Consider the following 57,083-nt stretch of genomic DNA (forward strand, 5'->3'; position numbering starts at 1 on the left):
CGGTGGCTTCCCCGCGCAGGGCGGCGGACGCCACCGAAATGCCAAGTTCCAACCCGATCAGGTGATAGGGCTTATACATGGTCGAATATTGTCCACTTGGATCGGTCAGAAGGCCATATTCGTTAAAGCAGCGCGCGACATATTCGCTGGGGGCCTCAAAGGTCACATAAACGCCCCAGCGCAGATCGCGGAACACCGGGCGGGTGTCGCGTTCAAGGCTTGAAACCACCTCGACCGTGCCTTTGCGATCCAGTATGCCACCACTTTCGCGCGGACAAAGCAGTCGGGGCAAATCATCCACCCCGCAGGCCGGGAACTGCAATCCGCAATCCTGTGGCACAAGATCACAGGCATTGGACACGGCCGCCATTTCAATGGCCGATTTGGTGCCATCCAGGAAGCTGTTGAAAATTTGCGGGTTCATGCCGCCGGCCTGCGCCTGTTCGGGTGTCAGGCCATAGTGATGCCAGACATCATCGGGCGTGACATGGTGATAGATCGGAAGGTATTTGGTGCCCTTGCCAGCACACGTTACCGGCAGACCAATCGCACGCGCCCAATCAACCATTTCCGAAATCAGCGCCGGTTGATCGCCATAGGCCATGGAATAGACAAGACCGGCGGCCTCGGCCCGTTTGGCAAGAAGTGGCCCGGCAAGCACATCGGCCTCGACATTGACCATGACGATATGGCGGCCATGTTCGATGGCCTTAAGCGCAAAGCGTATACCGGCGGCGGGGTTTCCGGTGGCATCAATGATGACTTCAAGCCCGTCGGCGGCAATCAGGGCATCTGCATCCTCGGTCAGCCATGTGGTGCCGTCGCGATAGGCCGATGCAGCGTCCTTTGCCGCAAACTGGTCATCGGACCATCCGACACGGCGCAGGGCGGCCTTGGTACGATCAATGCTAAGATCGGCAATACCCAGAACGTGATAGCCCGGATGATGGCCGGCCTGACTTAAAAACATCGATCCGAACTTGCCAGCACCGATAATGCCAACCCGGACAGGGTTGCCTTCATCAGCCCGTTTACGGAGCTTTGTATCAAGGTTCATTGGCGTTCCTCCCAGACAGGAAACTTGTCGTTCTTATATGGTTCTGCCTTTGGCGACGCGGACGGGTCATTGGCAGATTTTTTGAAGTCGATGAGGATTGGTGGTGCGAGGGTCGAGGAAAAGGCGGGCTGTTGGTGGCAGCGAGGGGAAGGTCAGCTTGGCTTTTCCATTCGGGAAATCAGGCGATCACGTGCATTGCGCCCATGATCGCGCGCCAGTTTTTCGGCAAGAGGACCATCGCCGACACAGATTGCATCGGCGATGGCCTGATGTTCCGTCCAGATCGGATCACGGGGGTACCCGATCTGCAGGTAGGCATGCATCACGCGTCTGATCTGAAGCCAGACTGCGGCTGATGCTTCGGGCAACAGGGGGTTACCCGACAAACGGTAGATCGTTTGATGGAATGCGACGTCGGCTGCAACAAGGTTTGCGGTGTCGCCGCTGCCCAGAGCGTGGTGTCCCTGTATAATGGCAGCCCGCAAAGCCGATTCCCGATCCGGTGCCTTGGTTTCAGCAGCAAGACGGGCAGCAAGCCCGTCAAATGCTTCTCTCAGGTCATAAACGTGACGGACAAGGTCGCTGTCGACAGGCGCAACGCGATATCCGCGCCGTCCCATCGGTTCGACCAGTCCATCACGACGCAGCAACCCCAGAGCTTGCAACACTGGTTGCCGCGAGACATTGAGTTCCTCGGCAATAGCTTCCTGACGCAAAGGTGTCCCGGGAGGGAGAGCACCGGAACACAAGGCATCAACCAAACGGTCATGCACTTCGTCAGTCAGACTTTTTCGGCCGGAAAGAGGTTCCATCTTCGATCCTCGTTAGGTGTACGGAATACTGTATACACTAATTTCGGGGATGAAAAGACTGAATTTAGGATGTGCGTGATGTCGGTTATTGATGCGGAAATGCGCAATGTGTCGGCTAAGGCGGAGGTCTTTTTACGGGCCCCGTTCGCCGCTGCGCTATCCCAATTGTCTATTGCGGCAGGCTGGGATGAGCCGCATCATAAAGACGGATAATGATAAAAAGGAGACTGCGTCATGACTCGTTTCATTGCGGCCTGCGTGCAGGTCAATTCGCGCGATGTGATGTCTGATAACCTTGCACGGGCGGCCACCTATGCCCGCGACGCCAGTGCTGCCGGGGCCAGATTGATCGCCTTTCCTGAAAACGTGTCGATGATGTCGTTTGGCGGCGAAAATGTCCGTGCCGCTGCCTTTCCCGAGAATGAGCATCCCGGTCTGGTTTTCTTTTGCGACCTGGCCGATGAATTGAAATCCACCCTGATTGTCGGATCGCTGCATGTCAAAGTGCCCGATGAAGATCGTGTTGCGAACCGGTGCTTTGTGATTGGTACGGATGGCAAGGTCATCACGTCCTATGACAAGATCCACATGTTTGACGTCGATCTGGCCAATGGCGAAAGTTACCGCGAAAGCAAAACATTCCGGCCCGGCAATGCGGCCCGACTAGCCGAAACCGAATTTGGCAAGGTCGGGATATCGATCTGTTATGACGTGCGGTTCCCGCATCTGTTTCGCGATTACGCCAAGGCGGGGGCAAAGATCCTGAGCATCCCGGCGGCCTTTACCCGCACCACCGGACAGGCGCACTGGCATACGCTTTTGAAGGCGCGTGCGATTGAAAACGGCTGCTTTGTGATTGCGGCAGCCCAGTGCGGTGATCATCCGGGCGACCGCCAGACATTTGGTCATTCCCTGATCATTGATCCGTGGGGACAGGTTTTGGCCGATGGTGGCACCGATCCGGGTTTCATCACCGCCGAGATTGATCTGACGCGCGTTGATGAAATTCGCCGGATGGTGCCATCACTTGGCAATGATCGGGAATATAAACCCTGCTAATCATCTTTGACCGAAGTGGTCAGGTGTAGCTGACCACTTCGAATTCAATGCCGTTTTCATCACGGAAATAGAACCGGCGACCGGGTTCGTAATCGGCATGGTTGAAGGTTTCGATGCCGTCGGCCTTGATCTTTGCCTCGGTCGCATCAAGGTCATCGACGACAATCCCGATATGGTTCAGCCCACCAATGGTGGCATAGGAGTTATCCTGGCCGTCCTTTGGTGTGCCAAGGGCGTAGATCGCGACATAACTTGTGTCATTGCCAACATGATAGGACAGCCCGCCATGGATGGCTTCCCCATGCCAGCGGGTGTGCCAGCCAAACCAGTTATGCAGGTTCCGGGCGGTTTTCGCCGGATCGGCGACCGTAAAATTCACGTGTTCAAGAAATGCAGCAGTCATGGCTTATCCTTGTTTTGGTGTGTCTGTTTTCCGATTTCCCTTCTTGGTAATTCCTCAACTATAGTTAAGGTCAAGGGGTAATTCTCTTTGATTGATATAGGAAGCACAGACCGGTTTTTCATAGGTTCACGCGATCTCACGAAACAGTGTCGCAACGTCATTTCGCTTTGAAGCCCTTCCCGGGCAAACTCGGTTCATCAGGGATTTTCAAACGGAGGAACAGGGATGATGTTCAAAAAGTTTTTGATCGGTTCGGCATTTGTTTTTGGCCTGTCGGGTGCCGCCTTTGCGGGCGAGCAATATGTCGATGAAACCGGCTTTGCGATCAGCGGCTATGACGCGGTGGCCTATTTCAATTTGCCGCAAAAGGATGTCGGCATGATGCAGCCCCATGCCGTTCCGGGCCGGGCCGACATTACCGCCGAATATAACGGCGCGACCTGGGCATTTGCGTCCGAGGAAAACCGAGACATGTTTATGGCCGATCCGGCGAAATACGCGCCGGCCTTTGACGGGCATTGTGCATACGGGGTTGTAAAGGGCGGCAAGGTGCCGGCCAACCCGAACCTGTGGCGGATCGTCGACGGGAAGCTTTATCTGAATATCACCCCCGCCGTCGTTGGTTTCTGGAACGAAGATATTTCAGGCAACATCAGTGCCGCCAAAGGCAACTGGACCGATCTTGAAAGCAAGTCCGCGTCGGACAAAAGCTGGATGGCAATTTCAGATAATGACGGCACCTATGATATGGCAGCCCCGATCAAGTAATATTGGGGGCGCGCAGACAAACAAAAACGCACCGGCAAACTGGCCGGTGCGTTTTGCATTTCAGGACAGTGACGCAGGGGATTAGCCCGCGATTTCACCGCCGTCATTTTTGGTTACAGCCACAACCGACGGACGCGGCGGCATTGCTGCCTGGAAGTCCGGCCAGCGGGTGCTTGGCGCGTCATAGGACGAACCGTCTGCCGGGTGCTGAACGGCAAGGAACAGCGTTTTCCCATCCGGGGTGAATTCCGGACCGCACATTTCCGCACCAACCGGGCACGCAAAGAAGAATTTGGTCAGCGCACGGCCTGGACCATCAACATCGGTGGCGTGCATGCCATCAGGAATGTCGGACTTCGGTGCGCCGTCAGTGGAAATCCACAGGCGACCACGGTGGTCGATTGCCATGTTATCTGGGCAGGAAACCCAGGATTCTGCCGCCGGATGGTAAACCGCCTTGTCATCGGCAACCGCCGGGTTACCCGCAGCAATCATGATGTCCCAGGTAAAGCGCGAAGCGGTGTGATCGGCATCCTTGCCGCGACCACCCGGAGGGGTGAGTTCCAGCACGTGACCATGCGGGTTGGCCGCACGCGGGTTTGCTGCGTTGCCTTCCTTGCGCTTGGAGTTGTTGGTCAGCATGACATAGACCTTGCCGTTGACCGGGTTCGGTTCGACGTCTTCCGGGCGGTCCATCTGGGTTGCGCCCAGAAGGTCGGCCGCACGGCGGGCTTCGATCAGAACATCAGCCTGGCTGTGGAAGTCGTTTTCAGCCGTCAGCGGGCCTTCACCGAAGATCAGCGGCATCCAGTCAAGGCTGCCATCTTCGTGGAACTGGGCGACAAACAGGGTGCCGTTTTCCAGAAGGTCCATGTTCGCGGCGCGATCATTCGGATTGTATTTGTTTGCCGCAATGAATTTGTAGAGATAGTCAAAACGCTGATCATCACCGGAATAGGCAACAACGGAGTTGTCCTTGTTGATGATGACGGTCGCACCTTCGTGCTTGAAGCGGCCAAGGGCGGTGCGCTTTTTCGGCATGGAGGTCGGATCGTACGGATCGATTTCAACCATCCAGCCAAATTTGTTCGGCTCGTTCGGGTCTTTTTCAACATTGAAGCGGTCGAAATATTTAACCCACGAGTACCAGCTGTCCTGGCTGATGCCCAGACGCTTGTAGTTGCGTTCTTCGCTGGTTTTGGCGATATCGCCGCCAAAGTAACCGTTGAAGTTTTCTTCGGCGATCAGAACCGTGCCCCACGGGGTTTTACCACCCGCACAGTTGTTCAGCGTCCCGATAACACGGGTGCCGGTCGGATCGGTGTTGGTTTTAAGGCGGTCATGACCAGCAGCCGGGCCGGTAATCTGCATTTCGGTGTCGATCGGGGAAATGCGGCGGGCATAATCGGACCCGTCGACAACCTGCCATTTGCCACCGGTTTTCTTGACTTCGATGACCGAATGACCGTGGGCAGCAATTTCGTGCAGTGCCTGTTCTTCGGATGCATCCATCGCGTCCTTAAGGCCTGACCACATCAGTTCGGCATTGGTGTATTCGTGGCTGACGCACAGCAGGCCATGGTCGGAATTCTGCGAACCAACCGGAAGCGGCATATAGCCGACATAGTCGCAGTTATAGCCAAACTGCTTGTTCTGCGCGTTGGCATCGACCTGACCCGGAACGAATGCCGGTGCATCGGCGACAACCTTGTCGCCCCAACGGATCAGCACACTTGCGTCATAGCCATCAGCAACAGCATGGGTTTCGGTGATTTTCTGCGGGATGGATTTGAAGGTCAGGGTGGATGGCGACTGCGCCTTGGCAACGCCTCTGGTCGCAATGCCTGCGCCCACAACAGCCGACGTCGCCATCAGGCCTTTGAAAAAGCCGCGGCGGGAAAAGCGTGCATTGATCAGATCGTCGATGCACGGATTGTTGGTCGGGTTGGACGGGATATCGTCGCTATCTTCGATGATTTCGTATTTATCGTTCATGGCTTTTCTCTCTTAACGCCTATGCCTGAAACAGCAGCAGGGAAGATGCCAGAAACGACACATTTTAATTGTGAAAGTTGTGTTTCTTTTTGCAAAAACAGTATGTTACGGATTTGTTTCAATCATCCATGCCGATCAGCTGATCCGCCTTATTCAGGCTTCTGCGCCACAATAGATTGTTTTATCGCTGTAATTTCATTACCCGGTTTCGCTCTGATCGGGCCTTGTTGCTGAGCAATGATCGTCCAGTCGGCAAACGTGTCCGCCAGTTCATCGGCGCGCAGCAGGAAATCCGGTGATCGCGGACGGCCATATGCCTCGTTCCCGACCATGAAGGTTTCATAAATCAGGGTGCCGCCCGGTCGGACGGTGTTGCGCAGATATTCAAACAACGGGCGATACAGGTAATTGGTAACAACGATCAGATCGAACTGTTGATCGTCCAATGGCCAGTTGCCGGTTTCAAGGTCGGCTTCGATCAAGTTGATTGCATGGTTCGTATCGGTATCGGTTTGCGAAAGATCGCGATCAATTGCCGTCACCTGCCAACCCTGATCCGCCAGCCAGAAGCTGTGCCGTCCCTTGCCGCACGCTAGATCAAGCGCGCGATTGCGGGTGGGGTGTGGCGTGGGACAGTGCTGTGTGACCCAGCTTGATGGCAATTGGGATGACATTTTTGTAAATCTTGGTTATTGAGTGTGGCGCCCGCAGGCTGGCGATCCTGGCCGATGCGCGCCATATGATCTGTATCTGATAGTGTTATCGTTTTGCTACTGGTTTGGCTTATACACGTACCATCATGATTCTATTTCAGCTTAAATGCGAACATGATCACGAATTCGAAGGTTGGTTCAAGGACGGCGCAACATATGACGCGCAGGCCGCCAGCGGGGATTTGTCCTGCCCGGTGTGTGGAACGTCAAATGTTGGCAAGGCCCTGATGGCGCCGCGTTTGCGCACGTCACGGCAAAAAGAAGTCGCTGCCGAAAAACAACAGCAAAAGGCAATCGCCGAAGCGACCCAGGCCGCAATTGCCGAAATTCGCAAACAGGTCGAAAGCAATTGCGAAAATGTCGGCAACAAGTTTGCCGAAGAAGCGCGTAAAATCCATTACGGCGAAACCGAAAAGCGCGGCATCTATGGTCAGGCGTCGCTTAAGGAAACCGCCGAACTGGTCGATGAAGGCATCGATGTCATGGCATTGCCGTGGGATGACGGAACCAAAAAGAACTGACGCGATCCAAGAAGATCAGTCAGGCTTTCGGGCAATCACCATATAATTCACATCAAGATCACGCGGGGCAGGCGACCATGTGTCATTGAACGGGTTGTAAGCCACCCCGGTAATGTCTTGAAGGTCCAGACCCGCACCACGCAGATAGCCCGACATTTCCGATGGTTTGACAAACTTGCGCCAGTCATGGGTGCCCGCAGGCAGCCAGCGCAGAACGTATTCCGCGCCGATTTTGGCCAGTGCCAGTGATTTGATCGTGCGGTTCAGTGTGGCGACAAACATCAAGCCACCCGGTTTGAGCACCGATGCACAAGCCTGCATGAAGAATTGCGGGTCATCGACATGTTCGATGACTTCCATGTTCAAAACGATATCAAACTGCTTGCCCTCATCGGCCAGCATTTCCGGCGTTGCGCAGCGATAGTCGATTTCAAGGCCGGATTGCGTCGCATGGATTTTGGCGACTTCGATATTGCTTTCGGACGCGTCAATCGAGGTCATTTTTGCGCCCATGCGCGCAAGCGGCTCGGACAGCAAACCAGCACCACAGCCGATATCAATGATTTCGATGCCTTTAAGCGGTTCAATCGTTTCCGGATCGCGGCCAAGATGCGCACAGATATTATCGCGCAGGATCTGCAGGCGCACCGGATTGAATTTGTGCAGCGGCTTCATCACACCATTTGGATCCCACCATTTTTCAGACATCGCAGAAAAACGTGCGATTTCATCGGCATTGGCGGTGCGGCTGGTGGGGGCGGATGCGTCCGACATGGTGTGGCTCCGAAGGCGTAAAACAACGTTGCTGTATGACGCCCTGTTTACGCGTGCGCGCACGTCAAGGCAATACTCACCTGTCAAATGACGGTGCGATGGCGGCGATCTGGCAGAAATTCAAAGCAAGGCAGCCATGTTCAGATGATGCATATCATCAGGGTTACTGGGTAATTTTCGCATGATATGCGACCCAATTTGCCGCATTCGGACGGTTTGGGACATTATCAGGTCAAAAAAATTGCTCTCACGCAATTTATCGGCATCCTTGACGCTTGTTTCGCGGGGATTATGGCAGTATTGATTACGCCGCTTGGATCAGGGGAAGCGCCGCAAATTCGGCATGCTTACCCGGGCCGGGACCGGATCACATGCCGTCACGTTCGGACAGCCGATGGACGGCGAGCATAGCGGGGATACTTCATGGCCCGTATTGTCATGAAATTTGGCGGCACTTCGGTCGCCGATGTCGAGAAAATCAAGAATGTCGCGCGCCGGGTGAAATCCGAGGTCGATGCCGGCAATCAGGTTGCTGTTGTCGTGTCCGCCATGTCGGGCAAGACCAACGAACTGGTTGGCTGGGCGCAGGAAGTTTCGCCGATGTATGATGCACGTGAATATGACGTGATCGTATCGTCGGGCGAACAGGTGACTGTCGGTTTGCTGGCCATGGCGCTGCAAAGCATGGATGTGCCTGCACGTTCCTGGCTTGGCTGGCAGATCCCGATCAAGACTGACGGCGCACATGCCAAGGCCCGGATCAAGGAAATCGACACCACCGAGCTTGATAAGCGTATGAATGGCGGTGAAGTCGTTTGCGTGGCCGGTTTCCAGGGGATCGCACCCGATAACCGCATCACCACCCTCGGGCGTGGCGGTTCGGATACGTCGGCAGTGGCCCTTGCCGCGGCACTTAACGCAGATCGTTGCGACATCTATACCGATGTCGACGGTGTTTACACCACCGATCCGCGCATCGTGCCCAAGGCGCGCAAGATCGAAAAGATTACCTACGAAGAAATGCTGGAACTCGCATCGCTTGGTGCAAAGGTTCTGCAAACCCGTTCTGTCGAGATGGCAATGAACCATCGCGTCCGGGTGCAGGTCCGTTCTACCTTTAGTGATGCAGAAGGAACACTTGTTGTAGACGAGGACGAGATCGTGGAACAGGAAGTCGTCAGCGGAATTGCCTATAGCCGTGATGAAGCCAAGATCACCTTGGTGAAAGTTGCGGACAAGCCGGGTATTGCCGCTTCAATCTTCAGCCCGCTGGCTGATGCCAATATCAATGTCGACATGATCGTGCAGAACGTCTCAGAAGACGGCAAAAGCACGGACATGACCTTTACCGTTCCGCGGGGTGAATTCCAGCGTGCGCTTCAGGTGATCGAAAAGAACAAAGACAAGATCGCCTATCAGGAACTGCTCAGCACCTCTGATGTGACCAAGGTGTCGATCATTGGTGTGGGTATGCGTTCCCACGTCGGTGTTGCGCGCAAGATGTTTGAAACCCTTGCGGAAAAAGGCATCAACATTCAGGTCATCTCGACCTCGGAAATCAAAGTCAGTGTTCTGATCGCCGAGGAATATACCGAACTTGCCGTTCGTGCGCTGCACACGGCATACGGTCTGGATGCCGAGTAAGTTCAACAGTTTGGCGATTAAGCCGCTGTTAAATTACCTGTAATAATACATACTAGCTGGAGCAGTGTGTTTCAGCCTTTGTAATGAAATGGCAGGAGACCACTGGTCTCCTGCGTTTCTGCTTTGGGGTACAGAGAATATGAGTGATCCGAAAATTGACGCCGCACGGGCGCGCCTGGAAAACCTGTGGGCATCGGGCAAGGAATTCCTTGGCACCGACTACGCCATTATGGCCGGCGCCATGTCCTGGGTTTCAGAGCGTCACCTTGTTTCGGCGGTCTCCAACGCGGGTGGTTTTGGTGTGATTGCCTGTGGGTCGATGACCCCGGATCTGTTGTCGGCTGAAATCGCCGCCACCAAGGAAATGACCAGCAAGCCGTTTGGCGTCAACCTGATCACCATGCACCCGCAGCTCAATGAACTGATTGAAGTGTGCCGTGAACACAGCGTTGGGCATGTGGTTCTGGCTGGAGGCCTGCCGTCATCAAACTCGATCAAGCAGGCCAAGGAATTTGCAAAGGTTGTCTGCTTTGCCCCGGCACTGGTTCTGGCCAAGAAGCTGATCCGCTCGGGTGCTGATGCGCTGGTGATTGAGGGCAGCGAAGCTGGTGGCCATGTTGGCCCGGTATCGCTGACGGTACTGGCACAGGAAATCCTGCCGGAAGTTTCCGATATTCCTGTTTTCTGCGCCGGGGGGATTGGCCGCGGTGAAGCGATTACCGGTTTGCTTGAGCAGGGGGCATCGGGGGTTCAGATCGGCACGCGTCTTGTTTGTGCCGAGGAATGCATTGCCCATCCCGATTTCAAAAAGGCCTTCATCCGTGCAAGTGCGCGTGATGCAGTGACCACCGTGCAGCTTGATGACCGTTTCCCGGTCATTCCGGTACGTGCGCTTGCCAACAAGGGCACCGAAGAATTCCGCAATACCCAGCGTGCCGTGATTGAAAAGTTCCGCGCAGGCGAACTTGACCAAGGCGCTGCACAGCTTGAAATTGAACATTTCTGGGCCGGTGCCCTGCGCCGTGCCGTGATTGATGGTGACGTCGAAAGCGGATCGGTTATGGCAGGACAGTCGGTTGGTATGGTAAAGAAAGAACAACCGGTTTCCGAAATCCTCGAAGAGTTGGTCGAACAGGCCGTTCAATCCCTGGTTAAGAGAGACAGCTAAGTCAAATGAGCATTCCGTCCGCCGCAGTCACAGGTCCGCGACGCCTTCTAAAGCGTGTGCGCGACGTCATGGCTGGACCGGGGACTGCTGAAGAACGCCTCGGACAGATTGTGACCATCATTGCTGCTGATATGGTGGCAGAGGTGTGCTCGGTCTATGTGATGCGGGCGGGCGAAGTGCTGGAACTGTTTGCGACCTGTGGTCTGTCCAAGGAAGCAGTTCACTTGACCCGCCTTCGGGTGGGCGAGGGGATTGTTGGTTTTGTCGCCGCACATGCCCGCCCGCTTAACCTAAAGGACGCGCAAGGCCATCCGAACTTTGCCTATCGTCCGGAAACCGGCGAGGAAATCTATCATTCGATGATCGGTGTGCCGATCCTGCGCGGTGGCCGCATTATCGGCGTGCTTGCCGTGCAGAACCGGACCGAGCGCCTTTATTCCGAGGACGAGCAGGAAGCGCTTGAAAACGTCGCCATGGTGCTGGCCGAAATGGTCGCCGGTGGCGAACTTGTCAGCCGCGAGGAACTGATCCCGGCCGACGGCATTGCGTTGTTGCCGCTGCGTCTGGGCGGGGCGCGTCTGGCGCCGGGGATTGGCAAGGGCATTGCCGTATTGCACGAACCGCGCATCGTCATTGACCGCATGGTTTCTGATGACCCGGAAGAAGAACTGACCCGTCTGCGCGAAGCCATGCACGGCCTTCAGAACCATCTTGATAAGATGCTGGAAGCTGTTTCAGGCATCAACGGCATGGATGAAGGCGATGATCCGGGTGATATCCTTGAAGCCTATCGCATGATTGCCCAGGATACCGGCTGGCTGAACCGCATTACCGAGGCGGTGCATACGGGCCTGACGGCCGAGGCCGCGGTTCAGAAGGTTCATGACGATACCCGTGCGCGCATGGCACAGGTGACCGACCCCTATTTGCGCGAACGGTTGCACGATCTTGAAGATCTGGCCAACCGGCTGTTGCAGCATCTTTCGGGGCAGTATCAATCCCCGGCCTTTGGCGATCTGCCCGATGATATCATTCTGGTGGCGCGCAATATCGGCCCGGCAGAACTTCTTGATTATGATCATACCCGTCTGCGCGGTCTTGCCCTTGAAGAAGGGTCGCACACCTCGCACGTCGCAATCGTTGCGCGCGCCCTTGATATCCCGGTTCTGGGTGGGGTCAAAGGGGTGCTTGATAAGGTCGAGGCCGGTGATCCGCTGATTGTCGATTCCGATAACAGCCAGCTGTTCGTTCGGCCAAGCGAAGACGTGCGCGCAGTGATTGACGGCGCGTTGCGCGCCCGGGCAGAGCGAAAGGCGCTTTATGCCCAGATGCGTGACCTTCCGGCGGAAACGACCGACGGGGCGGAGATTTCACTTAACGTGAATGCCGGGCTTTTGATTGATGTTCCGCATGTGATTGAAAGCGGGGCCGACGGGATTGGCCTCTATCGGACGGAAATTCCGTTCATGGTGCGATCCGCCATGCCTGACATTACCGATCAGACCCGGCTTTATGACCGTATTTTCGAACAGGCCGAAGGCCGACCGGTGGTTTTCAGGACTCTTGATGTGGGTGGTGACAAATTGCTGCCCTATTGGGAGGATATGACAGAAGAGAATCCGGCGATGGGCTGGCGATCGATCCGGATTACACTGGATCGTCCGGCGGTGCTTGTGCATCAGTTGCGTGCACTGATCCGGGCCGGGCATGACCGCGATCTTTATGTCATGTTCCCGATGATCGCCGAAGTTGCTGAATTTGATCAGGCAAAGGCGGTTCTTGATGAGCAGCTCAAACGTGAAGCCGTACGCGGATTTATCCCGCGCAAGGTTGAAGTCGGAGCAATGCTTGAAGTCCCCGCCCTGATCTGGCAGGCTCCGGCCTTGCTGCAACGGGTTGATTTCCTCTCGGTTGGGACGAATGATCTGTTGCAGTTCATGTTTGCTGCTGACCGCGGCAATCCAAGGATCGAGGGCCGGTATGACACGCTGTCACCAAGTGTGTTCGCATTCATGCGCCAGTTGGTGACACTGTGCGATCAAAAGGACGTTCGCCTGACCATCTGTGGTGAAATGGCGGGACGTCCGCTTGAGGCGATGGCCCTTATCGGTTTGGGAATTAAACGCTTGTCGATGGCGCCTGCCTCTGTTGGTCCGGTCAAGGAAATGGTCAGAAGCATGTGTAAGTCTGAAGTCGAGAGTTATATTCTGACGATAATGGATAATCCGACCAGATCATTGCGTTCGCGTCTTAAGGCTTTCGCAATAGATCACGGTGTAAAACTTTAAAAACAATCGCTTTTGGTGGGGATATCTGCTAGTTTTATTGCTAGATCGTAACGTGGGGGTGCGCAGTTGGCGATCAAAAAGCGAAAGGAAGATCATTTGGATGACGAAACCCGAGAACGCCTTCGTTTCAGGCCTTTGTCCGGGGATTCGTCTGCAAATGACAGTGTGATGGACGAACATAAAGACCAGATCGGTGGTTATACCGAGGTCGGGAGCCTTTTAAAGGCGACCCGCGTTGGTTTGGGGCAAACAGTCGAAGACGTTTGCCGCATGCTTCGTATTCGCAAAATTTACATCGAAGCCATTGAATGCAGCGACTATGCGGCATTGCCGAATGGTCCTTATGGCCTTGGCTTCGTAAAGGCATATGCCGAACATCTTGGACTGGACGGTGCAGAAATCGCACGTCGCTTCCGCGCAGAAAGCAATGCGCCGGCCGTGCGTAGTGAACTGTCCTTCCCAAAACCCGTACAGGAAAGCCGTGTACCCGGTGGGGCGGTATTGCTGATCGCGGTTATGCTTGGTCTTGGTGCTTATGGCGGATGGTACTACCTGTCGAGCCAGGGCAAAACCATTGCCGATCTGGTTGATCCGTTGCCAGAGCGGCTTGCAAGCTACTCGACAACGGCAAGCCAGGATTTAGCGCCGCGTAATCTTGAAAACGCCGCAGATGCACAGGCCGCCGAGGCAGAAATAACAACGCCTGCACCGGTCATTGCCGATCAGGAGGTACCAGTTGCCTCTGCACCGGAAAGTGCCGGCAGCACGGATGCACCGGTTGAAGAAACCACCGTTTCCGAGGCCCCGGCCGCAGAACCAGCATCTGAACCCGTAGCCGAAGTCGCAGAAGCAACCGAAGAACCGGCAGAAGCACCAGTCGTGTCCGAGGAAGTTGCTGAGGCCCCGGCGCAGGAAGCTGCACCCGTTGCCAACGAAGTGGTAACCACCACAGAACAGGCACCGGTTGAAGCCGAAGTCGCAGAGGCACCAGCCGCAGAAACGCCGGCTGCACCGGCAGCGGAAGTTGCATCGGTTCCCGCGGCACCCGAAGTTGACGAGGCCGGTGGCGCACGCGTATTTGGCGCGGTCAATGTTGATAGCCGTGTCACCATTTCGGCGGTGGAAACCAGCTGGGTTCGTATTCGCGAGGCAGATGGCAATGTTCTGCTGACCCGGATGCTGACAGCCGGTGATACCTATATGGTGCCGAATCGTGACGGTTTGAAACTTGAAGTCGGCAATGCCGGTGCCCTGACCTACAGCATTGATGGTTCCGAAGCCCAGCCGGTTGGGGAATATGGCGCGGTGATTTCGGACTTCTCGCTTGATGTTGGTGATCTGACCCAGGCAGAAGAACCAACCGTTCAATAGGTTTGGCCAACGCCTGCGGGCGATGAAAACAGACAAAATGCGAAAGGCGATCCGAACGGGTCGCCTTTTTCGTGACAGCTATGCGAAATCTGGCGGAAAATCTGTTAGCCAACGGTTTCTAAACCGCGTTTGATAAGCTATATACACCCCCAAGACATCTAAAACATTTTGGAACCGGAAATGAGCGTCCGCCCATATCGCGATATTGAACGCCGTCAAAGCCGCAAAATCCGTGTCGGTGACGTGGAAGTTGGCGGGGATGCACCGATCTCGGTGCAGTCGATGACCAACACCCTGACCACCGATGTGAACGCGACCGTTGCGCAGATCCATCGACTGGAAGAAGCCGGTGCGGATATCGTTCGTGTGTCCTGCCCGGATCGGGAATCAACCGCGGCCCTGAAAGACATCATCAAACAGGTGCATGTCCCGATCGTGGCCGACATCCATTTCCATTACAAACGCGCGATCGAGGCCGCCGAGGCAGGGGCCGCATGCCTGCGCATCAACCCGGGCAATATCGGATCGACCGAACGTGTGCGTGAAGTTGTAAAGGCCGCCAAGGATCATGGCTGTTCGATGCGCATTGGTGTGAATGCCGGGTCGCTTGAGAAGGAATTGCTGGAACGTTACGGCGAACCATGCCCAGAGGCGATGGTCGAAAGTGCGTTGAACCACGCCAAAATTCTTGAAGATCAGGATTTCCGTGAATTCAAAATCTCGGTCAAGGCATCTGACGTATTCCTTGCTGTTGCCGCCTATTACGGCCTGGCCGAGGCATGTGACTATCCGCTGCATCTTGGCATCACCGAAGCCGGTGGTCTGCGCGGTGGCACGGTGAAGTCTTCCATCGGCATGGGCAACCTGTTGTGGGCGGGTATTGGTGACACCTTGCGCGTTTCGCTGTCTGCCGATCCGGTTGAGGAAATCCATGTTGGTTTTGATATCCTGAAATCGCTGGGGCTTCGCACCCGTGGGGTTCAGATCATTTCCTGCCCGTCTTGCGCGCGTCAGGGCTTTAACGTGGTTGAGACCGTGGCAGAGCTTGAAAAGCGCCTTGCCCATATCTCGACCCCGATTTCGCTGTCGATCATTGGCTGTATCGTCAATGGCCCGGGCGAAGCGCGTGAAACGGATATCGGGCTGACCGGTGGCGGTGGTGGGAACCACAAGATGTATATTTCCGGCCGCCCGGATCACAATATCAGCACGGAAAAGATGGTCGACCATATCGTCGAACTGGTCGAAGAACGTGCTGCCAAGATCGAAGCCGAAGAAGCCGCCAAGAAAACCGCGGCGGAATAGCAAGGCAGTATTGACTACTTTTGGCTTTCCGCCACACCGGCGGAAAGCTATTTTCATGTTCGCATGTGTTTGCGCCGATTGACGTTTCGCGCAAATATCTGGAATTCAAGTTAGATCGGAGACCCAAAGTGGCATCGCTTCAACCCGTCCGTGGCACGCACGACCTTCTGCCGGAACAGAACCGTCTGCAGGATTACATCGCGAATACCGCACGCGAAATCGGCGAGTTGTATGGCTACCATCGCATGACCACGCCGATCTTTGAATTTACCGAGGTGTTTGCACGCACCCTTGGCGACACGTCCGACGTCGTCACCAAGGAAATGTACACCTTTGAGGATCGCGGTGGCGAACAGATTACCCTTCGTCCCGAAGGAACGGCGGGTATCGCGCGTGCCTATATTTCCAACGGCATGCAGCAGATGTCACCGGTCAAGGTCAGCTATTATGGCCCGATGTTCCGTTATGAACGCCCGCAAAAAGGCCGTCAGCGCCAGTTCCACCAGATCGGTGCCGAACTGCTTGGCGTCGAACAGGTCGCGGGCGATATCGAAATGATTGGCTATGGTGCGCATATCCTAAAGGCCCTTGGTCTTTGGGACAGCATCACGCTTGAACTTAACACCCTTGGTGACCCGGAAAGCCGTGCGGCGTATCGCGATGTGCTGGTTGATTACTTCAAGGGCCATTTTGACAAGCTGTCGGAAGACAGCCGTTCGCGCCTTGAAAAGAACCCGCTGCGGATCCTTGATTCCAAGGACGAAGGCGATCGCGAACTGGTGGCCAATGCGCCGCTGTTTGCCGAATACCTCAACGAGCATTCCAAGGAATTCTTCAAGGCTTTGACCGAGGGCCTTGGCGATATCGGCATCAATTACGAGCTGAACCCGCGTCTTGTGCGTGGTCTTGATTATTACTGCCACACCTGTTTCGAGTTCACCACCAACACCCTTGGTGCGCAGGGTACTGTCATGGCCGGTGGCCGTTATGACGGGCTGATTTCGACCATGGGTGGTCCGCAGACGGCCGGTGTTGGCTGGGCCGCGGGTGTTGAACGCCTGGCATTGATGGTGGGCGAAGCCCCGGCGGGTGCACGCCCCGTGGCGCTGATCCCGATGGGCGACGCGGCCGAGGCCAAATGTCGTACCCTTGCCCAGACCCTGCGCGAGGCGGGTGTTGCGGTCGAGCTTGGCTATTCCGGCAACATGAAAAAACGCATGAAACGTGCGGACAAGGCCAATGCCTGCAAGGCGGTCATCCTTGGGGATGATGAACTTGCCAAGGGTGTGGCTCAGTTGCGCGACCTTGACAGTGGCGAGCAGCAGGAAGTGGCGCTTGATCAACTGGCTGATGTGATCGGCAAAAAGTGAGAATGGTGTGACGGACGCGATTTCGCATGAGGATGCCGGGGATTGGCCGCTGGATCGCCTGATGGTGATCGGCACCAATCATCGGCGCTCAAGCGAGGATACCCGCGACCGTCTTTTCATCGAAGAAGCCCGTCTGCCACAGTTCTTGGCCGCCATTGAACAGGCCCGTTTGGGTCAGGCGGTCGTCGTTTCGACCTGCAATCGCACCGAAGTGCATCTTTTGGCGTCCGAGGCCGAACGCGGGCGTGAACGCCTGATTGATCTGATGTCGCTTTGGGCGGATCTGGATCGGGATCAGCTTGCGACCGAGCTTTACATCCGGTCTGGCCGGGATGCGCTTCGCCATATGTTTGCCGTTGCGGCGTCACTCGACAGTCTGGTGATTGGCGAGCCCGAAGTATTTGGTCAGGTCAAGGATGCCCATCGGATCGCGCGCAAGCATGATCTGGTCGGGCGTGAGTTGGAACTGGTCTATCAGACGGCCTATGCCATTGCCAAAAAGGTCCGCAATCAAACCGGGATCGGGCAGGGGGCTGTATCAATTGCTGCCGCAGCGCAATCGGTTGCGCGCGACCTGCATGGTGACCTTGGTGACTGTACCCTGCTTTTGGCGGGTGCCGGCGACATGGGGGAACTGATCGCCGCATCGCTGGCAGAACGGGGCATCGGACGCATTCTGGTAACAGATCGCTTGGCAGCCCGTGCGCGTCTGGTGGCGCGCAGGCTGGATTGCCACTGGTCGGAAATCGATGATCTGGATCGGCTTCTGGCCGAGGCCGACCTTGTTCTTACCGCAGGTGGATCGCGGCGTTACATGATCGACAAGGATCGTGCGATGGCGGCGGTCAAACGTCGCCGGTTCCGTCCGGTTCTGATGATCGATACGGCCGTGCCGGGGGATATTGATCCGCAGGTCGACGAGATTGACGAGGTTTTCTTTTACCGGATCGAGGATTTGGAAAAGATCGCCGCCGAAGGGCGTGGCGGCCGTGAAGAAAAGGCCGATCAGGCTTGGGCGTTGATCGAAGCGGAAATTGATAACTTTGTGCGTGATCGTGCGCAGCGCGCAGCCGTGCCGGCAATCGCCGATCTGCGCAAACGGTTTGAAGCGGTGCGCGCAGATGCGTTGGCCGAAAGTCATGGGGACGCGGAAAAGGCGACAAGGCTTTTGATCAATCGCCTTTTGCATACGCCGACACAGGCATTGAAAGATTTGGCGACGACAACAGACGGTGCGGGCACCGTGGAATGGGTCAAGGCCCAGAAACTGCTGTCGCGCCTGTTTGAACTTGAAGACAAGCCGCTTGGCCGCGATGACGTGCCCGGCGACCCTGAACAGGAGAATAAAGAGTGAGTTTGGACCTTGGGAAACTCGAAGGCGTTACACGCCGGTTCGACGAACTCAATTCGCTTCTTTCAAGCGGAGAGCTTGATGGGGATGGCTTTTCCAAGCTGTCGCGCGAACATGCAGAACTGGCCCCGGTGGTCGAGGCGATTGAGGCATATAAAAAGCTTCTAAACGATCTGGAAGAAGCCGAGGAAATCCTGGCCGATCCGCAAAGCGATCGCGATATGCGCGAAATGGCCGAGGCCGAAAAATACGACATTCAGGATAAGCTGCCCGAGGCAGAGCGTCAGATGAAGCTGATGCTGATCCCGAAAGATACGGCCGACACCAAGAACGCCATCCTTGAAATTCGCGCTGGCACCGGCGGTGAAGAAGCCGCCTTGTTTGCCGCTGATTTGTACCGCATGTATCAGCGTTACGCCGAAGGGCGCGGCTGGAAGTTCGAGCAGATGGATGCCAGCGAAAACGATCTTGGCGGTTTCAAGGAAGTCATCGTCAACGTGTCGGGTACCGATGTGTTTGCCCGTCTGAAGTTTGAAAGTGGCGTGCATCGCGTGCAGCGCGTGCCGGTGACCGAAGGTGGCGGGCGTATTCATACATCGGCCGCGACCGTGGCCGTGCTGCCAGAGGCCGAGGAAGTTGATATCAAGATCGATCCGAAGGATCTGCGCATTGATACCTATCGATCGCAGGGCGCGGGGGGGCAGCACGTTAACACCACCGATAGTGCTGTGCGCATTACCCATATTCCGACCGGTGTGGTTGCCGCCAGCCAGGAAGCAAAGTCGCAGCACAAGAACAAAGAAAAAGCCATGAAGATGCTGATGTCGCGTCTTTATGATCAGGAACGCGAAAGCAAGGACAGCGAACGTGCGGCCGACCGTAAATCACAGGTCGGGTCGGGTGACCGCTCGGAACGCATTCGCACCTATAACTTCCCGCAAGGGCGCGTGTCAGATCATCGCATCAACCTTACACTTTATCGCCTGGATGATTTTATTGCCGGTGGTCCGGCGGTTGATGAAATGATTGATGCCCTGATCGCCGAGGAGCAGGCCCAGAAGCTTGCCGAAATTGAAAGCTGATCATGCCTTCTGACACCCCATCGACCCTTGGCAGCCTGATGGCTGAGGCCGTCACGGCCTTAACCGATGCCGGTATTGAAAACGCGCGGATGGATGCGCGTATTCTTCTGGCACGGGCCGCGGGTGTTGATGGGGGCCGGATCAGTGCATGGCCCGAAGATATCGTGCCTGATGACAAGGCGGAAACCTTTCGGGGCATGATTGCACGCCGTCTTGGGCATGAACCGGTCGGTCGTATATTGGGCGAACGTGATTTCTGGCGCCATACTTTCAAGCTGTCACCCGAAACGCTTGAGCCCCGCCCCGATAGTGAAACACTTGTCGAATGGGCAATTGATTTCCTTGAGGATGCCGATGCGCCGCGGATTGTTGATTTCGGCACCGGGACGGGGTGTTTGTTGTTGTCGGCGATTGGCGATCTGCCGGGGTCGACTGGCATAGGACTTGATCTAAGCGCGGGGGCGGTGGCCTGTGCGCGTGAAAATGCCAAGCTGCTTGAGCTTGATGACAGCGTCGAATTCCGCGTCTCGGATTGGGACAGCGCCCTTGATGAAAAAGACCGGGCGGAGGGATTTGACCTTGTAATGTCAAACCCGCCCTACATCACAGCCGACGAAATGACGACCCTGTCGCCGGAGGTGCAAAAATTTGACCCCCGTCTTGCCCTGACCGATGAGGGGGATGGCTTGGCGGCCTATCGCGTTTTGTCGCGTGTCGCGTTTGATCTGGCAAAGCCCGGCGGTTTTGTCATCTTTGAAATCGGTCGCGGGCAGGAAAACGATGTCGGCCAGATGCTGGTTGAGGCCGGTTTTGTCGGGGTGGAGTATCGCGAAGACCTTGGCGGAATTGTCCGCTGCGTTGCGGCAAAGAAAACCCGTTGTTCCGTCGGACGTTGCGTAATCTGATATTTCCGCACCTGTGATGTAAAAAAAGCGCAGGCGAGTGAAAAAAACAGTTGGAATAACCGATCAAGCCATATAGGTTGAATCGAACGGGCCGGGTGCCCAACGCGCTTATGAAAGCGCCGTGTTCCCCTGTAAACAGTCGACAATCTCCGTTCCTTTCAAGGTTCCCGGCAGGTTTGTAAAAATAATGCCGTGATCGGCGCTGTTTAGCGGGAAATATGTTTTTCAGACGGAGTGGTTCCGGAGCCGATGATGCTACCGGATTGTCCTTCAACACCAAAGTCATGTTGATATGAGAAATAACAATAAACGTCCGCGCGGACGGCAACAGTCGAATAAACGTCCAGTAAATCCAAAATTTCAGAATTTTGACAGTAATGGACCGGATGGCCGCGTACGCGGTAACGCCCAACAGGTCTATGAAAAATACATTTCCCTTGCGAAGGATTGCACCGACGATCCGGTTCTTGCGGAAAACTTCTATCAGCACGCGGAACATTACCACCGCATCCTTCAGGCTGCCCAGGAATGGGAAAACCAGCGCCGTGAGGAACGTGGTGGTGACAATAATCGTCAGCGCAACAATCGTGGCCGTGACGACCGCAGTGATGGCCAGTCAAATCAGAACGATGATCAACAGGGTGACGCCAACGAAAACGCAGACTCTGCGTCAAACAATGGCGATGACAACACCCCGGTAGAGGCAGAAAACACTTCTGCTGAAACGTCGGAAGATGATGGTGGCCGTCCGAAACGCGCGCCGCGTGCGCGTCGTTCGGATGCACGTGGTCCGGGCCGTGGTCGCCCGCGGAAATCAGATGATGACGCCAGCGCAGAGGAAAGCGCACCGGCAGAAGCATCTGGTGATGATGCACCGGCAAGTGCCGACAAAACCGACACTGCCGAGCAGGGCGAAGACGGTGAAAAGAAACCGCGCCGTGCCGCAAGCGGTACCGCACGTACCCGTGGTCGCCATCCGACCGCCCGCCGCGGTCGTAGCCGCGCAGCAGGTCGCGATGACGAAGAAGGTGCCACCTCTGACGAAGGATCCGAGCCGGTTTCGGCCTGATCTGACCCGAGGCGGTCTTTCAACATGACAAACACCCCTGCAAGCCCGTCGCTTGCAGGGGTGTTGTCGTTTGGACCATCTGTAAAACCGCGCATTCCCCCAAAGACTCAGTGCTTTAAGGGGCATAAAACTGTATAAGCATATAATTGAACATTCCGTGCAACCTTCGATTATTTTTCGCGCGGGTGCTGGGACAAATCATCAATAAAACCGTGGAAGCAAGATCGGGATAAAAGAACCGGCATCTTTTCACGGTGCAGGCGCATTCGTGGGGAGTGATAGATGGGGACTGGCTTATTTCGGGTCGTCATGGTTTTGCTGTGGGCTCTTGGCGGTATGGTTATCGCCCTTGGGCTGTTTAACGGTGATTACGAGTTGGCCCTGTTGGGGGCTGTCTGTTTCATCGTCCCGATGTTCATTCCGCTGGTTGTCATCATCCTGAACCGAATGAAGCCATCATCATCGTCCAAATCGCAAAAGAAGAAACTGGGCGGAAAAGGAGCTGGTGGTCGTGGCGAGGGCGCGTGGGCCACTCTTGAAGACCTTAACGGTCGTAAGCTGCTTGAAAGCAATCCGTCCTTCGTTTTGGGGCGTTGGGGGGATGACAAGCGCCTGATCGGGGCCAAGGGCCTTAAGCGCGTCATTACCTTTTCGACCAAACCCGAAGAATTCTATCGCGCCTCGGCAGAGCCAAACGCGCTTTTGCATACCGGCAATCTGTTTGTCTATGAGCGCCATGGCAGCATCTTTCGCGCCATACATGATCGCCGTACCAAGCTTGGACAAAGACTGATTGTCATTGATCCGCACAAACAAACCGGTGTCGAAACCCAACAGTTCAATCCGTTCGATTTCATCCGCCAGCAGGGGGAAGGAATGATCACGGATACCGGCTTTATCGCCGATACACTTTTGGCACCGGTATTTGTCAAGGAACTCGATGAACAGGAAGTCCGTATTGCCAGGACGTTGTTGCAGGGCTTTATCGTTTACACGATCCAGCGCAGTGCCAAGGAAGACCGCAACCTTGCCGAGGTACGCCGCAACCTGATCATGCCATCGCACCGGTTCTACAAAACCCTTGAAGAACTCATGGGGATTGAGTCTGCGGATGGCCGCATATCCGAGGTCGCGCTGAATATCCTTGATATGACCGAAGATCAGCGGATGAAGATCATCGAGGCCTGCCGTGCCGCCACCGAAGAATTCGACAATCCGCAAATCGCACGTCTGGTCAGCAAAAGCAGCTTCACACTTGAAGACATCAACAGTGGCCCGGTTTCGATCTTTATCGTCGGTCAGCTTGGCGGTGATAACCCGGAAGTTCAGCCATCCTTCAGCCGCGTGATGCTGACAGGCATGATGAACCTGCTTAATCAGCGTGGCTGGAAGTCGGGCGATCCGGAATTTCTGGTTTTGTTGGATGGGATCGAAAATGTTGGCCGGATGCCCTTGTTCGAGCGCCTTCTGGGCGGCGGATACGGCGAGGGCATGATTGTCTGGCCGGGGTTCTCTGGTGTCAGTGGCCTGATGGATGTTTGCCTGAACTGGGAAAACGTCGTCGGCCGGGTGGACGCGATTTCGGTTCTGAGTCAGGAAGGGGCGTTTAACCTGGATTGGGTTTCGGGCCTGACGGCAATGTCGAAATTTGATGACACCGGTGGTGGCAAGGATACCAGCCGCCCGGTGCATTTGCGGTCTCAGGATAATCAGCCCATCCTGCGGTCAGCCGAAGTGGCGCGCTTTCCCAAGGAAGAACAGATATTGTTCCGCAAGGGATGCCCGCCTATTCGTGCGCACCGCATTGATTGGTATCATGACGAGATGTTCAAGGGCATCGCCGTACACGCCCCGACATTCAATTCCGGGAACTGATCACCGGCCCTTAGGCGACCGTCACGGTCAGCTTGTCACCCGGTGTGATCATGCCGTCTTCAAGCGCTTCGATGTAAATCCCCATATAAAGGTGGTTTACCCCTTTGCGCAGCATCAGCGGCACATTGATGTCGGAAATTGCCGTGTCGGGATTAACGCTTGTTGCCTTGCAGCGCGTGATCGGATGCACGACGCGGAACGACACATCATTGATCTTGATGATCTTGTCTTCGTTCCATTCAAGCTCTTTCCACGGCTCCAACCCGTCAATCAACAGGTTGCCGCGAAAACGCATCGGATCGATTTCGCTTTGGACGATGCGCGACCCGAAATCACGGATCGATGCCAGGTTCAGCAGCGATATGTAAGGTTCCTTCATGTCGCCGAAATTCGTATCGGGAACTGAATAGATCTTGGGCGTGCCGGCAATCTCGTTTTTCAGAAACGCCTTGAGGAAATCCTCAACCACGGTGCGGCCCATGCTATCGTCCAGCTTGCCTTTGCAGATGGCGCGGCCATTTCGAAGGATGGTAAGGGTGCAGGTGACGTCGTCATATTCGGTGCCGATTTCAGCAAGCTTTGGCGTGTTGACCAATTGCAGGAAGTTGCTTTTGCGGGCCCATTCATGAACGCCTTCTTGTCCGACAGATGATTGGGTTGCAATCACAAAGCGACGATCATCGGTAATCATGTGGTGTGCGCTGATTTTTGCCTGTTTAAGGTCAACACCGCGCATTCCCTTGACCGGGTATCTTTTGATGGCTTTGAGTTCGATCGTCATGATCACTATTCCTGTATGGCGCTTTGGCATGCCGGAAAAACGGGACGAATGGCATGTCTGGTTTGTTTATTCGGGCGACGTTAGAACGTTGTTTTGCCAAGGGCAACCCCGAAGGGACTAGCTGGCAATGTCCTTAGTTCAGTATCCTCATATGATATCTAGAATAATGACAGAAAGTTGTGCTGCGGTGCACAAATAATTCTTGCAACTTTTGTAGGGGTATATGGTTGCAAACACGCTAGACTGAGACATATCAATGTTGTCGCTGTCGAAATAATCTATAATTTTAGAATTCGGTAATGACACCAATGCCGTGGACGCTTCCAAGAAGGTCCACATCGTTTGAATACTGTTGGCTCAAGGAGTGACAGGAATGGAATTTGAAAACTTTACGGATCGGTCAAAAGGTTTTCTGCAATCAGCGCAATCGCTTGCGTTGCGTGAAAGCCATCAACAATTTGTCCCGATTCATCTGCTTAAGGTGCTGCTTGATGACGAAGAAGGTCTGGCAGCCAATCTGATCAAGGCGTCCGGCGGTAAGCCCAAGCTTGCCCAGGAACGGTGCGCGCAGGAACTGGCGAAATTGCCAAAGGTTTCCGGCGGCAATGGTCAGATTTATCTTTCATCTGAATTTGCCCGCCTGATTGATCAGGCACAGGAAGTCGCCAAGAAGGCCGGTGACAGCTTTGTCACGGCTGAACGGTTGCTTCTGACCATTGCACTTGATCCGAAGTCAACCGCAGGCAAGGTGCTGGCAGACGCCGGTGTTACCGCACAGGCGCTGAACGGTGCGATCAATGACATCCGCAAGGGCCGGACGGCAGATAGTGCGGGTGCCGAGAACCAGTATGACGCGCTTAAGAAATATGCCCGTGACCTGACCGAGGCCGCGCGCGAAGGTAAACTTGATCCGGTCATTGGCCGTGATGAAGAAATCCGTCGTGCGGTGCAGGTTCTGTCACGCCGGACCAAGAACAACCCGGTTCTGATTGGTGAGCCCGGGGTTGGTAAAACCGCAATTGCCGAAGGTCTGGCACTGCGTATCGTCAAGGGTGACGTTCCCGAAACGCTTAAGGACAAGAAACTTCTGTCGCTTGACCTTGGTGCGTTGATTGCCGGTGCGAAATTCCGCGGTGAATTTGAAGAACGCCTGAAAGCGGTCCTGAGCGAGATTGAAACAGAGGCCGGTCAGGTCGTCCTGTTCATCGACGAATTGCACACTCTTGTCGGTGCTGGCAAGGCCGAAGGGTCGATGGATGCGTCGAACCTTTTAAAACCGGCTTTGGCCCGCGGCGAGTTGCACTGTGTAGGTGCGACGACTTTGGATGAATACCGTAAGCATATTGAAAAGGACGCGGCCCTTGCCCGTCGTTTCCAGCCGGTATTTGTCAGTGAGCCGTCGGTTTCCGACACGGTATCGATCCTGCGCGGGATCAAGGACAAGTACGAGCTTCATCACGGGGTCCGTATTGCCGATGCCGCACTGGTGGCAGCCGCAACGCTTTCGAACCGTTACATCACGGATCGGTTCCTGCCTGACAAGGCGATCGATTTGATGGACGAGGCATCGTCGCGTCTGCGTATGGAGCTTGATTCCAAGCCAGAGGAAATCGACGAACTGGATCGCCGTATCATCCAGCTCAAGATCGAGCGTGAAGCGCTCAAGAAAGAGCAGGATAGTGCATCCAAGGATCGTCTTGGCCGTCTGGAAAAGGAACTGGCCGAGCTGGAAGGCAAATCTGCTGAGCTGACCGCGAAGTGGGAAGCCCAGAAGAAGGAACTTGCCGCGTCGACCCATATCAAGGAACAGCTTGACCAGGCGCGTGGTGAACTTGAACGTGCGATGCGCGATGGCAAGCTTGATCGTGCCGGACAGCTTCAATACGAAGAAATCCCGGCCCTTCAGGCACTGCTTGAAAAGGCGGAAAACGATCCGTCGCGTGGCATCAAGGAAGAAGCGGTTACCGAAAAACACATCGCGTCCGTGGTTTCGCGCTGGACCGGTATTCCGGTTGACAAGATGCTCGAGGGTGAGCGTGAAAAGCTTCTTGAGATGGAAGATACGCTGCGCAAGCGGGTTGTCGGTCAGGACGATGCCGTTCGATCAATCTCGAACGCGGTGCGCCGCGCGCGGGCTGGCCTGCAGGATCCAAACCGACCGATCGGTTCGTTCCTGTTCCTTGGGCCGACGGGTGTCGGTAAAACCGAGCTGACCAAGGCCCTTGCGCAGTTCCTGTTTGATGATGAACAGGCCATGGTGCGGATTGATATGTCCGAATTCATGGAAAAACATGCGGTGGCCCGCCTGATCGGTGCGCCTCCGGGCTATGTCGGCTATGAGGAAGGCGGTTCCCTGACCGAGGCGGTACGTCGTCGTCCATATCAGGTTGTCCTGTTTGACGAGGTCGAAAAGGCACATCCCGATGTGTTTAACGTCCTTCTGCAGGTTCTTGATGAAGGTCGCCTGACCGATGGACAGGGCCGGGTTGTGGATTTCCGCAACACGCTGATTATTCTGACCTCGAACCTGGGCGGGGAAATCCTTGCCAATCAGGAACCGGGTCATGACAGCGGCGAAGTCCGGGCCCAGGTCATGGAAATCGTTCGGGCATCGTTCCGTCCGGAATTCCTCAACCGTCTGGATGAAACCATCCTGTTCCATCGTTTGCATCGCGATCAGATGAGCAAGATTGTCGATATCCAGCTTGGTCGCCTTGATAAGTTGCTGGTTGATCGCAAAATCACCCTGAAACTTGATGATGCCGCCAAGGACTGGTTGGCTGAAAAAGGCTATGACCCGGTTTACGGTGCCCGTCCGCTCAAACGCGTGATCCAGCGTTATCTGCAGAACCCGCTGGCGATGCAGATCCTCGAAGGCGGGATCAAGGATGGTGACACTGTTCCGGTTTCGACCGAGGCCAATGACCTTTTGCTTAATGGTAAAAAGGTCGAGGTTGTTGAATAAGGTCGCCTGATACCTCACATGCAAAACCCCGGTTGGTTAACCGGGGTTTTGTCTTTTTCGGGCCATGTTTTTTGGCCATTGTCTTGTTTGCTTATACACAACAATCAAAAACCGCAGGGCCGCAGATGCGCAAACGCAATTCCAATTTCCTTTTTAAAACCGGTGCAGTGGCACTTGTCATGGGTGTTATGGCTGCCGGTGCCATCGTTCCCGCAAATGCCCAGTCGTTCTTTGACAAGGCCAAAGAGGCCCTTGGCGATGCGATGAACTCATCGGGGTCGGGAAGCACGGCTGGTGGTTCTGGTTCTGGCGTTTCCGCGCTTTCATCCGACACGGTCGAGCAGGGCTTGAAACAGGCACTTGATATGGGTGTTGAACTGGTCACCGACCAACTTGGCGCGGTTGATGGTTTTAACGCCGATCCGGTTGCGCATATTCCATTGCCCGACGAAGTTCAGACCGCGCAGAAATTGTTAAGCGCGGCGGGGCTTGGCAGCTATGCCGATGAAATCGAATTGCGCATGAACCGCGCGGCTGAACAGACCATGGAGGATGCCGGCGATATTCTGGTCAATGCGGTGCGCCAGATGACGGTCGCCGATGCCAAGGGCATTTTGCAGGGCCCGGATGATGCCGCGACCCAGTATCTGCGCCGCGTGTCGGGAACTGATATCGAAGGGCGTCTACGGCCAGTGATAACCGATGCGTTGTCCGACACCGGGGCGTTATCGCTGTATGATCAGATGCTGGGACAATATGACCAGCTACCGTTTGTGCCGGATCTAAAAGCATCGCTGACGGATCACGCAACCGCCAAGGCGATGGATGGTTTATTCCATTATATCGCCGTGCAGGAAGCCGATATCCGAAGCGACCCGACGCGTTGGACCACCGATATCGTCAAAAAGGTCTTCTCAACCGTAAACTAGGGACGCGCCCTTAGCGGTACTTTTCCGGCAACGGTTCCCAGCGATCGCGCATATCGGCAAGGGTTTCGTCGGGTACCATATGGATACTGCCGAAACGGCCATGGCATTCGACAATCTGCAACAGAATGTCGTGCTTTTCTGCCATGTCGATATAGGCCTTCATTTCCCAGAAACGGGTAAAGGTGTTGGACACAACAACGTCATATCCCTCCGACAGGGCGTTATGGCATTCGGCTTCGCAGCGGGCGTGGGTTTGCGACAGTCGGGTGCCGTCAAACTCGTAAAACCCTTCATGGTCGACCATGAACATGTCGGCTTCCAGATGAACAGCACCAGTCGCCTGACAAAGATTCTTGGCCAATGTTGATTTGCCTGATCCGGGAAGACCCCGGACCAGGGTAAGGGTTTGTTTGATTTCTTTGGGGCGGGTCATCGTCAATCTGGTCTGTCGTTTGGCTTGTTATTGGCCGCTGCGCTTACGCTGATAAAGGCCATCAAGCTGCTTGGCATAGGCTTCGCGGATTTTGTGGCGACGAATTTTCATCGACGGCGTCAGCATTTCGTTGTCGATGGTAAAGGCTGCTTCGGCAAACATGAAGCTGCGCACCTTTTCAATGGTCGACAGGCGTTGATTGACGTGATCAATCGCAGTACGGATGACTTTGCGGAATTCTTCATTTTTGCCAAGGACTTCGATATCGTTGGATAGCCCTTTGTCGCGGGCAAATTCGCGCATGAAGTCTTCGTCCGGCCAGACAACCGCCACCAGATAGGGTTTGTCATCGCCATAGACCATGGCTTGTGAAATCTCGGTCTCGAGCGTCATCAGGCCTTCGATCCGCTGGGGCGAAATGTTGTCGCCGCCGGAATTGACGATGATGTCCTTCTTGCGATCCGTGATCATCAGGCTGCCCTGTTCATCGAACTTGCCGATGTCACCGGTATGCAGCCAGCCATCAATGATGGCGGCAGCTGTCACGTCGGGCAGGTTCCAGTAACCCTTCATCATACTTTCGCCGCGCAAAAGGATTTCGCCATCTTCGGCAATTTTGACCTCGGCACCTACCATGGGCGGGCCGACCGTGCGCAGTTTGTTGTTTTCGGCACGGTTGCACGAAACCACCGGGGCAAATTCGGTCTGGCCATAGCCCTGAAGAATGCGAATGCCGCAAGACACAAACAGAACACCTAGTTCATAATTCAGCGGTCCGCCGCCCGATACCATGGCCTTGATCCGACCGCCAAAACGCTGGCGCAGCTTGCGCCGCAGAAGCAGCTCGCAGGCAAAGTTCTGAAGCTTTTCAAGCAGGTTAAGCCGTTCGCCTTCGTAATTCTTGCGCCCCAGGCGCAGGGTCAGGTCAAACAGCTTTTGCTTGATGCCGCCTTCCTTTTCGACCATGCGGCTCATGCGCTGATATAGCATCTCATACAGGCGCGGCACAGCTGTCATGATGGTTGGGCGGACTTCGGTCAGGTTGGCGGCCAGTTTATCAAGCCCCTCGGCATAATAGATCTGGGCATCAATACTGATCGGGAAATAAAGCCCCGCAGTATGTTCGTATGAATGCGACAGCGGCAGGAAGGACAGGAAGATTTCCTCATCAATGCCAAGGGTTTCGATGATGTCAAACGCCCCCATGCAGTTCGACAGGATCGCCCCATGGCTCAGCATCACACCCTTGGGCGATCCGCCCGTGCCGGATGTATAAATCAGACAGGCCAGATCATCGCGTTTGATCGTTGAAATCCAGGCATCAACGTCATGGGTCAGTCCGCGCCCCTTGGCAATCAGATCGTCCCAGCGTGAAATGGTGATATCACCAACAAAGCTTTGGCCCCATTCTTCCATCATGATCGCATGGCGGCAGCGCCCACTATCAAGGGCGGCGTGCAAAAATGGCTGGGCAAGTTTCTTGGTCGATATGATGGCAATCGCCGCACCACTGTCTTCGATCGCGTGAAGATGGTCGCGCTCGGTATTGGTGGTGTAGGCCGGAACGGTCATTGCGCCAACGCACATGATGGCAAGATCGGCTATGCCCCATTCGGTGCGGTTTTCCGACACCAGCAGAACCCGGTCACCGGGACGCACACCAATGTCATAAAGCGCACGTGCAAGTGCGCGGACCTGATCGGCGGCCTCTTGCCAGGTGGTGGGGACAAATTCCTTGCCTTCGGGGTCCTTGGTCCAAAGAAACGGCGTATCGCCATGTTTCTTCGCCTTGTCGAAAAACATGGTCGGCAAGTTTTGCCAGTCGGCATAATCCTGCAAACTCGTCATGACGTTTCCTTGCCTCACTTTTTGATCCCGGGAACGGGCAATCTTTGCGCTGCCCTGATGGGGACGTTGCAATAAACCTTATACCTGCACAACGGCCGCGCAGATTGGAATAAACGAACGTTCCAAGATGAATTTGTTATCAGGGATTGCACAATTGCGCAGCCTGAAAATGACATTTTAAAGTCCGAATTGTCACCGATATCACAGCAACGTGCGTTTCAATGCCTTGTTCCGGTGCAAGTGTACTGCAAATTGCAGTTTGTTTGGGCTGGATATGGCTTTGCGGTTGTCGATGGTGCAAGGAACGATATGATCGAGCCAGCAATTTGAAACCGTATCTGTCAACAGGTCTGGTGCTATGGCTTTGACAGGCTATATATCGGGTCAGGATGATCAAAGAGACTGTCTGGAGGACAAATGAACGCGATCAACAAGAATTTGCCGACCTGGGATCTGACCGATCTCTATAACGATCTGAAAGACCCGAATATTCGGCGCGATCTTGATGATGCCAAAAGCCGCTCTCAGGCGTTCCAGAAAAGCTATCAGGGCAAACTCAATGACCTGTCGGGCGATGAACTGGCAGCTGCCATTGTCGAATACGAAGCCATCAGCGAAATTTGCGGCAAGATCGGCTCGTTCGCCCAGCTTAAATATGCTGGCGATAGCTCGGACGCGGCCATTGGCCAATTCTATCAGTTCGTTCAGGAAGAAATGACCGGCATTTCCAGCCTGTCGCTGTTCTTTGGTCTTGAGATTAACCGGATCGAAGAAGCATCGCTCGATGCGAAATACGAACAAAGCGAAGCGCTTCGTCGTTATCGCCCGTGGTTGGATGAAAACCGTGCCTTCCGCCCGCATCAGCTGTCGGATGAGGTCGAGCAGGTCCTGCATGAACGCCGCGTTGCCGGATCAGCCGCATGGGTGCGCCTGTTTGATCAGACCATGGCAGAGCTCCGCTTCCCGATTGATGGCGAAGAACTGACCATGTCAGATGCCGCCAACATGCTGTCATCAAGCAAGGTCGAAGATCGCAAGAAAGCCGCGAAATCAATTGGCGACGTTCTGGGCAAGAACATCAAGCTTCTGGCGCACATCACCAATACCCTTGCCAAGGACAAGGAAATTGATGATCGCCTGCGCAAATTCCCAACCCCGGTATCGTCGCGCAACCTGTCCAACCAGGTCGAGGACGAGGTTGTCGATGCGCTGAATACCGCCGTTAAAAACAGCCATGCCGACCTGTCGCATCGTTATTACCGCCTGAAGGCGAAATGGTTCGGTGTTGATCAGCTTGATTACTGGGATCGTAATGCGCCGCTGCCTGATGATGATGATCGTCAGATTGACTGGGATACTGCGCGTTCGACCGTTCTTAAGGCCTATGGCGAATTTTCGCCGGAACTGGCAGAAGTTGGTCAGAAATTCTTTGATAATCCGTGGATCGACGTGCCGCCGCGTGCGGGCAAGTCATCGGGTGCCTTCGCGCATCCGACCGTGCCGTCAGCACATCCTTATTTGCTGCTGAACTATCACGGCAAAACCCGCGATGTGATGACGCTGGCCCATGAGCTGGGCCATGGTGTGCATCAGGTGCTGGCAGCAGAGCAGGGCTATTTCCTGTCTGATACGCCGCTGACGCTTGCGGAAACCGCATCGGTGTTTGGTGAAATGCTGACCTTCCAGTCGATGCTGCGTTCGGAAAGTGATCCGAAGATGAAACGCATCATGCTGGCCGGCAAGGTTGAGGATATGCTCAACACCGTCGTGCGTCAGATCGCGTTCTTTGAATTCGAAAAGCGCGTCCATGAAAAGCGCCGCGAAGGTGAATTGACCGTCGATGAGATCTGCGAGATCTGGATCGCCGTACAGCATGAAAGCCTGGGCGATGCCATCCGTTATGAAGACGAATACAAGTACTACTGGTCTTATATTCCGCACTTCATCCATTCGCCGTTCTATGTCTATGCCTATGCCTTTGGCGATTGCCTGGTGAACTCGCTTTATGATGTTTATCAGGGTGCGGAAGACGGCTTCCAGCAGAAGTATCTTGATATGCTGAAGGCTGGGGGCACCAAACGGCACAAGGAACTTCTGGCACCGTTTGGACTTGATGCATCGGACCCGGCCTTCTGGCAGCTGGGCCTTAATATGATCAAACGCATGATCGACGAGCTGGAGGAGCTTTCCTGAGATGAGTGATAACGACGATGATTATACCGCCGCAAACGAGGAAAACAGGTTTGGCGGGCGGGTTCGTCGTTATGCACGGGTGGGCGCATCGGCCAGCAAGCTGGCCGCGCGCCTTGCCACCGGGAAGATGTTCGGCGGCGAGATTGATCACGCCAAATACGCCGCCGAACTGACTTCTGCCCTTGGTGGGCTCAAGGGGCCGTTAATGAAGGTCGCGCAGATCCTGTCGACCATCCCCGATGCCCTGCCCAAGGAATATACCCAGGCCCTGGCCGAACTTCAGGCCGACGCACCCAGCATGGGCTGGCTGTTTGTCAAACGCCGCATGCGAAGCGAGCTGGGGGCGGGATGGCAATCGAAATTCACCGAATTCAGCCACGATGCGGTGGCGGCCGCGTCACTTGGGCAGGTGCACAAGGCAACACTGCCCGATGGGCGTGATGTGGCGTGCAAGCTGCAATACCCGGATATGTCGGCAACGGTTGAGGCCGACCTTAAGCAACTGCGCGCGGCTTTTGCGATCTATAAGCGCTATGACAGCGCGATTGATGCGCAAAACATTCAGGAAGAACTCACCGCCCGCCTGCGCGAAGAACTCGACTATGAGCGTGAAGCCAAGCATATGCGCCTTTATCGCCATATGCTGGCCGATGTAGATTGCGTTCATGTGCCCGAACCGGTTGATGAGCTGACCACCAAGCGGCTTTTGACCATGACCTGGCAAACCGGGCAGAAGTTCAAACACTTCCTTGAAAGCGATCCCGATCAGGATGCGCGCAATCAGGTGGCGCTTAATATGTTTCGCGCCTGGTATGTGCCGTTTTACCGTTATGGCGTGATCCATGGCGATCCGCATCTCGGTAATTACACCCTGCGGGATGACCTTTCGGTCAATCTTCTGGATTTCGGCTGTATCCGCATTTTCAAGCCCGATTTCGTCAGGGCGGTGATTACGCTTTATGAAGCCCTTCGTGACGAGGACGAGGAAAAGGCTGTTTCAGCCTATGAAAGCTGGGGTTTTGAAAATCCATCACGCGAACTGATTGATGTGCTGAATATCTGGGCCAGCTTTGTGTATGGCCCGATCCTGGATGACCGCGAACGCAAGATGGGTGAAACCAACTCTGTCGCCTATGGCGCAGAGGTCGCGGGCAAGGTTCATCAGGAACTCCGCCGTGTCGGCGGTGTCAAACCACCCCGCGAGTTCGTTCTGGTTGACCGCGCAGCCGTCGGGCTTGGCGCGGTGTTCCTGCGTCTTGATGCAGAGGTGAATTGGTATCGCCTGTTTAACGATCTTGTCGGCGATTTTGACGTGGCAAAACTTGAAGCCCGTCAAAAAGATGCACTGGCCCAGATCGGTTTGGAACGCCCCGACCAATAAGGCGCGCCAGGCGCATTCACCAACATATCCGGACCCAAGCGAGTCGGGTTTTCAATGCAGAGTCGAGTGCCCGTTTGGGCAAACTGCGCGATGGAAAATCCGATTTTTGATGTCTGATCCGGTTTGGTTTCCCAAAAATCGAGAATATTTTTGCGAACCTTTTTGCGTTTGCAACGTTCCCTATTGCGTGCCCATTTGGGAATAAATGAAGACTTGGGCGTTTATTTGTAAGATAATATTCACTTACAACGTGAGGCGAAAACAGGGGAAACTGCCAAAAATCAACGTTCTATTGTGTGACGATCCGGATCAGGACCTGTTCCATAATGGAAATGAAATGTGCGAATTTCCGCACATAATGGATTTTTCGATATATTAACTGATATAAAGTTAAAGTGATTTTTTGTCGGTTTTTCGGATTGTGGTTGCGGATCAGAAATCGCATCTTGCTTTCAACGCAGACATGCAGGGCGTCATTGATTGTTTGTCCTGAGCACCAATGGCGGGTGGGACCTGATATGTCAGCAAGGTTTTTTCCTTGTAATGCGTGGTGGGAAAGTGGGCGGTTTCTTCTGCGATTGCTGAAGAACCGCCTTTTTCTTTTTCGGGCCGCTTTAGGTGTAGGTGTGCTGGCCCGGATGATTTGAACTGGACAAGGGTTGCCCGGTGATCGGTCCAAAAGGAACGCGAAATGACGTTCTGGAACCGGTTGCTTTGAATGAAGACGGATTGTCAAACTGACCAATCATTTAGGGAAGGAGGTCAAACGCGATGAAACTGGCCGTTCCAAAGGAAATATGGCCCGGGGAAAAGCGCGTTGCCGTCACGCCAGAGACCGTAAAAAAGCTTAAGGCTCTGGGGTTTGACGTTGCAATCGAGGCTGGCGCCGGAATAGACGCCGCCATACCGGATGATCGCTTTGTCGATGCTGGTGCAACCATTGCCAAAACAATGAAAACCACCGTGAAGGATGCCGATGTCATCTTCAAGGTGCGCCCACCTGTCATTGACGGCAAAACCAACGAATTAACCGCCTATAAAAAGGGGGCCGCCGTTGTGGCCCTGCTTGAGCCCTATGATCGCAAGGACCTGATCGAGGCGATGGCAAAGGCCGGTGTTGATGGCTATTCGATGGAACTGATGCCGCGTATTTCACGCGCACAGTCGATGGATGTGCTGTCCTCGCAATCCAACCTGGCGGGCTATCGCGCCGTTCTGGATGCCGCCCATGAATTTGGCCGCATCTATCCGATGATGATGACGGCGGCGGGCACACTTGCACCTGCACGCGTTGTTGTTGTCGGGGCCGGTGTTGCCGGCCTTCAGGCGATTGCAACGGCCAAGCGCCTTGGTGCCGTTGTCTCGGCATTTGATGTACGCCCGGCGGTCAAGGAACAGGTTCAATCGCTTGGCGGGACCTTTATTGAAGTCGAAGACGACACGGCATCTGATGCCGAAACTTCCGGTGGCTACGCCAAGGAAATGTCGGACGACTACAAGAAAAAACAGGCTGAAAAGCTGAAAGAGGTTCTGACCAAAACCGACATCGTCATTACCACGGCCCTTATTCCGGGCCGTCCGGCACCGGAAATCGTCACCGCCGATATGGTGGCGGGCATGAAACCGGGCTCGGTCATTATTGACCTGGCGGCTGAGCGTGGTGGCAACGTTGCCGGTGTGAAGCTTGGTGAAACGGTGATGACCGATAATGGCGTCAAGCTGATTGGTCCTGCCAACATCACCAGTTCCGTCGCAACCGATGCAACGGCGATGTATGCCAAGAACCTTTTGAACTTCATCACCCTTTCTGTCGATAAGGACAAAGGCACGCTGTCGTTTAATGGCGAGGACCAGATCATCGCCGAGACGCGCCTGACCCATGATGGAAAGGTCGTTCATCCGAAATTCGGCGGGGAGGAGGTCGCAAATGGCTGATCAATCCGTAGCCCAGAATGCAAATGAACTCCGCGATGCCGCCCTTGGCCTTGCGGAAAAGGCCGCAAAGCTTGCCGATAGTCTGGCAAGTGGTGCGTCCGATGCCGCTGGCACGGCCGCGGTTGCGGTACAGGGATCAGGCGTCAGCCCGACGGTTCTTGGCCTGACCGTTTTCGTCTTGGCCTGCTTTGTTGGCTATTACGTCGTGTGGAAAGTTACCCCGGCCCTTCATTCACCCCTGATGGCTGTGACCAACGCCATTTCGTCGGTGATTATCGTCGGTGCGCTTCTGGCAGCAGGCCCGGTGGAGATGAACTTCTCCAAAATGATGGGCTTCATTGCGGTGGTGTTGGCCTCGGTCAACATTTTTGGTGGCTTCATCGTCGCCCAGCGCATGCTGCATATGTTCAAGAAAAAGAAGTAGGGGGAACACACAATGTCGGAAAACCTATCGGCTTTCCTGTATCTGGTGGCCTCGGTCTGCTTCATTCTTTCGTTGCGCGGACTTTCGTCACCTGAATCGGCCCGGACCGGGAACATCCTTGGCATGGTGGGTATGGCAATTGCCATCTTTACCACGTTGGCAAGCCCGGCTGTGCTGTCATACACAACCATCATCGTCGGTATTCTGATCGGTGGTGCGATTGGTACGGTCATCGCGCTTAAGATCCAGATGACCGCCCTGCCACAGCTTGTTGCGGCCTTCCACTCACTGGTTGGTCTGGCGGCGGTGTTTGTCGCCGGTGCTGCCCTTTATTCGCCGGGTGCCTATGGCATCGGAACGGCGGGCAATATCGGTGCGGCCAGCCTGATTGAAATGGGCCTTGGTGTTGCGATTGGTGCGATTACCTTCACGGGATCCTTGATCGCGTTTGGTAAGTTGCAGGGCATCGTTTCAGGCACGCCTGTCCGGTTCAAGGGGCAGCATATGCTTAACCTTGCCATCGGGATTGCCATTGTTGTCTTCGGCGTCATCCTGGTGGTGACCGAAAGCCATACCGCATTCTGGATCCTTGTTGCACTCGCCCTTGTTTTGGGTGTTACGCTGATCATTCCGATTGGCGGGGCAGACATGCCGGTCGTTGTTTCCATGCTGAACTCATACTCGGGTTGGGCGGCATGTGGCATCGGCTTTACGCTTCAGAACAGTGCGCTGATCATTACCGGTGCGCTTGTCGGCGCGTCGGGTGCGATCCTGTCCTACATCATGTGCAAGGGCATGAACCGCTCGATCTTCAATGTCATCTTTGGTGGCTTTGGCGCAGAGGGCGAAGCAGCCGCCGGTGCAGGCGGTGATGGTGATCGTTCGGTCAAATCCGGATCGGCCGATGATGCCTCCTTCATCATGAAGAACGCATCGAGCGTCATCATCGTGCCGGGCTATGGCATGGCCGTCGCACAGGCACAGCATGCGCTTCGTGAAATGGCCGATATCCTTAAAGCCGAGGGTGTCAAAGTCCGCTACGCCATCCATCCGGTGGCCGGACGTATGCCGGGTCATATGAACGTGCTTCTGGCCGAGGCCAGCGTGCCCTATGACGACGTGCTGGAAATGGAAGAAATCAACCGTGATTTCGGATCGGCTGACGTTGCCTTCGTGATTGGTGCAAACGACATCACCAACCCGGCAGCCAAAACCGACCCGGCAAGCCCGATCTTCGGCATGCCGATCCTTGAAGTCGAAAAGGCCAAAACGGTCCTGTTCGTCAAACGCGGCATGTCAGCCGGTTACGCTGGCATCCAGAACGAACTGTTCTTCAAGGACAACACCATGATGTTGTTCGGCGATGCCAAAAAGATGTGCGAAGAAATCGTCATGCATCTCGACAACTGATCAAACCATCCGGTTTGAAACGACAAAAGGCGGCTCCCATGGGGCCGCCTTTTTTTCGGCGCTACAACGTCTTATAGTTCTGTCATGCTTCGCCCTGAAGTTTTGGTTCGGAAGGTCGCATGTTTCGGTTGGTAAGGGTTTCTCTGCTTTTGGTGGTTGTGCTTGCTGTGGCGCTGGTGGCGTCCATGGGGCTGACGATCCTGACCTATGTCCGGCTGACGGCCGAGGAGCCGATTGCAAAGATGTATTTCGAGCCGATTGAGGAGGATTTGTTCGAGGCGCATCTGGCGGCGGGTGAAGGCGGGGATGTCGGCATCTTTGAGATTTATGGTGATCAGTGGCGGATTGATGCGGAGTTCATTAAACTCAAACCCTGGGCCAATGTGATGGGCATGGATGCCCGCTATAAGCTGGTGCGCTTTGAGGGGCGCTATAGCGATATCAATGATGAAAACACCAAGCCGAAGATGGCCTACGATCTGGGGCAGGGCGATGCGCTGGATCTGATGAATTATCTGGCGGAATGGAATTTCCTGGTCGATGCCGAATATGGCAGTTCGACCTTTACCGATATCAGGCAAGATACGCTTTATACCGTCTATCGCACCCAGTCGGGCATCATTGTGCGGTCTGAGCCGATACCTGATCCGATTGGCTATGAGCCGACGATGATGGATGACGTCCGGGCGTGGGTATCGGGTAACTGATACATCCGGGTTTCTGCGAGACACGAACGTGAGGTCCGAAACCGGCGAGCAACACTGGGCTCTGCCCCATATCCTTTTGCCATCGTTAACCGCACCGGCCACTCAACTGGGCCGGTGCCAGATGGATTGGATAGATCATGTTGCTTGAAGACAAGGTTGTTATCATCACCGGTGCAAGTTCCGGGATCGGCGCCGCATCGGCCAAGCTGTTTGCCCGGGAAGGGGCAAAGCTTGTGCTTGCGGCGCGCTCGGAAGATCGACTTGATCAGGTTGTAACGGAAATCAATGGGGCAGGCGGCAAGGCATTTGCCCTTGCCGGGGATGTCTGCGACGAGGCGTTTGCCAAGGCATTGGTTGATGCCGCGATTGGTGAATATGGCGGGCTTGATGTGGGGTTCAACAATGCCGGAACCCTCGGATCACCCGGTGCGCTGAGCGATATTGATGTTGGGGAGTGGGATGAAACCATTCGAACCAATCTGACATCAGCCATGTTCGGGGCGAAATACCAGATGCCCGCGATTGCCAAATGCGGCGGCGGATCGGTTATTTTTACTTCTACCTTTGTTGGACATACCATTGGCCTGCCGGGCATGACGGCCTATGCGGCAAGTAAAATGGGCCTAATCGGGATGGCGCAATGTCTGGCCGTGGAATATGGCGGCGCCAATGTGCGGGTAAATGCCTTGTTGCCGGGCGGAACAGATACCCCGATGGCGGCAAGCTTTGCCAATGATCCGGAAGCACGGGCAATGGTGGAAAAGTTCCATGCACTCGGTCGGATTGCCGCGCCAGACGAAATTGCCAAGGCGGCATTGTTTCTGGCATCCGACCATTCAAGCTTTGTCACCGGGTCGGCCATGTTGGCCGATGGTGGCAACTCGATCTGCAAGGCTGCCTGATCAATTCTTGACCAAGCCATGACCGAGGCCAAGGCCCAGAAAAACCAAACCCGCCCGGATTGCTCCGAGGCGGGCTTGGCGCACGGGTCCGAATTTAGCGAACTAAATTCGATCGTACAGTCACGTTCGAGATACCCCGAAAGTGAAAAAGACTAGAAGCCTTCGCGCTCGATGCGCTTACGCTCCAGCTTGCGGGCACGACGGATTGCTTCCGCCCCTTCGCGAGCTTTCTTCTCCGACGGCTTTTCAAAGTGGCGACGGAGTTTCATCTCACGGAAAATGCCCTCGCGCTGCATCTTTTTCTTAAGCGCTTTCAGAGCCTGATCGACATTGTTGTCGCGAACGATTACCTGCACGGAAACCACGCTCCTTTCAAAAAAACAAAAACACCCGGAGTGCGGAATGCCCCCCGGTTGGATTTACGGTCAAACTGACCGTGGGCTGTATATAGTGCAAATCTGGCAAAAAGAAAAGAGGGAAGGGGATATTCGCCTTGGGCGTTTATTGGCCGCGTTTTGGCGAACCCTTTGGGCAATTACCGGGTTTTCCGGTTTGGTTGCTTTAAAACCATGTGGCGATAACCATATGGTAGAAATGAATTAAAGGTTGTTATAATGCTTTGAGATAACAACATCTATTGCCTGATCCTGATCGGGTACATGATCTGGTTTCCCCGGGTTTCCGGGCGGGATATGCAAACAGCTCGGAGGATGGGAAATGGAAGGTGGTTTGCGCGAAACGGCGATTGCACATGCGCCGTTTTTTGTCACAGCCCCCGGTGAAACAGATGTTTTATTCACCATTGTTGTGTGGTTCGTGGTGTTGGCGGTGTTCGGTGCTGGGGCACTTTATCTTAGCCTGCATGCACTTCCCGAACGCATGGCCCATCACGCCAACCATACGCAAATCCAGCTCATCAGTATCCTGACCCTTCTGGCATTGTTTACCCATAACAACCTGTTCTGGTTGGCTGCCCTTGTGATTGCGGTGGTTCAGGTGCCGGATTTCTATAGCCCGCTCCAGTCGATTGCCCAGTCCGTCAAGGCAATGGCGCGCAACAAGGGGGCTGTTGTCGACGACTCGCCCGTTGCGTCAGAGCCAGTGACGACGCAGGAGAATGCCAAAGATGTTTGAGCTTCTTTTGTGTTCGCTGTTCACCATCCTGCCCGACTACCTGTTTCGCCGTTACAAGCAGGGCAAGCGGATCGGCAAGGAAATCACCCTGTTTTCCGTCTGGTATGAGCTGCGCTATGGCATTGTTGGCTGCGCGATCCTGACGATCACGCTTATTGCGACTATTTTCTATTTCCATCCATCGACGGTGAATGTGTCATCGTTCTTCCGAACCGTAACGATCCTGCCGGAAAAAGGCGGGCGTGTGGTCGAGATCTATGTTGAAAATGATCAGGTCGTGGCCGGTGGTGATCCGCTGTTTCGCATTGATAACCGGGTGGAACGCGAAGCCGTCGCCATGGCCGAGCAGCGCATTGCCGAAATCCGCGCCCAGATGGATGTCACCCGTGCTGACCTTGCCGTCGCCGAGGGCAATGTCGAACAGGCCCGCGGTACTTATAATCAGGTGCGCGACGAGCTTGAAGTCAAAGCCGATCTTTTGTCGCGCGGGAACAATGCGGTATCACGCCGCGAGGTCGAACGCCTGGAAGTATCGCTGACAACCCGGCAAGGCGGGCTGAACGCCGCGCTTGCAAGCATGACAGTGATTGAAACCAAGCTTCAAAGCCTGCTTCCGGCACAGCTTGCCAATGCGCAAGCGGCACTAAGGTCGGCAGAGGCGGAGCTTTCCAAAACCGTGGTGCGTGCCGGTGTGGCCGGAAAGATCCAGCAATTTGCCCTGCAAGTTGGTGATTATGTCAGTCCGGTCCTACGCCCGGCGGGAATCCTGATCCCGGAAAAGGACGGGGAAACGATCTATCAGGCGGGCTTTGCCCAGATCGCAACACAGGTGGTCAAGCCCGGTGTGATTACCGAGGTCACCTGTGCGTCATTGCCGTTTGAAATCATCCCGATGGTGGTAACCGACGTGCAGCCGGTGATTGCCGCTGGCCAATTCCGGCCAACGGACCAGTTGCTTGATATCACTGATCGCGCAAGGCCGGGCACCTTCCTTGCCAAGATGGTGCCGCTTTATCCGGAAACGATCCGTGATGTGCCACTTGGCAGTAAATGTGTCGCCAATGCCTATACCAACACCCATGATCAGCTTGAAGATCCTGATATCGGAACGGGGCGCTGGCTGTTTTTGCATATGGTGCAAACAGTGGGTGCGGTGCATGCCGTCCTGTTGCGCGTGCAGGCATTGATCTGGCCGATCCAGACTCTGGTCTTTGCGGGACACTAGGGCCGGGCATTAGGACTTTACAGCCGGTCGTTTTTGGTTGGATATAGGGCCATGTCGATCCTTAAAATTGCCCGGATGGGCCACCCGGTTCTGCGCCGCGTTGCAGACCGTGTCGAAGACCCGCTTGATCCCGAAATTCAGCGCCTGATTGCTGATATGAAGGATACCATGAAGGATGCCGGGGGCGTTGGCCTTGCGGCGCCGCAGGTGTTTCAGTCCTTGGCGATCATGGTCTATTACGTGCCCGCCCTTCGCAAAAGCGATGATCCCGACGATGGCGAGGTGCCCTTAAGTGTTCTGATCAACCCGGAAATCGAGCCGATTGGCGATGAAATCGTTGATGGCTGGGAGGGATGTTTGTCGATCCCGGGCCTTCAGGGTGTGGTGCCGCGATGGAACAAAATCCGTTACCGCGGGTTAAATGAGAAGGGCGAAGCTGTGGAAACCACCGCCGGTGGTTTCCATGCCCGCGTGGTTCAGCACGAATATGATCATTTGATCGGGGTGATGTATCCCGAACGTATGGAAGATATGTCGTTGCTTGGTTTTAACGAGGAATTGCGCGAAAACCCGCCCGAGACTACCTTTAGGCAGTCGGTTGCGACCGACGCCGGATCTGATGACGAGGAGGCCTGAATGTCTGTTACTGAAAGCATGACCCGTCTGCAAGCCCAGCGCGAAGCACTGGTCGAGGCAGCCCTTGAACATGTGCCGTTCGATGGCTGGACCAAACAGGCACTTCATGCGGGGGCAGAAGACCTTGATCTTGCACCGGGCGAGGTGGATCGTTTGCTCCCCAATGGCATTCGTCAGGCCATCGTTACCTATGTCGAAATGACTGATCGCAAGATGATCGCCGCCCTTGATGAAAAGGGCCTTGAGAACCTGAAAATTCGTGATCGCATCGCGACGGCGGTCAAAACCCGCCTTGAGCTGGTCGAGGGGCAAAAGGACACTGTTCGTGCGGCTCTTGCGTTTATGACCCTGCCGCAAAACGCCGCCCTTGGTCTAAAACTGACCCATGGGACGGTGGATGCGATGTGGGTGGCAGCCGGTGATACCTCCACCGATCATAACTGGTACACCAAGCGCATGTTGCTGGCGGGTGTCTATGGATCAACCCTTGCCTATTGGCTGGATGACACGTCCGAAGGCCATGCCGATAGCTGGGCATTCCTCGATCGCCGGATTGGCAATGTCATGCAGATCCCGAAAATTACCGCCAAGATTGGCAAGGCTGGCAAGTTTGCCGCCGCCCCGTTTAAAATGGGGGCAAAGATTGCGCGCTGCATGCCGACACCGGGCCGGATGCGCCGCCAGTTTGGTGGCTGATACAAAGGCCGTCAAAAAGCCCGATGAAAACAAAAACGCCACCGTGCATTGTGCCGGTGGCGTTTTAAGTTTTGAGGGAAGGAAACTTTTGCGGACGCAGTGATGCGGCCTGATCAGAAGGTATTGGTCAGGAAGCTTAAAAGCGTCATGTCGGGTTTGTTGGCTTCTTCCATTTCAGACGCCAGATCAATCTCGATCGGATTTTCCGGGCGCTGTGGTTCAAACTCATCCTCAATCAGGGTCTTAAGCGCGTTGGTGTCATCGGCTTCCTGAAGGTCATATTTTGCCGGCTTGGCGGCAAGGGCGACCAGTTCGGACGGCGGGGTGCCCATCCAGATGCCCTTTTTGTTGTCCTTGGCGAACTGCTGATCGCGCAGATAGGTGGTGCAGCTCGGATGGGTGTCGCAGCTGACCATATCGACCATCGCCCAACCGGCGCGCAGGATCAGACGGTTCAGATCGACCTGACCCATCTGGCATTCGGTCAACATCGGGAACAGTTGAACGTCCGAGACCTGCTGACATTTGATCGCATAGTTTTCGATGATGCGATCAAGCGCCTGGGCCGCCGCCGCCCCGCACTGGAATTCGACCGAACCGGCCCGGCAGATCATGCCGGGTTTTGGCGCGCGAATGCCAAACAGTTCGACAATCAGATTACCAAAGCGCAGCTTGTCGCCTTCGATCACATCCGGGAAGCCTGCGGCCCCCGGTGTAGCTGTGGCTTGGTTCGTGCGGCTTTCGACAGCAATCAGGCCAAGGGTCAGTGAAAGAATGATCAGAAGTTTTTTCATCACATGTCATCCGTAAAGAGTTTCCTGCCCCTTCAACAGCAAACCGGATGCCAATCAACTGGGCATAAAATGCCAGCCGGGTGATGTTTTGTGTAACGTTATGAATCACATACGAAAAAGCCCCGGACGCACTTGGTATCCGGGGCAATTTCTTGTTTTGCTTGGACGTCGGGGACGCCTTACTTTGGCAGAACCCAGGTCACATGGCCCATCTTGCGGCCGGGCTTTGCTTCGGCCTTGCCGTAAAGGTGCAGTTTGGCATTTGGCTCGGTCAAAATTGCCTGCCAGTCATTGATGTCGTCACCCAAAAGGTTCTTCATGCGGGCCTTGGAATGATGGGTCGGATCGCCCAGCGGCAGGCCGCAAACAGCGCGGATGAACTGTTCGAACTGACTGGTGATGCAGGCATCAATCGTCCAGTGACCGGAATTGTGCGGACGCGGGGCGACTTCATTGACCAAAATGTCACCATCGGTCGTGACAAACATTTCAACCGCCAGAAGCCCGACAAATTCCATCGCGCTGACCAGCCTGATCGAGATGTCTTCGGCCTTTTTCGAAAGATCGTCTGCGATTTCCGCCGGGGCAACGGTGACGTCAAGGATGTGATTGGTATGCACGTTCTCGACCGGGCAGAAACATGCGGTGTCGCCTTTTACGCCACGGGCAACGATCACGGAAATTTCGCGCTCGAACGAGATGAAGCCTTCAAGGATGGCCTCGGCTCCGCCCATTTCAGACCAGGCTTCGGCAAGGTCGGTATCAGCGGCAATCTTGACCTGTCCCTTGCCGTCATAGCCAAGTTCGGTGGTTTTCAGAACCGACGGACGGCCAAGCTTGGCAACGGCGGCCTCAAGATCAGCAAGGGATCGAACCGCCTCAAACGGCGCGGTGCCAATACCATGATCATTGCAAAACGTTTTCTCGCGCAGGCGGTTTTGCGAAATATGCAGGCATTTCCAGCCCGGACGAACCGGCACAAGATCCGCCAGCAGTTTGACGCTGTCGTGCGGGACGTTTTCAAATTCAAACGTCACAACATCGACATCCTCGGCAAAGGCGCGCAGTGCATCAAGGTCGCTGTAATCGGCAACGGTCGCCTTGGCGCAGACCTGTTCGGTCGGGCTATCGGCACCCGGGCCAAACACATGGACCTTATAGCCAAGCTCCGCCGCACAGAAGGCTGCCATACGGCCAAGCTGACCGTTGCCCATAATGCCAATGGTGCTGCCCGGGGCGATGATGCGCGTGTCGAAATCCGTCATGTATTCCTCGATCAAAACTCGCCCATCTGTCGGGCAATCGTCAAATCTGGTGCAATCAAACAAAAACGCGCCCCGTCGGGGGCGCCTTTTTCAGATCAGGAGATCAGGGTGCCGGGTCGACCGGCTCGTCTGCGACCGATGCGGTCTGGGCTGCGCGCCAGTCATCAAGGCGGGCGGCAAGGCCATCATCCATCAGCGCCATTATTTCGGCTGCCATCAAACCGGCATTTTTGGCACCGGCAGAACCAATGGCAAGGGTGCCAACCGGAACGCCGCCCGGCATCTGAACGATGGAAAGCAGGCTATCAAGGCCCTTAAGGGTGCGGCTTTGAACCGGAACACCCAGAACCGGAAGCGGGGTCATGGCCGCTGCCATGCCCGGAAGGTGGGCGGCACCGCCGGCACCGGCGATAATGACCTTAAGGCCGCGCGACTTTGCCGTTTTGGCATAGTCATACAGGCGATCCGGCGTGCGATGGGCGGAGACGATCTTGGTCTCGTACGCGACGTTCAACGCATCAAGGACATCTGCTGCATTTTTCATGGTTTCCCAGTCTGACTGGCTTCCCATGATAATGCCGATGACCGGGATTTGATCGCTCATATTGGCGGCTCCGTTTCGGGCGGTTTCATGAAGGCCCGCATTATATGCAGCAAGTTCTATCATGCAAGCTTGCTTGCGGGATTGTCTTATCGGGAAAAGTCTTGTATATGATGTTGACCTTATTAAGAAATTCATGAAGTAATGGCAAATCGCAGTCAATGTCACTCAGGATTGAAAATCTTGGTGAATTAATTGCGTTTTTGATCTATTATTTACCATTGCCTTATATAACTGTGCAGGTAGCACGCGAAGGTCAGACATGAAAGTCACAAGACCAGGATCAATGACACCCTCTATGGGGGGCGGGGATGGACGATATCCATCAAGCCCTTACGGGATTCTTGCATATGGCAAGGATGCGGGCCGTCGTCGTGCGCCAAATCAGGACCATCAGGTTGATATCGACACTGACGCCATACCGGATGCGGTCGACAAGACGCCCTATCACACCCCCGATATCGCAAACGTTCTGGGTATTCCCGACCAACAGGTGACACCTGCGGTAGAACAGGCGATAGGTCGCCTGATGGTGCGCATCAATGGCCTGACCGAAAATCTCAACGAACTGAAGCAACGCCAGACTCATCTGGCCCGCAATGAAGGCCGCGATCCCTTTACCGGCGCGATCAGCCGACAGGCCTTCATGCAGATCCTTGAAAACGAAATGTCACTGGTTGGCGCGGATCGGACAAGCCGCATGGTGTTGATGTGCGAATTGGCCAATCTTGACGACATCCTGCAACTTCACGGGCAGGATTGCAAAGAAGGCCTGTTTAACTATGTCCGGCGCATCATGGCTGATTTTATCATGGCGCCGCATCATCTGGGATATCTCGGCTGCAATGACTTTGCGGCCCTGATGTATAACGTTGACGAGGAAGATATCTGGCAACGCGTTGACGCCATCACCAGATGGCTTGATCAACATCCTTATACGCACAAAGGCAAACCGATCCCGGTTGTCCCGGTCTTCGGGCTTTATCATGCGCAAAGCGGTGATACACCGGCCTCGGCCCTTCAGGCGACAGATGCGGCCCTGCGTGCGCACAAGGAAATGTATCTGGCCCGGCTGGATCGCATTCCGCAGGGCATCTGATTACTTCCCATTTTCATCTGGCAGATTTTGGCGTGGCCGGTGGCAAATCAGGCGATAATGTCTGGGACCAGCTGCGACTCGATATAAAGGATTTCGTCCTTTAAGGCCAATTTGCGCTTTTTCATGCGGCCAAGACGCAGTTGATCATGATGGGGGGCCTGAACCATTTGTTCGATGGCGACGTCCAGATCACGGTGTTCCTCGCGGAGCGAAAGAAGTCTCTTTTCAATCTCGATCTGATTGATTTCGTCCATTTTTGATCCAGCTTAATAACCAATGCGAGGGGACAGTGATAATACCAGATATCATGTTGGCAACCCATATGATTTGTACCACCCTGTAAAACAAATTTGCCACGATCGGGAAGGAAACAAATGCGCATCGGAGTTTTGACCAGTGGCGGTGATTGCGCCGGATTGAACGCGGTTATTCTTGCGGTGGTCCGCCGTGCGGTTCTTGGCTATGGCTGGGATGTTGTCGGTATTCGTCAGGGAACCCATGGCCTGATGCAGGACCCGCCCCAGGCCATTGACCTTAATGATCAGGTCAATAGTGACGGGTTGTTGCGCCTTGGCGGTACGATCCTTGGCACGGTGAACAAGGGCGATCCGTTCCATTATCCGATGCCTGATGGCAGCTTTGCCGACCGATCAAGCGAAGTCATTGAAGGCTATCACAAGCTTGGCCTTGATGCCCTGATTGGCATTGGCGGCGATGGCAGCATGGCGATCCTGCATCGTTTGGCCAAGATGGGCGGCATCAATCTGGTGGGGATCCCCAAGACGGTTGATAACGACCTTGCCCAGACGGAATATTCCATTGGCTTTACCACGGCGGTGAATGTCGCAACCGACGCCCTTGATCGGTTGCAACCCACCGCGGCATCCCATGAACGGATCATGATCCTTGAGGTCATGGGCCGTGATGCCGGACATATTGCCTTGTTCGCCGGGGTTGCGGGCGGGGCGGATGTCATCCTGATCCCGGAAATGGATTATGATCTTGATGAGCTTAGCCAGCATTGCCTCAATATCCGCAAAAGCGGCCGCAACCATGCGCTGGTGATCGTTGCCGAGGCGGTCAAACGTGATGATGGATCGGCGGTAACCCTTGGCGATGATGGCCAGAAAGTCCGTTATGGCGGCATCGGCCATTGGCTTGCCGACGAGCTTGGCGCACGCACCGGCTGGGAAACCCGTGTGACGGTGTTGGGGCATGTCCAGCGGGGTGGCACACCATCGCCGCGTGACCGTGTGATTGCATCGGCCTTTGGGGTGCATGCGGTGGATTTGATCGCAGAAAAGAAATTTGATCGTGTCTGCGCCTGGCAACAGCGCAAAGTCGTCGATGTTGCGATGGAAGATGTTATTGTCGGCCCGCGGCTTGTTGATACCCAAGGCACGATGGTCTCGACCGCCAAGGGGCTTGGCGCCTATATGGGGCATCCGCCGAAAGTCGCCAGAACGGCCAAAACCGTTTGATATCCAATAAAAACACAGCAGGTTGGGAATGGATCAGGAAGAAGTCTGGGCCTTTACGGTCGCGATGTATGGTCGCGATGGCGTCGCCAAGATGTGCCTTGATCTTCAGGAACGTTGTGACCTTGATGTGAACATGCTGCTTTTCATGTTCTTTCTGGGTCAGAAGGGATTGGCACCACTAAGCATTTCAGCACTTGAGGCATCTGTGCGCGACTGGCGCGAAAACGTGATCAAGCCACTGCGCCAGACACGGCGACACCTGCGCGATGATCCGCGCATCAGTGCACAGGAATTGCGCCAGAAGGTCAAATCAGACGAATTGCAGGCCGAACGCATAGAACAGCACATCCTGTGCGAAGCGGTTGAAACCGTGCCGAGTGATGATCGGATGGCCGCCGCCCATGCCTATTTGTCCCCCAACCGGTTCGCGTTGGATCAGCAGGCTTGTGACAAGGCGCTTGGCGACCTGACCCGGATGATGGGGATCGCCTAGCGCGCGGTTATTCTATTCGCGTGTTTTGGGTTTGCCGGTGACCGGGATTGGGTTGGCGGCCTCGGTATCGCCCCAGCGGGCTGTTTCGGGCAGATCAATCTCAAACAGATCAAGAATCCGTCCGCAGCTTTGTGTCACCATTTCATCAAGTGATTGCGGCCGGGCATAGAATGCCGGAACCGGCGGGGCAATGATTGCGCCGTTTTCCGTGGCCAGCGCCATGTTGCGGATATGGCCGGCATGAAGCGGTGTTTCACGCGCCATCAGGACAAGACGCTTACGCTCTTTAAGGATCACGTCGGCGGCACGCGCGATCAGATTATCTGCGACTCCGCTTGCGACCTCGGCCAGAGACTTCATCGAGCAGGGGGCAATGATCATACCGCGGGCGCGAAAGGAACCCGACGCAATCGATGCACCGATATCGGCATTGTCATGGACAACGTCAGCCATCTCCTTGATTTCGCGGATTTTAAAATCGGTCTCATAGGCGATGGTGCGCTCGGCTGCTTTGGAAAGAACCAGATGAGTCTCGATTGGCGTATTTTTCAGCAACTGTAAAAAACGTATGCCGTAAATCACACCCGATGCGCCGGTTATGCCAATGATAAGTCGATCTTTTTGCGTCATGCCAATCCTTGCCGGGCTGTGTTCTTGTTCACGTTTCTGATCGAAACACTGGAAATCATGTTACGAAATTAATACCATCTTGTTGTGGGCAATGTCAGATATAAGGAGTAGGCGAATGAGCGTTCAAAGCCATATCGAAGCTCTAACTGCCAAACATGCTGCACTAGAGCAGGAACTCCACCTCGAGACGCGCCGCCCGGCGCCCAACGATTCCGTTGTTGCAGACATTAAACGCCGCAAGCTTGAAATCAAGGACGAGATAAACCGAATAACCCATTAGCCGTTGTGGCATGGCCAAACGCGTGATCAAGAACACGCGATCCCCCATGCGAACGGTTTGACGACCTCAAAGATTTCCTAACTCTTGCTTTTGCCGCCTCATCTTAACGCCCACGCTTGAGGCGGCAACTTTATGTCTGCACTTCAAAATCACGGGCAACTTCCCACATTCATCATATAGCTGCAAACAGATACGAAATCCCTGACTGAGGGGATCAACCACGTATCTGTTTTGAGTAATTGTAATCCGCAGAAACCAAGGATTACAGGGCGCTACCAATGTCTAAGGGGTATGTGTAAATTAAATCGGTATTATGATGCCGATTTACGAGCATATAGCTCCGCATGCGTCCGAATTCGACGCCAGACCAAACGCCGCGGGAGGGTATTTCACCAATGACCGGTCGCTATCAGGAAATCTACGAACGTTCGATCGCCGACAAGGAAGGCTTTTGGGCAGAAGCTGCTGAAAACATTTCCTGGTACAAGAAATGGGATCGCGTTCTCGATGACAGCAACGCACCGTTTTACCGCTGGTTTGTCGGTGGCAAGGTCAATACCTGCTATAACGCACTTGATCGTCACATTGAAAATGGCCGGGGTGATCAGGCAGCCCTGATTTATGACAGTCCGGTCACCAATACGGTTCAGACATTCACCTATTCCCATCTGCGCGACGATGTCGCCCGCCTTGCCGGGGCATTGCATGCGCGCGGGGTGACCAAGGGCGATCGGGTGATCATCTATATGCCGATGATCCCGCAGGCGGCGATGGCGATGCTTGCCTGTGCGCGGATCGGCGCGATCCATTCTGTCGTGTTTGGCGGTTTTGCATCCAACGAACTGGCGACCCGCATCAATGACGCCAAACCAAAACTGATCCTGACCGCAAGCTGCGGCATCGAAGGATCGCGCGTCATTGAATATAAACCGCTGCTCGATAAAGCCATCGCCATGGCGGATCACAAACCCGAAAGCGTCATTCTGTTCCAGCGGCCACAAAGCGATGCGTTGCTGATGGATGGTCGTGATTACGACTGGGAAGTGGAATGTGCGAAGGCCGCACCGTCTGACTGCGTCCCGGTTGATGCCACCGATCCGCTTTATATCCTTTACACGTCCGGCACGACCGGCCAGCCCAAGGGCGTTGTCCGCGACAATGGCGGGCATATGGTGGCCCTCAACTGGTCGATGAAGAACATTTATGATGTCGATGCCGGTGACGTTTACTGGGCGGCGTCGGACGTTGGCTGGGTGGTTGGCCATTCCTATATCGTTTACGCGCCGCTTCTGGCCGGTTGTACGACGGTGATGTATGAAGGCAAACCGGTCGGAACGCCGGATGCCGGGGCGTTCTGGCGGGTAATTTCCCAGCACAAGGTCAAGGTGCTGTTTACCGCACCGACGGCATTCCGTGCGATCAAACGCGATGACCCCAAGGCCGCGCATATGGCCAACTATGACCTTGGCAGCCTTAAGGCGCTGTATCTGGCCGGTGAACGTTCGGACCCCGATACCCTGCAATGGGCGGAAAACAGCCTTGGTGTGCCGGTGATTGACCACTGGTGGCAGACTGAAACCGGCTGGTCGATTTGTGCCAATCCGCGCGGGATTGAATTGCTTCCGATCAAGTATGGCTCGCCAACGGTGGCAGCCTGCGGTTGGGATGTACAGGTTCTCGACGAGGCCGGAAAGCCGCTTGAACGTGGTCAGATTGGCGCGCTTGCCGCCAAATTGCCGCTACCACCGGGAACGCTTCCGACCCTTTGGCAGAATGATGACCGGTTCAAGTCATCCTATCTTGAAGAATTCCCGGGCTTTTATGCCACGGGGGATGCCGGCTTTATTGACGAAGATGGCTACATCTACGTCATGTCGCGCACTGACGACATCATCAACGTTGCCGGGCATCGCCTGTCGACCGGGGGCATGGAAGAAGTCCTCTCAAGCCATCCTGATGTCGCCGAATGCGCGGTCATTGGTGTGCATGATGATCTTAAGGGGCAATTGCCGCTGGGCTTCATCGTGTTGAAGTCCGGGGTCACCCGCCCGCATGACGCGATCTTGGCCGAAGTCGTTGCCATGGTCCGCGATCAGATTGGACCGGTGGCCGCATTCAAGAAAGCAACTGTGGTCGAACGCCTGCCCAAGACCCGATCGGGCAAGATCCTGCGCAAGACCATGCGTTCCATCGCCGATGGTGAAAGCTATAACACCCCGGCAACGATCGATGATCCGGCAATCCTTCCCGAAATCGCCGAGGTCCTCAAAGAAATCGGTTATGCAAAATAGATAGACCCGTCCATCACAGATGCAAACTCCCGCTCCCAACTTAACGGAGCATCCTTGCACCCGCTTTTGCTCTCAAAAGCGGGTGCTTTTTTTAGGATCAAGTTTTGGGAATGATCGGGCTGTCGTCGCAGAGTGGCCGTTGCATCAGGACCGAATCAAGCCAGCGGTCAAACTTGTAGCCGACCTTTTTGAAGGTACCGACCATTTCAAAGCCGTGGCGTTGATGTAGGCTGATCGATGCCTTGTTAGCACTATCCCCGATCACGGCGACCATCTGGCGCCACGGGCCCTCTTCACACCGTTTAATCAGGGCCGCCATCAGAAGACTGCCAACCCCTTGGCCAACACAATCATGGGCCACGTAGATCGAATTTTCGGCCGTATGGCGATAGGCCGTGCGCGGGCGATAGGTGCCAGCGTAACAGTAGCCCACAATAGTATTGCTGCGAACGGCAACAAGATAGGGCAGGCCCTTATCGCGAATGGCGGCGAACCGATTGGAAATTTCGGCCTCGTCAGGTGCCGTTTCCTCAAACGATGCCGTGCCATGCAGAACATGGTGGCGATAAATCGCCGTGATGGCCGGAATGTCGTCAAGCGCGGCGTCACGGATGGTGATGTTTGGCAACAGGGCTGTGGCAACGTCTTGGGCTGCGGTGTTCGAAGGCATGTTTTTTTATCCGGCATTATGATGTTTGAGCTGACATTACGCCCAAATACAGCATAAGTTTAGCTTTGATAAATTATGCACAGCATAAGGAAAAGTTTGGTATGCGTGCACTTAACCTTGATCAGCTTCATGCCCTTGCCGATGTTGTTGCAATGGGAAGTTTTTCGGCCGCAGCCGATAAGCTAAATCTCAGTCAGCCTGCCATCAGCCAACAGGTGCGTCAGCTTGAAACCCGCATGGGTGTCAAATTGATTGAACGCGTTGGCAAACGTGCCGAGGCCACACCGGCGGGATTGGCCCTTTTGGCCCATATCAGCGACATTGATGCATCTGTGCGCGCGGCCGAGGATGCCGTGGCCGGATTTTCAAGTGGTGCAGCCGGTCGCGTGCGGATCGGAACCGGGGCAACAGCCTGTATCTATTTCCTGCCGGCAATTCTTGAAAAGCTTCAACGCAGCTTCCCAAAACTCGAAATCATGGTTCGTACTGGCAATGCTGGCGACATCGTTCGTGCGATTGAGGATAACAAGCTCGATATCGGCCTTGTGACCATGCCATGCAGTGGGCGGAGCCTTTCGGTAACGCCGATCATGACCGATCCGTTTGTCGCAATCTTTCACGCGGATGCCGATGTCGGGGATGTTATTCGCCCTGCCGATCTGGAAGCGATGCCATTGGTGCTTTATGAACGCGGCGGATTGACGCGCACATTGGTCGATGACTGGTTGCGCAAATCCGGGGTTAATGGCCGTTCGGTGATGGAGCTTGGCAGTGTGGAGGCGATCAGGGAACTTGTCGGCGCAGGCATCGGTGCGACGATCCTGCCCGAAATGGGCGCAAGACCAGATCGAACCCAGTTTCCCATCAAGACCCGCCCGTTGTCACCGCCACTCGTGCGCGAACTGGCGCTCATCATGCGTCGCGATAAAACTCTGACGCCGGGACTACAGGCTGTCTGCAATAGCCTGAAAGCAGCCGCTGACAGGCGCAAAACTGATCGGTAAACCGGTCAGTCTTCCTCAGAAATGAAGAAGGTTGGAAAATCCGCATCCGGCTCCGGCGCGTGAAGCGCCACACCAGCCGTCGTGATCATTTCGGCGATATGATCCGGCGGCGGGCAATCGGTAAAGAACGCGCTGACATCGCGGATGGATCCGCCGCGGACAACGGCGTTGCGTCCAAACTTGGTGTGATCGGCAACCAGATAGGATTTCCGGGCATTTTTCAGGATGGCAGATCGGGCGCGGACTTCCTGTTCATCGAAATCAAGCAGGCTGCCATCCGGATCAATCCCGCCGACGCCAAAGATGCCGTAATCAACCTTGTAGCTGTTAAAGAACGCCTCGACCTCGGGCCCCAGAACATCCCGGTCACGATTGCGCAGGCGTCCGCCAATCAGGGTCACTTCAAAGCTGTCATTGGTGGCCGCGACATAGGCGACATTCAGGTTATTGGTGAAAATCCGAAGATCGCGATGTTGCAACAGCGCATTGGCAACAAGTTCCGGGGTGGTACCAATCGAAAAGAACAGCGACGCCCCGTTGGGAATTTCGCGCGCCACCAGGGCCGCGATCTTTCGCTTGTCATTGACGTTCAGAACCTTGCGCGCCCGATAGGCGATGTTTTCATGCTCAAGGGCTGGTTCAACACCGCCGTGGCGACGGCGTAGCAGGCCCTCATCGCACAGCGCATTCACGTCGCGCCGAATGGTTTGCGGAGTGACGTCAAAGCGTTCGGCAAGTTGTTCGATGGTGCGAAAGCCATCAGCACGGACAAGTTCGACAATGCCTGCCTGGCGTTCGGTTGGGCGTTTTTGCATGGAAACGTGTCTTCGGTGTTGTTCATTTGAAAAGCAGCCGAATGGTATGTCGCCACCATGTCGGTTGCGTTACCGTTTCGCGGCAATACAATGAAACAAACCTTACGCAAGCAGGACGTAAACCCCAACGAAAAAGGCCGCCCTGTGGGCGGCCTTTGAAATTCGATCAGGATTTGAAGAGGTTTTCGGCCGCTTCCATGTAATCGGAAGTCTTCGGCTCGTCTTTCTTCTCGTCCTTTTTCTTGCCGGGATAATCCGGTTCCGGATTGATCTGCAATTCTTCCGGCAGCGGATCCGGCTCGACATCCTTGGCGATCTTTTCCGGGTTCTTCGAACGTGCGATCACGACCTGTTTTTCAAGGTCAAGCTCGGTGCAAAGGCCCATGGTGACCGGGTTGCGCGGCGTCAGGTTGGCCGAGTTCCAGTGCGAACGATCACGGATCTTGCCAATGGTGTCCTTGGTGGTGCCGATCAGCTTGCAAACCTGCGCATCGGAAAGTTCCGGATGGTGTTTGAGAAGCCATGCAATTGCATTCGGGCGGTCCTGACGTTTGGAAACCGGGGTATAGCGTGCACCCTTTGACTGCGCGCGCGGGCGCGGCAGGTCGGATTTCGCCATTTTCAGGAATTCGCGTGGGTCTTTTTCGCAACGCGCGATTTCTTCTTTGGTCAGCTGACCATTGGCAACCGGATCGAGGCCAACGATACCTTGGCCGACGTCGCCGTCTGCGATGGCCTGAATTTCAAGCTCATGGAGTTCGGTAAAGGCAGCAATCTGCCGGAACGACAAGCCGGTATTGTCGATAAGCCATACAGCGGTTGCTTTGGGCATGAGGGGCTGTGCCATATTTCCTCCTGTTTCCTTCTTTCTCTCTGGAGACCGGCGATGGGTATAAGGCCCAAAAAGCGCGGGAATGTCTGCCCCAGAATATAATCTCTTTAGGTGGTCCGGCAATGCAGCAAGGTCAACCGCGGGGTTGCTGCGCATCATCGGATCCGCCATTGCGTTCTTTTCGATCAATGTGCGGGTAAATGCAACAATCTGTTGCGGCGTTCTGAAAAGAATATTTCTTTCAGGACCGCAAGCATAGCAATGTTGCCTTGGATCGGTCAGATAAAACTTATCAGACCTTCGTCCATACGCGATCAGTCGACTTCCAGTATCACTTTTCCGATGTGTGCGCCACCCTTCAATGTGGCATGTGCCTCCGATGCCTGCGCAAGCGGGAAGGTCTTGTAAATTACGGGCGCAACTTGACCGGATTCCAGAAGCGGCCAGACTTTTTCGCGCAACGAATTGGCAATTGCGCCTTTGTTGGCAACTGGCTGCGCACGCAGGGTTGATCCCATCAGCGTCAGACGTTTGAGCAACAGCGGGGTAAAGTTGGTTTCCGCCTTGGGTCCGCGCAAAAACGCAATGATCAGAATGCGGGCTTCAAATGCAGCTGCCTTGAAATTCCGGTTGACATAGTCGCCTGCGACCATATCCAGAATAACATCTGCGCCTTTGCCATCGGTTGCGGCTTTGACCTCTTCGACAAAGTCCTGGGTCTTGTAGTTGATTGCGACATCTGCCCCGAGGTCACGGCAGGCCTGACATTTGTCGTCTGATCCGGCGGTGGCAATCACCTTGGCGCCAAATGCTTTGGCAAGCTGGATGGCGGTGGTGCCGATCCCCGATGTGCCGCCATGCACCAGAAATGTCTCGCCCGCCTTCAGATCAGCTTTGTCAAAGACGTTATGCCAGACCGTGAAAAAGGTTTCCGGTACCCCGGCGGCGGCTATCATCGACATGCCTTTCGGCACCGGCAGGCATTGCGCCGCTGGCACTGCGGCATATTGGGCGTAGCCGCCGCCGGTAACCAGTGCGCAAACCTTATCCCCGCATTTCCAGTCAGTGACGTTTGATCCAACGGCAACAATTTCGCCTGACAGTTCAAGGCCCGGGATTTCTGACGCACCGGGCGGGGGCGGGTACATGCCGGCAACTTGCATCAGGTCCGGTCTATTCACCCCACTTGCCGCAACCCGCACCAAGACATCATCCGGGCCATGGTCCGGCACAGCGACATCACCCAGCACAAGGGCAGTGGGTGCGGTGTCTTTCGTGATCTCGACGGCTTTCATCTTTTCGGGAAATTCTGGATTGGACATCGGGACCTCGTTGGCGAAAACTGCGTTTTATACCTATCTAGGACATGAAGGAAATTCAATGCCCCTGACCTGACAGGGAATAATGGAGGATGATTGTGGACGAAGAAGAGTTTGCTGTTCTCAAATCGGGTGAATTTGGCTTGCCGCGCAATCTTGAAGGAATGTCGGTCACCAGTCTGAAAGACTATCGCGCCGCGCTGGAGCGTGAAATTAAACATGTGGATGAGACGCTCGAACACCGCAAAGGTGTGACCGAGGGTGCAGAAGCATTGTTCAAGAGCTGAAACCCCATCTGGATGCTTCGGAGCGGCATGTTCGATTACTAGACGTGAGGATGGTTTTTTTAAACCTGCGGTTAATTGAAAATTAAACTTGCC

At 55.0% G+C, this 57,083-nt stretch carries 54 protein-coding genes and 1 pseudogene (1 of these 55 cut by a window edge); 36 read left to right on the top strand and 19 right to left on the bottom strand.

Going from position 1 to position 57,083, the window contains the following annotated elements:
• Window positions 1-1,057 carry the 5' portion of an NAD(P)H-dependent oxidoreductase gene (locus WBY09_RS06950; protein WP_336232329.1) on the bottom strand. 281 nt of this gene lie to the left of the window's left edge, so the window shows 1,057 of its 1,338 coding nt (coding positions 1-1,057); the start codon lies at window positions 1,055-1,057; its stop codon lies beyond the left edge, outside the window.
• A gap of 152 nt (window positions 1,058-1,209) precedes the next feature.
• Window positions 1,210-1,869: a GntR family transcriptional regulator gene (locus WBY09_RS06955; RefSeq protein ID WP_008891707.1), complete on the bottom strand. Its 660-nt coding sequence runs from the start codon at window positions 1,867-1,869 to the stop codon at window positions 1,210-1,212.
• Window positions 1,870-1,947: 78 nt separating this feature from the next.
• Here WBY09_RS06955 and WBY09_RS06960 point away from each other — a divergent pair, with 78 nt between their 5' ends.
• Together WBY09_RS06960 and WBY09_RS06965 are read left to right on the top strand one after the other, a co-directional pair.
• Window positions 1,948-2,082 carry a hypothetical protein gene (locus WBY09_RS06960; RefSeq protein ID WP_336232330.1) on the top strand — a complete coding sequence of 45 codons (135 nt, stop codon included), beginning with the start codon at window positions 1,948-1,950 and terminating at the stop codon, window positions 2,080-2,082.
• Between the two features lie 21 nt (window positions 2,083-2,103).
• Entirely contained in the window at window positions 2,104-2,928 is an 825-nt protein-coding gene (locus tag WBY09_RS06965) for a carbon-nitrogen hydrolase family protein (protein ID WP_336232331.1), read from the top strand.
• A gap of 19 nt (window positions 2,929-2,947) precedes the next feature.
• Here the strand turns inward: WBY09_RS06965 and WBY09_RS06970 are convergent, their stop codons facing one another.
• Window positions 2,948-3,331 carry a VOC family protein gene (locus WBY09_RS06970; protein WP_336232332.1) on the bottom strand — a complete coding sequence of 128 codons (384 nt, stop codon included), beginning with the start codon at window positions 3,329-3,331 and terminating at the stop codon, window positions 2,948-2,950.
• 225 nt (window positions 3,332-3,556) lie between these two features.
• On the opposite strand from WBY09_RS06970, the gene WBY09_RS06975 reads away from it, so the two are divergent.
• On the top strand, window positions 3,557-4,099 hold the full coding sequence (locus WBY09_RS06975) for a YHS domain-containing (seleno)protein (protein ID WP_336232333.1): 543 nt from the start codon (window positions 3,557-3,559) through the stop codon (window positions 4,097-4,099).
• Window positions 4,100-4,180: 81 nt separating this feature from the next.
• Here the strand turns inward: WBY09_RS06975 and WBY09_RS06980 are convergent, their stop codons facing one another.
• A complete protein-coding gene (locus tag WBY09_RS06980) occupies window positions 4,181-6,094 on the bottom strand; it encodes a PhoX family protein (RefSeq protein WP_008891703.1) in 1,914 nt (637 codons plus the stop codon).
• 149 nt (window positions 6,095-6,243) lie between these two features.
• Window positions 6,244-6,768, bottom strand: a complete 525-nt coding sequence (locus WBY09_RS06985; RefSeq protein ID WP_336232334.1) for a class I SAM-dependent methyltransferase — start codon at window positions 6,766-6,768, stop codon at window positions 6,244-6,246.
• A 125-nt stretch (window positions 6,769-6,893) separates the two neighbouring features.
• Here WBY09_RS06985 and WBY09_RS06990 point away from each other — a divergent pair, with 125 nt between their 5' ends.
• The gene (locus tag WBY09_RS06990; protein ID WP_063088954.1) at window positions 6,894-7,328 is read left to right on the top strand and encodes a DUF1178 family protein; all 435 of its coding nucleotides are present in this window, start codon (window positions 6,894-6,896) and stop codon (window positions 7,326-7,328) included.
• 15 nt (window positions 7,329-7,343) lie between these two features.
• On the opposite strand, the gene ubiG is transcribed toward WBY09_RS06990, so the two are convergent.
• Window positions 7,344-8,102, bottom strand: coding sequence for a bifunctional 2-polyprenyl-6-hydroxyphenol methylase/3-demethylubiquinol 3-O-methyltransferase UbiG (gene ubiG / locus WBY09_RS06995; RefSeq protein WP_336232335.1), 759 nt, complete (start codon window positions 8,100-8,102; stop codon window positions 7,344-7,346).
• 423 nt (window positions 8,103-8,525) lie between these two features.
• Between ubiG and WBY09_RS07000 the strand changes: the two genes are divergently transcribed.
• The 11 genes from WBY09_RS07000 to WBY09_RS07050 all read left to right on the top strand — a co-directional run bounded on the left by WBY09_RS07000 (window position 8,526) and on the right by WBY09_RS07050 (window position 23,530).
• Window positions 8,526-9,746, top strand: a complete 1,221-nt coding sequence (locus WBY09_RS07000; RefSeq protein WP_008891699.1) for an aspartate kinase — start codon at window positions 8,526-8,528, stop codon at window positions 9,744-9,746.
• A 139-nt stretch (window positions 9,747-9,885) separates the two neighbouring features.
• Window positions 9,886-10,914, top strand: coding sequence for an NAD(P)H-dependent flavin oxidoreductase (locus WBY09_RS07005; RefSeq protein WP_336232336.1), 1,029 nt, complete (start codon window positions 9,886-9,888; stop codon window positions 10,912-10,914).
• Window positions 10,915-10,919: 5 nt separating this feature from the next.
• Window positions 10,920-13,202 (top strand): phosphoenolpyruvate--protein phosphotransferase, encoded by a 2,283-nt coding sequence (gene ptsP / locus WBY09_RS07010; RefSeq protein WP_008891697.1) that lies wholly within the window; start codon window positions 10,920-10,922, stop codon window positions 13,200-13,202.
• Between the two features lie 168 nt (window positions 13,203-13,370).
• Window positions 13,371-14,573: a helix-turn-helix domain-containing protein gene (locus tag WBY09_RS07015; RefSeq protein ID WP_245227650.1), complete on the top strand. Its 1,203-nt coding sequence runs from the start codon at window positions 13,371-13,373 to the stop codon at window positions 14,571-14,573.
• A gap of 180 nt (window positions 14,574-14,753) precedes the next feature.
• The gene (ispG, locus tag WBY09_RS07020) at window positions 14,754-15,878 is read left to right on the top strand and encodes a flavodoxin-dependent (E)-4-hydroxy-3-methylbut-2-enyl-diphosphate synthase (protein WP_063088957.1); all 1,125 of its coding nucleotides are present in this window, start codon (window positions 14,754-14,756) and stop codon (window positions 15,876-15,878) included.
• A 128-nt stretch (window positions 15,879-16,006) separates the two neighbouring features.
• Window positions 16,007-17,248, top strand: coding sequence for a histidine--tRNA ligase (hisS, locus tag WBY09_RS07025; protein WP_064779971.1), 1,242 nt, complete (start codon window positions 16,007-16,009; stop codon window positions 17,246-17,248).
• 7 nt (window positions 17,249-17,255) lie between these two features.
• Window positions 17,256-18,602 (top strand): glutamyl-tRNA reductase, encoded by a 1,347-nt coding sequence (gene hemA / locus WBY09_RS07030; RefSeq protein ID WP_064779486.1) that lies wholly within the window; start codon window positions 17,256-17,258, stop codon window positions 18,600-18,602.
• Window positions 18,599-19,681, top strand: coding sequence for a peptide chain release factor 1 (gene prfA / locus WBY09_RS07035; protein WP_008891692.1), 1,083 nt, complete (start codon window positions 18,599-18,601; stop codon window positions 19,679-19,681). Before hemA ends, prfA begins: the two co-directional genes overlap by 4 nt.
• Window positions 19,682-19,683: 2 nt before the next feature.
• A complete protein-coding gene (gene prmC, locus WBY09_RS07040) occupies window positions 19,684-20,586 on the top strand; it encodes a peptide chain release factor N(5)-glutamine methyltransferase (protein WP_064779485.1) in 903 nt (300 codons plus the stop codon).
• 292 nt (window positions 20,587-20,878) lie between these two features.
• Window positions 20,879-21,655 carry a DUF4167 domain-containing protein gene (locus WBY09_RS07045; protein ID WP_064779484.1) on the top strand — a complete coding sequence of 259 codons (777 nt, stop codon included), beginning with the start codon at window positions 20,879-20,881 and terminating at the stop codon, window positions 21,653-21,655.
• A gap of 282 nt (window positions 21,656-21,937) precedes the next feature.
• On the top strand, window positions 21,938-23,530 hold the full coding sequence (locus WBY09_RS07050) for a type IV secretory system conjugative DNA transfer family protein (RefSeq protein ID WP_064779483.1): 1,593 nt from the start codon (window positions 21,938-21,940) through the stop codon (window positions 23,528-23,530).
• Window positions 23,531-23,540: 10 nt separating this feature from the next.
• On the opposite strand, the gene WBY09_RS07055 is transcribed toward WBY09_RS07050, so the two are convergent.
• The gene (locus tag WBY09_RS07055; RefSeq protein WP_336232338.1) at window positions 23,541-24,311 is read right to left on the bottom strand and encodes an MOSC domain-containing protein; all 771 of its coding nucleotides are present in this window, start codon (window positions 24,309-24,311) and stop codon (window positions 23,541-23,543) included.
• Window positions 24,312-24,684: 373 nt separating this feature from the next.
• On the opposite strand from WBY09_RS07055, the gene clpB reads away from it, so the two are divergent.
• Window positions 24,685-27,276: an ATP-dependent chaperone ClpB gene (clpB, locus tag WBY09_RS07060; RefSeq protein WP_336232340.1), complete on the top strand. Its 2,592-nt coding sequence runs from the start codon at window positions 24,685-24,687 to the stop codon at window positions 27,274-27,276.
• A gap of 125 nt (window positions 27,277-27,401) precedes the next feature.
• Window positions 27,402-28,205, top strand: a complete 804-nt coding sequence (locus tag WBY09_RS07065; protein WP_336232341.1) for a DUF4197 domain-containing protein — start codon at window positions 27,402-27,404, stop codon at window positions 28,203-28,205.
• 10 nt (window positions 28,206-28,215) lie between these two features.
• Here WBY09_RS07065 and WBY09_RS07070 read toward each other — a convergent pair whose 3' ends face one another.
• Both WBY09_RS07070 and WBY09_RS07075 read right to left on the bottom strand, forming a co-directional pair.
• Window positions 28,216-28,638, bottom strand: coding sequence for an ATP-binding protein (locus tag WBY09_RS07070; protein WP_008891685.1), 423 nt, complete (start codon window positions 28,636-28,638; stop codon window positions 28,216-28,218).
• 27 nt (window positions 28,639-28,665) lie between these two features.
• On the bottom strand, window positions 28,666-30,486 hold the full coding sequence (locus tag WBY09_RS07075; protein WP_336232342.1) for an AMP-dependent synthetase/ligase: 1,821 nt from the start codon (window positions 30,484-30,486) through the stop codon (window positions 28,666-28,668).
• Between the two features lie 417 nt (window positions 30,487-30,903).
• Here WBY09_RS07075 and WBY09_RS07080 point away from each other — a divergent pair, with 417 nt between their 5' ends.
• The 7 genes from WBY09_RS07080 (at window position 30,904) to WBY09_RS07110 (ending at window position 39,438) form a co-directional block, all read left to right on the top strand.
• Window positions 30,904-32,679 (top strand): M3 family oligoendopeptidase, encoded by a 1,776-nt coding sequence (locus tag WBY09_RS07080; RefSeq protein ID WP_336232344.1) that lies wholly within the window; start codon window positions 30,904-30,906, stop codon window positions 32,677-32,679.
• A 1-nt stretch (window position 32,680) separates the two neighbouring features.
• Window positions 32,681-34,060 carry an ABC1 kinase family protein gene (locus WBY09_RS07085; RefSeq protein ID WP_336232345.1) on the top strand — a complete coding sequence of 460 codons (1,380 nt, stop codon included), beginning with the start codon at window positions 32,681-32,683 and terminating at the stop codon, window positions 34,058-34,060.
• 771 nt (window positions 34,061-34,831) lie between these two features.
• A complete protein-coding gene (locus WBY09_RS07090) occupies window positions 34,832-35,995 on the top strand; it encodes a Re/Si-specific NAD(P)(+) transhydrogenase subunit alpha (RefSeq protein WP_008891681.1) in 1,164 nt (387 codons plus the stop codon).
• Entirely contained in the window at window positions 35,988-36,419 is a 432-nt protein-coding gene (locus WBY09_RS07095) for an NAD(P) transhydrogenase subunit alpha (protein ID WP_008891680.1), read from the top strand. Before WBY09_RS07090 ends, WBY09_RS07095 begins: the two co-directional genes overlap by 8 nt.
• A 12-nt stretch (window positions 36,420-36,431) precedes the next feature.
• Window positions 36,432-37,829: an NAD(P)(+) transhydrogenase (Re/Si-specific) subunit beta gene (locus WBY09_RS07100; RefSeq protein WP_063088968.1), complete on the top strand. Its 1,398-nt coding sequence runs from the start codon at window positions 36,432-36,434 to the stop codon at window positions 37,827-37,829.
• Between the two features lie 119 nt (window positions 37,830-37,948).
• Complete coding sequence (locus tag WBY09_RS07105) at window positions 37,949-38,536, top strand: hypothetical protein (RefSeq protein WP_197145484.1); 588 nt, start codon at window positions 37,949-37,951, stop codon at window positions 38,534-38,536.
• Between the two features lie 137 nt (window positions 38,537-38,673).
• Window positions 38,674-39,438, top strand: coding sequence for an SDR family oxidoreductase (locus WBY09_RS07110; RefSeq protein ID WP_336232346.1), 765 nt, complete (start codon window positions 38,674-38,676; stop codon window positions 39,436-39,438).
• Window positions 39,439-39,590: 152 nt separating this feature from the next.
• Here the strand turns inward: WBY09_RS07110 and rpsU are convergent, their stop codons facing one another.
• Entirely contained in the window at window positions 39,591-39,794 is a 204-nt protein-coding gene (gene rpsU, locus WBY09_RS07115) for a 30S ribosomal protein S21 (protein ID WP_008891676.1), read from the bottom strand.
• Window positions 39,795-40,155: 361 nt separating this feature from the next.
• Between rpsU and WBY09_RS07120 the strand changes: the two genes are divergently transcribed.
• From WBY09_RS07120 to WBY09_RS07135, 4 genes are read left to right on the top strand one after another with little or no spacing between them, the layout of a single operon-like run.
• A complete protein-coding gene (locus WBY09_RS07120; RefSeq protein ID WP_064789307.1) occupies window positions 40,156-40,572 on the top strand; it encodes a hypothetical protein in 417 nt (138 codons plus the stop codon).
• Window positions 40,565-41,797 (top strand): HlyD family secretion protein, encoded by a 1,233-nt coding sequence (locus tag WBY09_RS07125; protein WP_336232347.1) that lies wholly within the window; start codon window positions 40,565-40,567, stop codon window positions 41,795-41,797. The genes WBY09_RS07120 and WBY09_RS07125 overlap by 8 nt, the downstream gene beginning before the upstream one ends.
• Before the next feature lie 51 nt (window positions 41,798-41,848).
• Entirely contained in the window at window positions 41,849-42,433 is a 585-nt protein-coding gene (def, locus tag WBY09_RS07130) for a peptide deformylase (RefSeq protein ID WP_336232348.1), read from the top strand.
• On the top strand, window positions 42,434-43,129 hold the full coding sequence (locus WBY09_RS07135) for a COQ9 family protein (RefSeq protein WP_063088977.1): 696 nt from the start codon (window positions 42,434-42,436) through the stop codon (window positions 43,127-43,129).
• A gap of 113 nt (window positions 43,130-43,242) precedes the next feature.
• On the opposite strand, the gene WBY09_RS07140 is transcribed toward WBY09_RS07135, so the two are convergent.
• From WBY09_RS07140 to purE, 3 genes are all read right to left on the bottom strand, one after another.
• Window positions 43,243-43,923: a thermonuclease family protein gene (locus WBY09_RS07140; protein WP_336232349.1), complete on the bottom strand. Its 681-nt coding sequence runs from the start codon at window positions 43,921-43,923 to the stop codon at window positions 43,243-43,245.
• Window positions 43,924-44,102: 179 nt separating this feature from the next.
• Window positions 44,103-45,188, bottom strand: a complete 1,086-nt coding sequence (locus WBY09_RS07145; protein ID WP_336232350.1) for a 5-(carboxyamino)imidazole ribonucleotide synthase — start codon at window positions 45,186-45,188, stop codon at window positions 44,103-44,105.
• A 103-nt stretch (window positions 45,189-45,291) separates the two neighbouring features.
• Window positions 45,292-45,792, bottom strand: coding sequence for a 5-(carboxyamino)imidazole ribonucleotide mutase (gene purE / locus WBY09_RS07150; protein WP_336232351.1), 501 nt, complete (start codon window positions 45,790-45,792; stop codon window positions 45,292-45,294).
• A gap of 283 nt (window positions 45,793-46,075) precedes the next feature.
• On the opposite strand from purE, the gene WBY09_RS07155 reads away from it, so the two are divergent.
• Window positions 46,076-46,888 carry a GGDEF domain-containing protein gene (locus WBY09_RS07155; protein WP_252723956.1) on the top strand — a complete coding sequence of 271 codons (813 nt, stop codon included), beginning with the start codon at window positions 46,076-46,078 and terminating at the stop codon, window positions 46,886-46,888.
• Between the two features lie 47 nt (window positions 46,889-46,935).
• On the opposite strand, the gene WBY09_RS07160 is transcribed toward WBY09_RS07155, so the two are convergent.
• A complete protein-coding gene (locus tag WBY09_RS07160; RefSeq protein WP_008891665.1) occupies window positions 46,936-47,142 on the bottom strand; it encodes a YdcH family protein in 207 nt (68 codons plus the stop codon).
• 120 nt (window positions 47,143-47,262) lie between these two features.
• Between WBY09_RS07160 and WBY09_RS07165 the strand changes: the two genes are divergently transcribed.
• The gene (locus WBY09_RS07165; protein WP_210513932.1) at window positions 47,263-48,369 is read left to right on the top strand and encodes an ATP-dependent 6-phosphofructokinase; all 1,107 of its coding nucleotides are present in this window, start codon (window positions 47,263-47,265) and stop codon (window positions 48,367-48,369) included.
• A 28-nt stretch (window positions 48,370-48,397) separates the two neighbouring features.
• Entirely contained in the window at window positions 48,398-48,862 is a 465-nt protein-coding gene (locus WBY09_RS07170) for a TIGR02444 family protein (protein ID WP_197145477.1), read from the top strand.
• Window positions 48,863-48,874: 12 nt separating this feature from the next.
• On the opposite strand, the gene WBY09_RS07175 is transcribed toward WBY09_RS07170, so the two are convergent.
• Window positions 48,875-49,492: a UbiX family flavin prenyltransferase gene (locus WBY09_RS07175; protein ID WP_064779464.1), complete on the bottom strand. Its 618-nt coding sequence runs from the start codon at window positions 49,490-49,492 to the stop codon at window positions 48,875-48,877.
• 115 nt (window positions 49,493-49,607) lie between these two features.
• On the opposite strand from WBY09_RS07175, the gene WBY09_RS07180 reads away from it, so the two are divergent.
• Both WBY09_RS07180 and WBY09_RS07185 read left to right on the top strand, forming a co-directional pair.
• Window positions 49,608-49,772: a YdcH family protein gene (locus tag WBY09_RS07180; RefSeq protein WP_008891661.1), complete on the top strand. Its 165-nt coding sequence runs from the start codon at window positions 49,608-49,610 to the stop codon at window positions 49,770-49,772.
• Between the two features lie 395 nt (window positions 49,773-50,167).
• Window positions 50,168-52,063, top strand: a complete 1,896-nt coding sequence (locus tag WBY09_RS07185; protein ID WP_063088983.1) for a propionyl-CoA synthetase — start codon at window positions 50,168-50,170, stop codon at window positions 52,061-52,063.
• 97 nt (window positions 52,064-52,160) lie between these two features.
• Here the strand turns inward: WBY09_RS07185 and WBY09_RS07190 are convergent, their stop codons facing one another.
• The gene (locus tag WBY09_RS07190) at window positions 52,161-52,733 is read right to left on the bottom strand and encodes a GNAT family N-acetyltransferase (RefSeq protein ID WP_336232352.1); all 573 of its coding nucleotides are present in this window, start codon (window positions 52,731-52,733) and stop codon (window positions 52,161-52,163) included.
• 101 nt (window positions 52,734-52,834) lie between these two features.
• On the opposite strand from WBY09_RS07190, the pseudogene WBY09_RS19905 reads away from it, so the two are divergent.
• Window positions 52,835-53,014 (top strand): annotated as a pseudogene (locus WBY09_RS19905) (helix-turn-helix domain-containing protein); the annotation flags it as partial.
• 72 nt (window positions 53,015-53,086) lie between these two features.
• On the top strand, window positions 53,087-53,737 hold the full coding sequence (locus tag WBY09_RS07195; protein ID WP_443082657.1) for a LysR family transcriptional regulator substrate-binding protein: 651 nt from the start codon (window positions 53,087-53,089) through the stop codon (window positions 53,735-53,737).
• A 5-nt stretch (window positions 53,738-53,742) separates the two neighbouring features.
• Here the strand turns inward: WBY09_RS07195 and WBY09_RS07200 are convergent, their stop codons facing one another.
• The 3 genes from WBY09_RS07200 to WBY09_RS07210 all read right to left on the bottom strand — a co-directional run bounded on the left by WBY09_RS07200 (window position 53,743) and on the right by WBY09_RS07210 (window position 56,706).
• A complete protein-coding gene (locus WBY09_RS07200; RefSeq protein WP_210513922.1) occupies window positions 53,743-54,552 on the bottom strand; it encodes a DeoR/GlpR family DNA-binding transcription regulator in 810 nt (269 codons plus the stop codon).
• A gap of 166 nt (window positions 54,553-54,718) precedes the next feature.
• Entirely contained in the window at window positions 54,719-55,399 is a 681-nt protein-coding gene (locus tag WBY09_RS07205) for a DUF1013 domain-containing protein (protein ID WP_008891656.1), read from the bottom strand.
• 299 nt (window positions 55,400-55,698) lie between these two features.
• Window positions 55,699-56,706 carry an NAD(P)H-quinone oxidoreductase gene (locus tag WBY09_RS07210; RefSeq protein ID WP_286791647.1) on the bottom strand — a complete coding sequence of 336 codons (1,008 nt, stop codon included), beginning with the start codon at window positions 56,704-56,706 and terminating at the stop codon, window positions 55,699-55,701.
• Between the two features lie 89 nt (window positions 56,707-56,795).
• On the opposite strand from WBY09_RS07210, the gene WBY09_RS07215 reads away from it, so the two are divergent.
• Window positions 56,796-56,990 carry a DUF1192 domain-containing protein gene (locus WBY09_RS07215; RefSeq protein WP_064779454.1) on the top strand — a complete coding sequence of 65 codons (195 nt, stop codon included), beginning with the start codon at window positions 56,796-56,798 and terminating at the stop codon, window positions 56,988-56,990.
• Window positions 56,991-57,083: the final 93 nt, after the last annotated feature.

The organism is Thalassospira sp. CH_XMU1458, assembly GCF_037027205.1.
GTDB lineage: Bacteria > Pseudomonadota > Alphaproteobacteria > Rhodospirillales > Thalassospiraceae > Thalassospira > Thalassospira tepidiphila.

Excerpts from the sequence above, each read along its gene's own strand:
- WBY09_RS06955 (WP_008891707.1), bottom strand. The coding sequence starts at position 1,869 with ATGGAACCTCTTTCCGGCCGAAAAAGTCTGACTGACGAAGTGCATGAC.
- WBY09_RS06960 (WP_336232330.1), top strand. The coding sequence starts at position 1,948 with ATGTCGGTTATTGATGCGGAAATGCGCAATGTGTCGGCTAAGGCGGAG.
- WBY09_RS06965 (WP_336232331.1), top strand. The coding sequence starts at position 2,104 with ATGACTCGTTTCATTGCGGCCTGCGTGCAGGTCAATTCGCGCGATGTG.
- WBY09_RS06970 (WP_336232332.1), bottom strand. The coding sequence starts at position 3,331 with ATGACTGCTGCATTTCTTGAACACGTGAATTTTACGGTCGCCGATCCG.
- WBY09_RS06975 (WP_336232333.1), top strand. The coding sequence starts at position 3,557 with ATGATGTTCAAAAAGTTTTTGATCGGTTCGGCATTTGTTTTTGGCCTG.
- WBY09_RS06980 (WP_008891703.1), bottom strand. The coding sequence starts at position 6,094 with ATGAACGATAAATACGAAATCATCGAAGATAGCGACGATATCCCGTCC.
- WBY09_RS06985 (WP_336232334.1), bottom strand. The coding sequence starts at position 6,768 with ATGTCATCCCAATTGCCATCAAGCTGGGTCACACAGCACTGTCCCACG.
- WBY09_RS06990 (WP_063088954.1), top strand. The coding sequence starts at position 6,894 with ATGATTCTATTTCAGCTTAAATGCGAACATGATCACGAATTCGAAGGT.
- ubiG (WP_336232335.1), bottom strand. The coding sequence starts at position 8,102 with ATGTCGGACGCATCCGCCCCCACCAGCCGCACCGCCAATGCCGATGAA.
- WBY09_RS07000 (WP_008891699.1), top strand. The coding sequence starts at position 8,526 with ATGGCCCGTATTGTCATGAAATTTGGCGGCACTTCGGTCGCCGATGTC.
- WBY09_RS07005 (WP_336232336.1), top strand. The coding sequence starts at position 9,886 with ATGAGTGATCCGAAAATTGACGCCGCACGGGCGCGCCTGGAAAACCTG.
- ptsP (WP_008891697.1), top strand. The coding sequence starts at position 10,920 with ATGAGCATTCCGTCCGCCGCAGTCACAGGTCCGCGACGCCTTCTAAAG.
- WBY09_RS07015 (WP_245227650.1), top strand. The coding sequence starts at position 13,371 with ATGGACGAACATAAAGACCAGATCGGTGGTTATACCGAGGTCGGGAGC.
- ispG (WP_063088957.1), top strand. The coding sequence starts at position 14,754 with ATGAGCGTCCGCCCATATCGCGATATTGAACGCCGTCAAAGCCGCAAA.
- prmC (WP_064779485.1), top strand. The coding sequence starts at position 19,684 with ATGCCTTCTGACACCCCATCGACCCTTGGCAGCCTGATGGCTGAGGCC.
- WBY09_RS07045 (WP_064779484.1), top strand. The coding sequence starts at position 20,879 with ATGAGAAATAACAATAAACGTCCGCGCGGACGGCAACAGTCGAATAAA.
- WBY09_RS07050 (WP_064779483.1), top strand. The coding sequence starts at position 21,938 with ATGGGGACTGGCTTATTTCGGGTCGTCATGGTTTTGCTGTGGGCTCTT.
- WBY09_RS07055 (WP_336232338.1), bottom strand. The coding sequence starts at position 24,311 with ATGACGATCGAACTCAAAGCCATCAAAAGATACCCGGTCAAGGGAATG.
- clpB (WP_336232340.1), top strand. The coding sequence starts at position 24,685 with ATGGAATTTGAAAACTTTACGGATCGGTCAAAAGGTTTTCTGCAATCA.
- WBY09_RS07065 (WP_336232341.1), top strand. The coding sequence starts at position 27,402 with ATGCGCAAACGCAATTCCAATTTCCTTTTTAAAACCGGTGCAGTGGCA.
- WBY09_RS07070 (WP_008891685.1), bottom strand. The coding sequence starts at position 28,638 with ATGACCCGCCCCAAAGAAATCAAACAAACCCTTACCCTGGTCCGGGGT.
- WBY09_RS07075 (WP_336232342.1), bottom strand. The coding sequence starts at position 30,486 with ATGACGAGTTTGCAGGATTATGCCGACTGGCAAAACTTGCCGACCATG.
- WBY09_RS07080 (WP_336232344.1), top strand. The coding sequence starts at position 30,904 with ATGAACGCGATCAACAAGAATTTGCCGACCTGGGATCTGACCGATCTC.
- WBY09_RS07085 (WP_336232345.1), top strand. The coding sequence starts at position 32,681 with ATGAGTGATAACGACGATGATTATACCGCCGCAAACGAGGAAAACAGG.
- WBY09_RS07090 (WP_008891681.1), top strand. The coding sequence starts at position 34,832 with ATGAAACTGGCCGTTCCAAAGGAAATATGGCCCGGGGAAAAGCGCGTT.
- WBY09_RS07095 (WP_008891680.1), top strand. The coding sequence starts at position 35,988 with ATGGCTGATCAATCCGTAGCCCAGAATGCAAATGAACTCCGCGATGCC.
- WBY09_RS07100 (WP_063088968.1), top strand. The coding sequence starts at position 36,432 with ATGTCGGAAAACCTATCGGCTTTCCTGTATCTGGTGGCCTCGGTCTGC.
- WBY09_RS07105 (WP_197145484.1), top strand. The coding sequence starts at position 37,949 with ATGTTTCGGTTGGTAAGGGTTTCTCTGCTTTTGGTGGTTGTGCTTGCT.
- WBY09_RS07110 (WP_336232346.1), top strand. The coding sequence starts at position 38,674 with ATGTTGCTTGAAGACAAGGTTGTTATCATCACCGGTGCAAGTTCCGGG.
- WBY09_RS07120 (WP_064789307.1), top strand. The coding sequence starts at position 40,156 with ATGGAAGGTGGTTTGCGCGAAACGGCGATTGCACATGCGCCGTTTTTT.
- WBY09_RS07125 (WP_336232347.1), top strand. The coding sequence starts at position 40,565 with ATGTTTGAGCTTCTTTTGTGTTCGCTGTTCACCATCCTGCCCGACTAC.
- def (WP_336232348.1), top strand. The coding sequence starts at position 41,849 with ATGTCGATCCTTAAAATTGCCCGGATGGGCCACCCGGTTCTGCGCCGC.
- WBY09_RS07135 (WP_063088977.1), top strand. The coding sequence starts at position 42,434 with ATGTCTGTTACTGAAAGCATGACCCGTCTGCAAGCCCAGCGCGAAGCA.
- WBY09_RS07140 (WP_336232349.1), bottom strand. The coding sequence starts at position 43,923 with ATGAAAAAACTTCTGATCATTCTTTCACTGACCCTTGGCCTGATTGCT.
- WBY09_RS07145 (WP_336232350.1), bottom strand. The coding sequence starts at position 45,188 with ATGACGGATTTCGACACGCGCATCATCGCCCCGGGCAGCACCATTGGC.
- purE (WP_336232351.1), bottom strand. The coding sequence starts at position 45,792 with ATGAGCGATCAAATCCCGGTCATCGGCATTATCATGGGAAGCCAGTCA.
- WBY09_RS07155 (WP_252723956.1), top strand. The coding sequence starts at position 46,076 with ATGACACCCTCTATGGGGGGCGGGGATGGACGATATCCATCAAGCCCT.
- WBY09_RS07160 (WP_008891665.1), bottom strand. The coding sequence starts at position 47,142 with ATGGACGAAATCAATCAGATCGAGATTGAAAAGAGACTTCTTTCGCTC.
- WBY09_RS07165 (WP_210513932.1), top strand. The coding sequence starts at position 47,263 with ATGCGCATCGGAGTTTTGACCAGTGGCGGTGATTGCGCCGGATTGAAC.
- WBY09_RS07170 (WP_197145477.1), top strand. The coding sequence starts at position 48,398 with ATGGATCAGGAAGAAGTCTGGGCCTTTACGGTCGCGATGTATGGTCGC.
- WBY09_RS07175 (WP_064779464.1), bottom strand. The coding sequence starts at position 49,492 with ATGACGCAAAAAGATCGACTTATCATTGGCATAACCGGCGCATCGGGT.
- WBY09_RS07180 (WP_008891661.1), top strand. The coding sequence starts at position 49,608 with ATGAGCGTTCAAAGCCATATCGAAGCTCTAACTGCCAAACATGCTGCA.
- WBY09_RS07185 (WP_063088983.1), top strand. The coding sequence starts at position 50,168 with ATGACCGGTCGCTATCAGGAAATCTACGAACGTTCGATCGCCGACAAG.
- WBY09_RS07190 (WP_336232352.1), bottom strand. The coding sequence starts at position 52,733 with ATGCCTTCGAACACCGCAGCCCAAGACGTTGCCACAGCCCTGTTGCCA.
- WBY09_RS07200 (WP_210513922.1), bottom strand. The coding sequence starts at position 54,552 with ATGCAAAAACGCCCAACCGAACGCCAGGCAGGCATTGTCGAACTTGTC.
- WBY09_RS07205 (WP_008891656.1), bottom strand. The coding sequence starts at position 55,399 with ATGGCACAGCCCCTCATGCCCAAAGCAACCGCTGTATGGCTTATCGAC.
- WBY09_RS07210 (WP_286791647.1), bottom strand. The coding sequence starts at position 56,706 with ATGTCCAATCCAGAATTTCCCGAAAAGATGAAAGCCGTCGAGATCACG.
- WBY09_RS07215 (WP_064779454.1), top strand. The coding sequence starts at position 56,796 with ATGATTGTGGACGAAGAAGAGTTTGCTGTTCTCAAATCGGGTGAATTT.